General features: G+C 75.6%; 48 protein-coding genes and 1 pseudogene (1 of these 49 cut by a window edge). 20 read left to right on the top strand and 29 right to left on the bottom strand.

The window, feature by feature from the left end:
• Nucleotides 1-75: 75 nt before the first annotated feature.
• The 3 genes from VM636_RS05355 to VM636_RS05345 form a co-directional block, all read right to left on the bottom strand.
• Complete coding sequence (locus VM636_RS05355) at nt 76-1083, bottom strand: substrate-binding domain-containing protein (protein ID WP_030420741.1); 1008 nt, start codon at nt 1081-1083, stop codon at nt 76-78.
• A gap of 726 nt (nt 1084-1809) precedes the next feature.
• The gene (locus tag VM636_RS05350) at nt 1810-2280 is read right to left on the bottom strand and encodes a DUF6114 domain-containing protein (protein WP_030420742.1); all 471 of its coding nucleotides are present in this window, start codon (nt 2278-2280) and stop codon (nt 1810-1812) included.
• Nucleotides 2280-2930: a DUF6230 family protein gene (locus VM636_RS05345; protein ID WP_338483628.1), complete on the bottom strand. Its 651-nt coding sequence runs from the start codon at nt 2928-2930 to the stop codon at nt 2280-2282. The genes VM636_RS05350 and VM636_RS05345 overlap by 1 nt, the downstream gene beginning before the upstream one ends.
• Before the next feature lie 535 nt (nt 2931-3465).
• Here VM636_RS05345 and VM636_RS05340 point away from each other — a divergent pair.
• The 6 genes from VM636_RS05340 (at nt 3466) to VM636_RS05315 (ending at nt 10469) form a co-directional block, all read left to right on the top strand.
• Nucleotides 3466-4119, top strand: coding sequence for a hypothetical protein (locus VM636_RS05340; protein WP_030420744.1), 654 nt, complete (start codon nt 3466-3468; stop codon nt 4117-4119).
• Between the two features lie 182 nt (nt 4120-4301).
• Nucleotides 4302-4949: a ScbR family autoregulator-binding transcription factor gene (locus VM636_RS05335; RefSeq protein WP_030420745.1), complete on the top strand. Its 648-nt coding sequence runs from the start codon at nt 4302-4304 to the stop codon at nt 4947-4949.
• Nucleotides 4950-5196: 247 nt separating this feature from the next.
• The gene (gene cyc2, locus VM636_RS05330; RefSeq protein ID WP_051821381.1) at nt 5197-7428 is read left to right on the top strand and encodes a germacradienol/geosmin synthase Cyc2; all 2232 of its coding nucleotides are present in this window, start codon (nt 5197-5199) and stop codon (nt 7426-7428) included.
• 116 nt (nt 7429-7544) lie between these two features.
• Nucleotides 7545-8147 carry a PDZ domain-containing protein gene (locus VM636_RS05325; protein ID WP_053913791.1) on the top strand — a complete coding sequence of 201 codons (603 nt, stop codon included), beginning with the start codon at nt 7545-7547 and terminating at the stop codon, nt 8145-8147.
• A 125-nt stretch (nt 8148-8272) separates the two neighbouring features.
• Nucleotides 8273-9403, top strand: a complete 1131-nt coding sequence (locus VM636_RS05320; RefSeq protein ID WP_338483621.1) for a Xaa-Pro peptidase family protein — start codon at nt 8273-8275, stop codon at nt 9401-9403.
• Nucleotides 9404-9521: 118 nt separating this feature from the next.
• Complete coding sequence (locus tag VM636_RS05315) at nt 9522-10469, top strand: aminoglycoside phosphotransferase family protein (RefSeq protein WP_338483619.1); 948 nt, start codon at nt 9522-9524, stop codon at nt 10467-10469.
• A 130-nt stretch (nt 10470-10599) separates the two neighbouring features.
• Here the strand turns inward: VM636_RS05315 and treZ are convergent, their stop codons facing one another.
• A complete protein-coding gene (gene treZ / locus VM636_RS05310; RefSeq protein WP_338483617.1) occupies nt 10600-12345 on the bottom strand; it encodes a malto-oligosyltrehalose trehalohydrolase in 1746 nt (581 codons plus the stop codon).
• A gap of 186 nt (nt 12346-12531) precedes the next feature.
• Nucleotides 12532-13593, bottom strand: a complete 1062-nt coding sequence (locus tag VM636_RS05305) for an N-acetylmuramoyl-L-alanine amidase (protein ID WP_338483615.1) — start codon at nt 13591-13593, stop codon at nt 12532-12534.
• Between the two features lie 296 nt (nt 13594-13889).
• Between VM636_RS05305 and VM636_RS05300 the strand changes: the two genes are divergently transcribed.
• Both VM636_RS05300 and VM636_RS05295 read left to right on the top strand, forming a co-directional pair.
• Nucleotides 13890-14450 (top strand): DUF1707 and FHA domain-containing protein, encoded by a 561-nt coding sequence (locus tag VM636_RS05300; protein WP_030420752.1) that lies wholly within the window; start codon nt 13890-13892, stop codon nt 14448-14450.
• Between the two features lie 255 nt (nt 14451-14705).
• Nucleotides 14706-15986: a M14 family zinc carboxypeptidase gene (locus tag VM636_RS05295; protein WP_051821382.1), complete on the top strand. Its 1281-nt coding sequence runs from the start codon at nt 14706-14708 to the stop codon at nt 15984-15986.
• A 211-nt stretch (nt 15987-16197) separates the two neighbouring features.
• Here VM636_RS05295 and treY read toward each other — a convergent pair whose 3' ends face one another.
• On the bottom strand, nt 16198-18687 hold the full coding sequence (gene treY / locus VM636_RS05290; RefSeq protein ID WP_338483612.1) for a malto-oligosyltrehalose synthase: 2490 nt from the start codon (nt 18685-18687) through the stop codon (nt 16198-16200).
• Nucleotides 18688-18733: 46 nt separating this feature from the next.
• Entirely contained in the window at nt 18734-20872 is a 2139-nt protein-coding gene (glgX, locus tag VM636_RS05285; RefSeq protein ID WP_338483610.1) for a glycogen debranching protein GlgX, read from the bottom strand.
• A 396-nt stretch (nt 20873-21268) separates the two neighbouring features.
• Here glgX and VM636_RS05280 point away from each other — a divergent pair, with 396 nt between their 5' ends.
• Together VM636_RS05280 and VM636_RS05275 are read left to right on the top strand one after the other, a co-directional pair.
• On the top strand, nt 21269-22516 hold the full coding sequence (locus VM636_RS05280; protein WP_030420756.1) for an SAV2148 family HEPN domain-containing protein: 1248 nt from the start codon (nt 21269-21271) through the stop codon (nt 22514-22516).
• 106 nt (nt 22517-22622) lie between these two features.
• A complete protein-coding gene (locus VM636_RS05275; protein ID WP_338483607.1) occupies nt 22623-23351 on the top strand; it encodes a 3'-5' exonuclease in 729 nt (242 codons plus the stop codon).
• A gap of 42 nt (nt 23352-23393) precedes the next feature.
• Here the strand turns inward: VM636_RS05275 and VM636_RS05270 are convergent, their stop codons facing one another.
• The gene (locus VM636_RS05270) at nt 23394-24257 is read right to left on the bottom strand and encodes an aminoglycoside phosphotransferase family protein (RefSeq protein ID WP_030420758.1); all 864 of its coding nucleotides are present in this window, start codon (nt 24255-24257) and stop codon (nt 23394-23396) included.
• A 221-nt stretch (nt 24258-24478) separates the two neighbouring features.
• Between VM636_RS05270 and mgt the strand changes: the two are divergent.
• Nucleotides 24479-25718: pseudogene (gene mgt, locus VM636_RS05265) on the top strand (macrolide-inactivating glycosyltransferase).
• A 217-nt stretch (nt 25719-25935) separates the two neighbouring features.
• Nucleotides 25936-26487: a DUF1697 domain-containing protein gene (locus VM636_RS05260; RefSeq protein ID WP_053913793.1), complete on the top strand. Its 552-nt coding sequence runs from the start codon at nt 25936-25938 to the stop codon at nt 26485-26487.
• Between the two features lie 104 nt (nt 26488-26591).
• Here the strand turns inward: VM636_RS05260 and VM636_RS05255 are convergent, their stop codons facing one another.
• From VM636_RS05255 to VM636_RS05185, 15 genes are all read right to left on the bottom strand, one after another.
• Nucleotides 26592-27335: a sirohydrochlorin chelatase gene (locus VM636_RS05255; protein ID WP_030421836.1), complete on the bottom strand. Its 744-nt coding sequence runs from the start codon at nt 27333-27335 to the stop codon at nt 26592-26594.
• A gap of 6 nt (nt 27336-27341) precedes the next feature.
• Nucleotides 27342-28238 carry an ABC transporter permease gene (locus VM636_RS05250; protein ID WP_030421837.1) on the bottom strand — a complete coding sequence of 299 codons (897 nt, stop codon included), beginning with the start codon at nt 28236-28238 and terminating at the stop codon, nt 27342-27344.
• Entirely contained in the window at nt 28225-29040 is an 816-nt protein-coding gene (locus tag VM636_RS05245) for an ABC transporter ATP-binding protein (protein ID WP_030421838.1), read from the bottom strand. Before VM636_RS05245 ends, VM636_RS05250 begins: the two co-directional genes overlap by 14 nt.
• 36 nt (nt 29041-29076) lie before the next feature.
• Entirely contained in the window at nt 29077-30180 is a 1104-nt protein-coding gene (locus tag VM636_RS05240) for an aliphatic sulfonate ABC transporter substrate-binding protein (RefSeq protein ID WP_030421839.1), read from the bottom strand.
• A gap of 266 nt (nt 30181-30446) precedes the next feature.
• Entirely contained in the window at nt 30447-31799 is a 1353-nt protein-coding gene (locus VM636_RS05235) for a GTP-binding protein (protein ID WP_338483602.1), read from the bottom strand.
• A 2-nt stretch (nt 31800-31801) separates the two neighbouring features.
• Entirely contained in the window at nt 31802-32749 is a 948-nt protein-coding gene (gene cysD, locus VM636_RS05230) for a sulfate adenylyltransferase subunit CysD (RefSeq protein ID WP_030421841.1), read from the bottom strand.
• Nucleotides 32746-33282: an adenylyl-sulfate kinase gene (gene cysC / locus VM636_RS05225; RefSeq protein ID WP_037858949.1), complete on the bottom strand. Its 537-nt coding sequence runs from the start codon at nt 33280-33282 to the stop codon at nt 32746-32748. Before cysC ends, cysD begins: the two co-directional genes overlap by 4 nt.
• Nucleotides 33283-33317: 35 nt before the next feature.
• The gene (locus VM636_RS05220; protein ID WP_030421843.1) at nt 33318-34028 is read right to left on the bottom strand and encodes a phosphoadenylyl-sulfate reductase; all 711 of its coding nucleotides are present in this window, start codon (nt 34026-34028) and stop codon (nt 33318-33320) included.
• Nucleotides 34025-34204 carry a hypothetical protein gene (locus VM636_RS05215; protein WP_030421844.1) on the bottom strand — a complete coding sequence of 60 codons (180 nt, stop codon included), beginning with the start codon at nt 34202-34204 and terminating at the stop codon, nt 34025-34027. The genes VM636_RS05220 and VM636_RS05215 overlap by 4 nt, the downstream gene beginning before the upstream one ends.
• Entirely contained in the window at nt 34201-35898 is a 1698-nt protein-coding gene (locus VM636_RS05210) for a nitrite/sulfite reductase (protein ID WP_030421845.1), read from the bottom strand. Before VM636_RS05210 ends, VM636_RS05215 begins: the two co-directional genes overlap by 4 nt.
• A gap of 136 nt (nt 35899-36034) precedes the next feature.
• On the bottom strand, nt 36035-36118 hold the full coding sequence (locus VM636_RS05205) for a putative leader peptide (protein ID WP_324616666.1): 84 nt from the start codon (nt 36116-36118) through the stop codon (nt 36035-36037).
• A gap of 149 nt (nt 36119-36267) precedes the next feature.
• Entirely contained in the window at nt 36268-36840 is a 573-nt protein-coding gene (locus VM636_RS05200; RefSeq protein ID WP_030421846.1) for a GNAT family N-acetyltransferase, read from the bottom strand.
• A gap of 69 nt (nt 36841-36909) precedes the next feature.
• Nucleotides 36910-38217, bottom strand: coding sequence for a hypothetical protein (locus VM636_RS05195; protein WP_030421847.1), 1308 nt, complete (start codon nt 38215-38217; stop codon nt 36910-36912).
• Between the two features lie 299 nt (nt 38218-38516).
• Complete coding sequence (locus tag VM636_RS05190; protein WP_030421848.1) at nt 38517-39806, bottom strand: helix-turn-helix domain-containing protein; 1290 nt, start codon at nt 39804-39806, stop codon at nt 38517-38519.
• A 296-nt stretch (nt 39807-40102) separates the two neighbouring features.
• The gene (locus VM636_RS05185) at nt 40103-41758 is read right to left on the bottom strand and encodes an acyl-CoA dehydrogenase family protein (protein WP_338483592.1); all 1656 of its coding nucleotides are present in this window, start codon (nt 41756-41758) and stop codon (nt 40103-40105) included.
• An 88-nt stretch (nt 41759-41846) separates the two neighbouring features.
• Between VM636_RS05185 and VM636_RS05180 the strand changes: the two genes are divergently transcribed.
• Complete coding sequence (locus VM636_RS05180; protein ID WP_030421850.1) at nt 41847-42980, top strand: YihY/virulence factor BrkB family protein; 1134 nt, start codon at nt 41847-41849, stop codon at nt 42978-42980.
• Nucleotides 42981-43015: 35 nt separating this feature from the next.
• Nucleotides 43016-43705: a helix-turn-helix transcriptional regulator gene (locus tag VM636_RS05175; protein WP_338483590.1), complete on the top strand. Its 690-nt coding sequence runs from the start codon at nt 43016-43018 to the stop codon at nt 43703-43705.
• On the opposite strand, the gene VM636_RS05170 is transcribed toward VM636_RS05175, so the two are convergent.
• Nucleotides 43685-44089: a VOC family protein gene (locus VM636_RS05170; protein ID WP_030421852.1), complete on the bottom strand. Its 405-nt coding sequence runs from the start codon at nt 44087-44089 to the stop codon at nt 43685-43687. The genes VM636_RS05175 and VM636_RS05170 overlap by 21 nt on opposite strands.
• A gap of 329 nt (nt 44090-44418) precedes the next feature.
• Between VM636_RS05170 and VM636_RS05165 the strand changes: the two genes are divergently transcribed.
• The 4 genes from VM636_RS05165 to VM636_RS05150 all read left to right on the top strand — a co-directional run bounded on the left by VM636_RS05165 (nt 44419) and on the right by VM636_RS05150 (nt 48302).
• Entirely contained in the window at nt 44419-44781 is a 363-nt protein-coding gene (locus VM636_RS05165) for a hypothetical protein (protein ID WP_030421853.1), read from the top strand.
• 4 nt (nt 44782-44785) lie between these two features.
• Entirely contained in the window at nt 44786-45562 is a 777-nt protein-coding gene (locus tag VM636_RS05160; RefSeq protein ID WP_338483586.1) for a ThuA domain-containing protein, read from the top strand.
• Nucleotides 45559-47109, top strand: a complete 1551-nt coding sequence (locus VM636_RS05155; RefSeq protein WP_030421854.1) for a carboxylesterase family protein — start codon at nt 45559-45561, stop codon at nt 47107-47109. Before VM636_RS05160 ends, VM636_RS05155 begins: the two co-directional genes overlap by 4 nt.
• A 137-nt stretch (nt 47110-47246) precedes the next feature.
• Nucleotides 47247-48302: a maleylacetate reductase gene (locus VM636_RS05150; RefSeq protein ID WP_053913801.1), complete on the top strand. Its 1056-nt coding sequence runs from the start codon at nt 47247-47249 to the stop codon at nt 48300-48302.
• Nucleotides 48303-48986: 684 nt separating this feature from the next.
• On the opposite strand, the gene mmuM is transcribed toward VM636_RS05150, so the two are convergent.
• Together mmuM and VM636_RS05140 are read right to left on the bottom strand one after the other, a co-directional pair.
• A complete protein-coding gene (gene mmuM / locus VM636_RS05145) occupies nt 48987-49892 on the bottom strand; it encodes a homocysteine S-methyltransferase (protein ID WP_338483582.1) in 906 nt (301 codons plus the stop codon).
• Nucleotides 49893-49941: 49 nt separating this feature from the next.
• Entirely contained in the window at nt 49942-51195 is a 1254-nt protein-coding gene (locus VM636_RS05140; protein WP_030421857.1) for a D-arabinono-1,4-lactone oxidase, read from the bottom strand.
• A 207-nt stretch (nt 51196-51402) separates the two neighbouring features.
• Between VM636_RS05140 and VM636_RS05135 the strand changes: the two genes are divergently transcribed.
• Nucleotides 51403-52722 carry a radical SAM protein gene (locus tag VM636_RS05135; RefSeq protein ID WP_030421858.1) on the top strand — a complete coding sequence of 440 codons (1320 nt, stop codon included), beginning with the start codon at nt 51403-51405 and terminating at the stop codon, nt 52720-52722.
• A 163-nt stretch (nt 52723-52885) separates the two neighbouring features.
• Nucleotides 52886-54373 (top strand): cellulose binding domain-containing protein, encoded by a 1488-nt coding sequence (locus VM636_RS05130; protein WP_338483578.1) that lies wholly within the window; start codon nt 52886-52888, stop codon nt 54371-54373.
• Nucleotides 54374-54778: 405 nt separating this feature from the next.
• On the opposite strand, the gene VM636_RS05125 is transcribed toward VM636_RS05130, so the two are convergent.
• The 3 genes in view from VM636_RS05125 to VM636_RS05115 are tightly spaced (at most 8 nt apart) and all read right to left on the bottom strand, a layout consistent with a single transcriptional unit that may run on beyond the window.
• Entirely contained in the window at nt 54779-55957 is a 1179-nt protein-coding gene (locus tag VM636_RS05125) for a 3-deoxy-7-phosphoheptulonate synthase (RefSeq protein WP_338483576.1), read from the bottom strand.
• Nucleotides 55954-56445, bottom strand: coding sequence for a PhzA/PhzB family protein (locus VM636_RS05120; RefSeq protein ID WP_030421861.1), 492 nt, complete (start codon nt 56443-56445; stop codon nt 55954-55956). The genes VM636_RS05125 and VM636_RS05120 overlap by 4 nt, the downstream gene beginning before the upstream one ends.
• A gap of 8 nt (nt 56446-56453) precedes the next feature.
• On the bottom strand, nt 56454-56945 hold the end of the coding sequence (locus tag VM636_RS05115) for a methyltransferase (RefSeq protein ID WP_030421862.1). It continues 1050 nt past the right edge of the window; the window shows 492 of its 1542 coding nt (coding positions 1051-1542); the start codon falls outside the window, past its right edge; it ends in the stop codon at nt 56454-56456.

The raw sequence follows: 56945 nt of genomic DNA, 5'->3' as shown, positions 1-56945 counted from the left end.
GCGGCGCGTCCGCGGGGGCTGCGAGGGGCGCGGCCGGGCCGGTGCGGGGCCGGGGCGCGCGGCCGGGGTGCCGGGTCACCGGGTGCCGTTGGCGGCGTAGCGCGCGACGGCGTCGACGTTCGTCCGGGTCACGAAGGCGGGACCGGTCAGGACGGGGGCGACTCCGCCACCGCTGACGTTGCCGTTGGTGTGGTAGAGCCAGAGCCCGTCCACGGCCAGATAGCCCTGGAGGTACGGCTGCTGGTCCACCGCGAACAGCACGTCCCCGCGCTTGACGGCGGAGACCAGGTCGGCGTCGAGGTCGAAGGTGGCGACGCGGGCCCCGCTGCCCGCCGAGCGGACCGACTTGACGGCGCTGAGGGCGTACTGGGCGCCGTTCGTGACGACCCGGTCGATGCTGGAGTCCTGCCGCAGCCGCGCGGTGACGGCGGTGTCGACGGCCTTCATGTCGGTGCCCTCGACGTAGAGCATCTCGGTCTCGCCCGCGAAGGTCTTCTTCAGCCCCGCGCAGCGGGCCTCCAGAGCGACGTTGCCGCGCTCGTGGATGACGCAGAGGGTGTGGGCGGCCTTGAGGTCGTTGAGCTTCTCGCCGACGGCGCGGCCCGCGACGCTCTCGTCCTGCCCGAAGTACTCCAGCAGCCCGGCGGGACGCCAGGCGTCTATCCCGGAGTTGAGGCCGACCACCGGGATGCCGGCCGCCTTCGCCTCGGCCACCGGGGCCCGCATCGCCTGCGGCTTGGCCAGGGTGACGGCGATGCCGTCGGCCTCGTCGCGGATGGCGTCCCGCACCAGGCCGGCCTGGCCGGAGCTGTCGGCGTCGCCCGCGAAGGTCAGTTCCACGCCGTCCTTGGCCGCCGCGGCCTCGGCCCCCCTGCGCACCAGGTCCCAGAAGGCGTCGCCCTTGCCGCCGTGCGTGATCACGGCGATCTTCAGAGCGCCGGAGCCGGGACCGCCCGCGGAGCCGGCGCGGTCCCCGTCCGCGCCGAACGCGGAACAGCCCGCCGCCAGCAGGCAGAGGGCCGCGGCCAGGGCCACCGCGCGCAGACGCCCGGGGGAGTGGGAGGGCGGTGGGGTTGTCCTCATGGTGGTCGCGGCACCTCGCTGTGCGGCCCGGCGGGAGGGACCGGGGGCGGGGGCGCCGGGTCCGCGTGGTGCCACGCGGGCCCGGCTGAGTCTGGTCTGGCCGGAGCAAACCGTGTGTGACGGCCGGTAGTCAAGTGATCGGCGACCTGGTGTGAGTTGTCGGTGCCGCATTGTGATGCGGGAGGGGCGGGAGGGGACGACCCGTGCGAGCGGGTGCGCGCCGGCGGAACAGCCCGCCTCAGGGCGCGTGTGGGGGCGGCCGGGGCCGCGCCGTCCGGGCATGACGGGGCGGGAACCGGCGCGCGCTCCGGCGTGGGCGGGGCCGGTGTCCGGGAGGCGGCCGGCCGGCGCCGGACCCAGGCATGGGGCGGGGGAGCGCACGCCGGGGCCCCCACGGCGGCGGCCGGGCGCGGTGCGTACACCGTCCCGTTTCCGCGCACGTCCGCGCCGGGGCGGCCGTGGTGTCGCTCCGGCGCCGGCCCGGCGGCGCCCGCGGCGCGCGCCCCGGATCGTGCCGGATCGCCCGGCAGCGCGTCGGCCCACGCGGGCCCCGCCGGATGACACGGGAGCACAGGGGAGCCGTCCGGATCGCAGGGCCCCGGGGGCACGGTTGGTGACGGGGCGTGTTCTTTCCGTACCCGGACGCGGCCGTCGGCGGGTGAGCGACCCGGCTCCGGGGGCGAGTGCGCGGCGTACCGCGTCGCGAAGTCGCCCCCGGAGGGGAGTTCAGGCAGGCTCGCCCGCCCCCTGGCCCGGCGCCCGCGCGGAGAGCGCCGCGGCCCGCCTCTCCCGCGCGCGGCGGCGGCGTGCCCCGCGCGGCTCCTGGTCGGGCAGCCACCCGAAGACCAGGCAACTGCCGACGCAGCCGAGCAGCAGGCCCACGAGGAAGCCGCCCAGGTTCGAGGTGACCCAGGTCCCCAGCGAGGCGAGGACGCCGACGAGGGAGTAGAAGAGGCGCTGCGAGGGCGTGACGAGGGTGAGGACCCCGCACAGCAGCATCAGGACCGGCAGGACGTACCCGGCCACGCCCTGCATGCCGACGTGCAGCACGACCTTCAGGGACGCCTTCATGGTGAAGAGGACCTCGGCCCCGGCGAGCGTGAGGAGCAGCCCGCCCCAGAAGGGCCGCCCGTGGCGCCAGCGGCGGAAGGCGGCGCGGACGCCGGCCGGCTTCCCGTGCCCCCGGTCGCCGGACATCAGCAGGCCGACCCGCTGAAGCGCATCTTCAGGCCGGGAAGTTTGAACACCCCGGCCGTGGTGGCGTAGTTGGTCTGCCGCAGGTTCTTGATGTGCACGGTGTCGGCCTGCTGGCTGAAGACGCCCTTCGGCCCGCGGCCCTTGGGCCCGGCCTTGTCCAGGGTGGAGGCGTCGTTGCCGATCTCGATGTTGTCGAAGGAGGCGTCGCCGGACAGTTCGGTGGAGTCCGTGGTCAGATCGGTCGCGGAGACGCGGGTGCCCCCGCCGCCGGCCGTGATGAGCAGGTTGGTGCCGCCCAGGTCGACGCTCTGGCACAGGCTCGTGAGCTTGGCGTTCTTGATCACGGAGGTGACGACGAGCACCTGGCCGCCGGTGTCCCCCTCGTTGGGGCTGCCCTCGGCCATGGTGTCGAGCCCGCCGAACTGGGCGAAGCCGGTGCCGTCGAGTTCGGTCGCGGTGACGGTGAAGGGCATGCCGGAGATCGCGAACTGCACGCCCAGCGCGCCCTGGGCGGTGAGGACCGCGAGGGCGGCGGTGACGGCGGCGGCGGGCACCGCCATCACCGCCGCCCGGCGCAGCCGGACCCGGCCGCGTCCGGCGCGGTCGGGGGTGGTGCCGGCGGACGGGGTGGCGTCCGGGGACGTGGCCATGTCAGCTCCCAGGGGCGAGATGCGGATCGGGCGTCGGTGGCACGGTGTCCTGGCGCGGACAGCGGACGGGGCGCACGTCTCCCGGCACCTCCCGGCGGGGTTGCAGGGGGCGTTCACGTTACGCACCAGTAGCCAATTCGGAAGTTACCGGTGGTTACAGCATGGGTCAAGCAGGTTGTGCGAAAAGTGTGACCACGGTGTGCCGTCGCCCGCCCACCGGCCGGAACGGGCCGCGGGCTGAATCCGATGCTCCGTCATATTCCGCTCTGGCAAAGGCAGTTGTGCTGACCAGCGGCTCCTGTCCGGACCCTTGACGGTGAAGTGACAACCGGTCTACAAACGTCCCCGTTCCCCGGGTCCGTGGCGCCGGACCCGTTCTCCGCGGCATCGCCGCGTTCCCGGCCCCTGCCCCGCCCGTGTGCGGGGCACCGCCCTCTCCCGGCCCGTCCGGGACCCTCGCGCATCGGCCCGGCCGCACCCCGCGGCCGGCCCCGCACCGCTTCACCGAACCCCACGTCCGAGAAGAGGAAGCCGCATGCGTACCCGTACCCTGCTCACCCTCACCGCCGCCGTCGCCGCCTTCGTCCTCCCCGCGGCCCTGCCCGCCGCCGCGGCCGGCACCCCGGTCCTCACCACCGGCGGCGCCGGCGGCACCCCCGTCGCCACCGGCACCACGCTGACCGCCTCCCTGGCGAGCGGCACCAGCGCCACCTTCCGCTCCAGCGCCACCGGCACCTCCGGGGTCTCCTGCGCCTCCTCGCAGTTCACCGTGACCGTCACCGACAACCCGCCCGCCCCCGGCACCGCGACCGAGACGCTCACCGGCCACACCTTCGACAGCGCGAGCTGCACCAGCAACGTCACCGGCGTGCTCGGCGTCAACGGCATCGTCGTGGACAACCTCCCCTACACCACCACCGTCTCCTCCGCCGGAGCCGTCGCCGTCACCCCGCCGAGCGGATCCGCCGTCCGCACCACGGTCACGCTGCGCACCCTCCTCGGCAGCGTCTCCTGCGTGTACGAGGCCCCGGGCCTCGCCGGCACCGCGGACAACACCACCCACGGGATCGCCTTCGCCAACCAGCACTTCACCAAGATCTCCGGCTCCGCGCTCTGCTTCGCCGACGGCTACTTCACCGCCACCTACGCCCCGGTCACCGACGGTTCGGGGGTGGTCCACGTCAACTGACCCGGCCCGCGCCACGACGCGGCGGGCCGGCCGGGGCAGCGCGCGCCCCGGCCGGACCGCCGCACGTGCGCGTACGGCCCAAGAAGGCTGCGAGGCCGAGGATCTGACGGTGAGTTATCGTGTACAGGGGGTTAAGACAGACGGCATGGCCTGTTGAGTTCCAGCCCAGGAGTGTTCAGCCGATGGCGAGGCAGCTACGCGCCGAGCAGACCCGCGCGACGATTCTCGGGGCCGCCGCCGACCTGTTCGACCGGCAGGGCTACGAGTCGACCAGCCTCAGCGAGATCGTGGCGCACGCGGGGGTCACCAAGGGCGCCCTCTACTTCCACTTCGCGGCGAAGGAGGACCTCGCCCACGCCATCATGGAACTCCAGTCCAGAACCTCCCGCCGGCTCGCGACCGAACTGGACGGCCGCGGCTACACCTCGCTGGAGACGCTGATGCGGCTCACCTTCGGCATGGCCCGCCTCTCCGCCGAGGGACCGGTGCTGCGCGCCGGGCTGCGCCTGGCCACCGGGGGCGTCGCCGTCCGCCCGCCGCTGCCGCACCCCTTCACGGAGTGGCTGGACATCGCCTCCGCGCGGCTGCTCGACGCCATGAAACAGTCCGACCTGCACCCGGACGTCGACGTCGACACCGTCGCCCACACCCTCGTCTCCTCCTTCGTCGGCACCCGCGTGGTCGGCCGCGCCCTGGAACCGGCAGCCCGGCAGCCCCGCCGGACGGCCGAGATGTGGCACGTCCTCATCCGCGGGCTGGTGCCGGTGCCCCGCCGCGCCCGCTACCTCACCCTCGCCGCCCGGCTGGAGCGGGAGACCGGGCCGGCGTAGCCGGGCCCGCGCCCTCGGGGCGGCCGGGCCTCGGGGTGGCCGGGCCTCGGGGCGGCCGGGCCTCGGGGCGGCCGGGCCTCGGGGCGGCCGGTTCTCGGGGTGGCCGGGGCCAGTTGGGCGGCCCGCGCCACCGCGCGTGAGGGGGGCAAGTCGGCGGAAGGTGCCCGGAACCGGCGTGGTTCACGCGATGGTGTGATCATGTCCGGGCCCGCGGATGCCTCCGGAACGCCCTGGGTAGTGCCCACGCATGACGCGACAGCCCTTCCGACTCCCGCACTTCTACCTGCCGCATCCCGCGCGGCTCAACCCCCACCTCGACGAGGCCCGGACCCACTCGACGACGTGGGCCCGCGAGATGGGCATGCTGGAGGGCTCCGGAGTCTGGGAGCAGGACGACCTCGACGCGCACGACTACGGACTGCTGTGCGCCTACACCCACCCCGACTGCGACGGTCCCGCGCTCTCCCTCATCACCGACTGGTACGTGTGGGTCTTCTTCTTCGACGACCACTTCCTGGAGAAGTACAAGCGCACCCAGGACCGCGTGGCCGGCAAGGCCCACCTGGACCGGCTGCCGCTGTTCATGCCGCTCGATCCCGCCGCCGAGACGCCCGAGCCGCGGAACCCGGTGGAGGCCGGACTCGCCGACCTGTGGCGGCGCACCGTGCCCGCCATGTCCGACGGCTGGCGCCGCCGCTTCGCCCTCGCCACCGAGCACCTGCTCAACGAGTCCCTGTGGGAGCTGTCCAACATCAACGAGGGCCGGATCGCCAACCCGGTCGAGTACATCGAGATGCGCCGCAAGGTCGGCGGCGCCCCCTGGTCGGCCGGGCTCGTGGAGTACGCCACCGCCGAGGTGCCCGCCTCCGTGGCCGGCACCCGGCCGCTGCGCGTGCTGATGGAGACCTTCTCCGACGCCGTCCACCTGCGCAACGACCTCTTCTCCTACCAGCGGGAGGTCGAGGACGAGGGCGAACTGAGCAACGGCGTGCTGGTGCTGGAGACCTTCTTCGGCTGCACCACCCAGGAGGCCGCCGACCTCGTCAACGACGTCCTCACCTCCCGGCTCACCCAGTTCGAGCACACCGCGTTCACCGAAGTGCCCCCGGTCGCCCTGGAGAACGCCCTCACCCCCGCCGAGACCGCCGCCGTCGCCGCGTACGCCAAGGGCCTCCAGGACTGGCAGTCCGGCGGCCACGAGTGGCACATGCGCTCCAGCCGCTACATGAACGAGGGCGCGCGCACCGGCTCCCCCTGGCAGGTCCCGGCCGGACCCGGCACCGCCGCCGCCGACATCGGCGCGCTGCTCGCCGGCGGCCCCCTCGGCGCCGTGCCCGCCGCCTTCCGGCAGCCCGACCGGCTGCGCCCCTACGGCCACGTGCCGTACCCGAAGGTCGGCCCCTCCCTCATCCCCGAGATGCGCATGCCCTACCCGCTGGAGCTGAGCCCCCACCTCGACGGCTCCCGGCGCCACCTGCTGGAGTGGTCGCAGCGCATGGGCATCCTCGCCGAGGGCGTGTGGGACGAGGACAAGCTGGCCGGCTGCGACCTCCCGCTCTGCGCGGCCGGACTCGACCCCGACGCCACCCAGGAGCAACTGGACCTCGCCTCCGACTGGCTGGCCTTCGGCACCTACGGCGACGACTACTACCCGCTGGTCTACGGCCACCGCCGCGACCTGGCCGCCGCCCGCCTGACCACCGCCCGCCTCTCCGCCTGCATGCCGCTGGACGGCGAGCCCGTGCCCCCGCCCGCCAACGCCATGGAGCGCTCCCTGATCGACCTGTGGGAGCGCACCACGGCCGCCATGACGCCCGAGCAGCGCCGTCCGCTCAAGGACGCCGTGGACGTCATGACCGAGTCCTGGGTGTGGGAGCTGTCCAACCAGATCCAGCACCGCGTCCCCGACCCCGTGGACTACCTGGAGATGCGGCGGGCCACCTTCGGCTCCGACCTCACGCTCGGCCTGTGCCGCGCCGGACACGGCCCGGCCGTGCCGCCCGAGGTCTACCGCAGCGGCCCCGTCCGCTCCCTGGAGAACGCGGCCATCGACTACGCCTGCCTCCTCAACGACGTCTTCTCGTACCAGAAGGAGATCGAGTACGAGGGCGAGATCCACAACGCGATCCTCGTCGTGCAGAACTTCTTCGGCATCGACTACCCCTCCGGCCTGCGCGTCGTGCACGACCTGATGACCCAGCGCATGCGCCAGTTCGAACACGTCGTCGCCCACGAACTGCCCATCGTCTACGACGACTTCCAGCTCTCGGACGAAGCGCGCGCGGTGATGGACACCTATGTGACCGACCTGCAGAACTGGATGGCCGGCATCCTCAACTGGCACCGCAACGTGCCCCGCTACCAGGCCGACTACCTGGCCCGGCGCACCCACGGCTTCCTCCCGGACCGGCCGCCGTCGCTGCCCGTCCCCCGGGCGCCCGGCGCGGCGGCGACGGTGGTGGCCGGCCCGCTCGGCTGAGACCGGGCGGCGCCCGAGCGCCGGGGGCGGCACCCGGACGCCGGCGCTCTCACCCGTTCGTGGCTCGTGACGCGCCGGCGGGCGGGGTAGGTCCCCTGCCGGAGGAGACGAGAGCCATGGAACAGACAGCGTTGCGCCCCAAGCCCATGCCGGGCCGGGACCCCGGGACCGGCACCGCGCCCGGTCCCGACCGCCCCCCGCACCCCGTGCGCCGCGGCCGTCGGCGGGCGGCGACCGTGCTGCTCGCCACGGTCGGCGCCGTCGTGCTGCTGCTGGCCGGCGTCGGACTCGGCACGGTCGGCACCACCCTGCTCGGCGCGCACCGGCTCACCGGGCAGTCCGGGCCCGCCGCCGGGACGGCGCCGGCCCAGGGCCCGGCGGCGGACGTGCGGGCGGCCCCGCCGCAGCCGTCCGCCGGCACCGCCCCCGGGCCCGCCGCCGACCCGGCACCGCCCACCGCCACCCTCGGCGTCGAGGCCGTGGACGACCGGCGGCCGGGCGCCCTGGTCGTCGGCATCCACGTCCCCGGCCCCGGGTACGCGGCGGGACTGGTCCGCGGCGACGTCCTGCTGACCTTCGGCACCGCCCGCGTGGACTCGGCCGCCGACCTCGCCCGCGCCGTCGCCCGCGCCGAACCCGGCACCCCGGTCAAGGTGACGGTGCGCCACGCCGGCGGCGGGTACCAGCAGCTGACGGCGGTACCGGGCGTCGCCACCTGACCGCCGCCGGCCCGCGGAGGGGGCGTGGCCGGAGGCGAGCGGTGCGGTGGCCGGTTCGCGCCGGTCCCGCCGAACGGGCAGGATGCTGCCCATAGGCACCTTTTCCGCCCGCCCAGGAGGACCGGATGACCGGCGGCACACCCGCTGCGCGCTTCACCGCTGACGACTACCGGGCCCGCATGGCACGCGCCGTGCGGTCGGCCGCCGACGCCGGGCTGGCCGGTCTGCTCGTCGCCCCCGGCCCCGACCTGGTCTGGCTCACCGGCTACGCGCCCTCCGCCGACACCGAACGGCTCACCCTGCTCGTCCTCGCCCCCGGCCGTCGCCCCGTCCTCGTCGTGCCCGCCCTGGAGGCCCCCGACGCCGAGAAGGCCGCCGGAGCGCCCGCGCTGACCCTGCGCGACTGGACCGACGGCCAGGACCCCTACGCCGCCACCGCCGCCCTCCTCGACGGCGGCGGACGCCTCGGCGTCAGCGACAACACCTGGGCCCTGCACCTGCTCGGCCTGCAAAACGCCCTGCCCGGCACCTCGTACGCCGCCCTCACCGAGGCGCTGCCGCTGCTGCGCGCCGTCAAGGACCCGGCCGAACTGGAGCTGATGGCGGCGGCCGGCGCCGCCGCCGACGCGGCCTTCGAGGAGATCCTCACCGTCCGCTTCGCCGGCCGCCGCGAGAGCGACGTCGCCGCCGACCTCGACGCGCTGCTGCGCCGCTTCGGGCACTCCCGGGTCGACTTCACCATCGTCGCCTCCGGCCCCAACGGCGCCAACCCGCACCACGAGGCCGGCGACCGCGTCATCCGGGACGGCGACATGATCGTCCTCGACTTCGGCGGCCTCAAGGACGGCTACGGCTCCGACACCTCCCGCACCGTCCACGTCGGCGCGCCCACCGAGGAGGAACGCCGGGTGCACGACCTGGTCCGCGAGGCGCAGGAGGCGGGCTTTCGCGCGGTGCGGCCCGGCGCCGCCTGCCAGGACGTCGACCGCGCCGCCCGCGCGGTGATCGACGGCGGGGGGTACGGGCCGTACTTCATCCACCGCACCGGGCACGGCATCGGCGTCACCACCCACGAGCCGCCGTACATGATCGAGGGGGAGGAGCAGCCGCTGCTGCCCGGCATGTGCTTCTCCGTCGAACCCGGCGTCTACCTGCCCGGCCGCTTCGGGGTCCGCATCGAGGACATCGTCACCGTCACCGAGGACGGCGGCCGGCGGCTCAACGACACCACCCGGGAGATGGTCGTCGTGGAATGACCCCCGGCGCGACGCCCCCACCACCGGAGCCGGCACCCCGCACGCCCCGCGCACCGGGCGCGAGGCCGGCCGGCCCGGCACAGGACCGGAAGAGGACCCGGAAGACGACGGCACGACCATGACCCAGGCACCCATTCCGACCGAGGACACCGTCCGACGGCTGGTCGGCTCCCTGCTCCCGCGGGGCACCGCCCCCGACGTGGCGCCCGCCGCCGAGGGCGCCGGGCGGGCCACCTGGTGGGTCGGTGCCCGCCACGTGCTGCGCCTGGCCACCGACCGCGACACCGCGGCCCGCCGGCGCCGCGAGCCGCGCCTGCGCGACCTGGTCCGCGCCCACGTCCCCGTCGCCGTGCCCGTCACGGTGGCGCACGGCGAGTGGGCACCCGGCCTCACCTACACCCTGGACGCCCGGCTGCCCGGCGGCTCCGCCGAGGACCACTCCGTGTCCGCCGTCGGTGAGGCGGACCTCGCGGCGCTGCTGACGGGGTTGCGCGAGGTGCCGCCGCGGCAGGCCGAGTCGCTGGGCGTGCCGAGGGCCCCGGCGCGTTCCCTGGAGGCGCTGCGTGGGTCCGCCGGGACCGCCGCCCGCCGGCTCGCCGTGGCCGACGAGTTCGACCCGGCCCGGCTCGCGCAGCTCACCGGTGCGGCGACGGCCCAGCTCGGCGTGGCGCCCGGCACGGTGGCCCTCGTCCACCACACCCTGGCCGACGACCACCTCGTCGTCGCCGCCGACGGCCGGGTGCGCGGGGTGCTCGGCTGGGCGGACGCGGTCCTCGGGGACCCCGCCGAGGACATCGCCGGCCTCGCGCTCGCCGTCGGGTCCCCCGCCGCCGTCCGCGCCGCGACCCTCGCCGGCTACGGGGCCCGGCCCTGCCTGCGCGGCCTGTGGCTGGCCCGCTGCGACGCGGTGGCGCACCTCGCCCGCGCCCTTGCCGGGCAGGACCCCGCGCCGCCGCCGCTGCCGGTGCTGCGGGCCCGGCTGCGCCGGGCCTGGGAGGCGATCCTCCTGGAGCGGGTCACGGAACTGCGCGGTGACGGCGGGGACGACGACACCGCGCCCTGGTAGCCCGGCCGGTCCGGCCACGCGGCGCGGTCGCGGGCCGGCCGGAAGTCCCGCGAGCCGGCCGAAGAGAGCCACCGTGTCGGGGGCGTCGTCGTGCCGGCGGCGCGTGGCGGACGGGGCCGCCCCGGCGCCCTCACTCCTGGAAGAGGACCACGCTCGACTCGCCCGGCAGCCGCAGCAGCCCGTCCGCCCCCGGCGGGTCCACCGGCTCCCACGCCGCGAGCACCCGGGCCGGCCGGGCGCCCAGCGGGATCAGGGCAGGGCCGGGGCCCAGGTTGACCGCGACGCGCAGGTCTCCGCGCCGGAACGCCAGCCAGCGGCCCTCCTCGTCGAAGGCGACCCGGGTGTCCGCGAGGTCGGGGTCGCTCAGGTCGGGCTCCGCGTGGCGCAGCGCGATCAGCCGGCGGTACCAGTCCAGCACCCGCGCGTGCGGCTCGCGCCGCGGTTCGGACCAGTCGAGGCAGGAGCGGTCGCGGGTCGCCGGGTCCTGCGGGTCGGGCACGTCCTCCTCCCGCCAGCCGTGCGCGGCGAACTCCCGCCGCCGGCCCCGCCGTACCGCCTCCGCGAGGCCGGGGTCGGTGTGGTCGGCGAAGTACTGCCAGGGCGTGCCCGCCGCCCACTCCTCGCCCATGAACAGCATCGGCGTGAAGGGGGCCGTCAGCGTCAGTGTCGCCGCGCAGGCGGCGAGCCCGGGGGAGACCAGGGCCGCGAGCCGCTCCCCCCGGGCACGGTTGCCGATCTGGTCGTGGCTCTGCGCGTAGCAGGTCAGCCGGTGCGAGGCGAGCCGGGTGCGGTCCAGCGGGCGGCCGTGGTGGCGCCCCCGGAAGGACGAGTAGGTGCCGTCGTGGAAGAAGCCCCGGGTCAGCGTCTTGGCGAACGCGGCCAGCGGGGCCCGCGCGAAGTCGGCGTAGTACCCCTGCGCCTCGCCGGTCAGGGCGGTGTGCAGGGCGTGGTGGAAGTCGTCGTTCCACTGGGTGTGCACGCCGAGGCCGCCCTCCGCGCGCGGGGTCACGGTCCGCGGGTCGTTGCGGTCGGACTCGGCGATCAGGAACAGCGGGCGGCCCAGGTCGGCGGCGAGCGCGTCCACGCCCCGCGACAGCTCCTCCAGGAAGGGCAGGGCCCGGTTGTCGGCCAGCTCGTGCACGGCGTCCAGGCGCAGTCCGTCGATCCGGTAGTCCCGCAGCCAGGCGAGGGCGCTCTCCCGCAGGTACGCCCGGACCTCGTCGGAGCCGGGCGCGTCCAGGTTCACCGCGGCGCCCCAGGGGGTGTGGTGGGTCTCGGTGAAGTACGGGCCGAAGGCGGGCAGGTGGTTGCCGGAGGGGCCGAGGTGGTTGTGGACCACGTCCAGGACGACGCCCAGGCCCAGCCCGTGCGCCCGGTCCACGAACCGCTTGAGCGCCTCGGGACCGCCGTACGGCTCGTGCACGGCCCAGGGGGCGACCCCGTCGTACCCCCAGCCGTGCCGGCCCGGGAAGGGGCACAGCGGCATCAGCTCGACGTGGGTGACGCCCAGGCCGGCGAGGTGATCGAGCCGTTCCGCGGCGGCGTCGAGGGTGCCCTCGGGGGTGTACGTGCCCACGTGCAGCTCGTACAGGACGCCGCCGGGGAGCGGACGGCCCCGCCACGGGGCGTGCCACTCGTACCGGCCGTGGTCGACGACCGCGGCGAGTCCGTCGGGGCCGTCCGGCAGGCGGCGGGCGCGCGGGTCGGGCAGCACGGGCCCGCCGTCGACCGCGAAGCCGTACCGCGAGCCGTCCCCGGCCAGGGCCCGCCCGCACCACCACCCCGGGCGCTCCGGATCGCTCTCCATCGCGCTCGTGACGCCGTCGCACGTCAGCGCCACCTCGCCGGCCCCCGGCGCCCACACCTCGAACTGCACGGACGGTACCCCTTCGTCTGCTCTCCGTGACGATCCCGTCCATGGTCCAGCAAAAGCGATCACCGCGCTGGGGAATGTCACCCTTGCGCGCGGGTGTCGCCCTCCGCGCGGACACCGGGACGGCACCCGGCGTGCCGGAGGGCGGGCGGCCCGCGCCGGGAGGCGGTCACGGCGGGCCGGGGGTCCTCACTCCTTCCAGACCAGGACGGTCAGCACCGCGCTGGTGATCTTCACGGGGGCCGGGGACTGGTTGAGCAGGCGCACCCGCATCCGGCGGTTCCTGCCGATCCGTTTCGTCAGGGGGACGATGGCGAAGGAGCCGCCGGATGTGCCGATCACCTCGTGGGCCGGGTGGTCCGCCTTGTGCGTGTCCACCTCGAACTCGGACATGCGGACCTGGACCACGTCGCCGACCGGCAGATCGGCCACGCCCAGGCTGAGGCTGCCGGTGAAGCGGGCCGGGCCGCGGGCGAACACGGCGCCGCCCGAGAGGTGGTCGCCGGTCTCGTCGCTCCACTCGGCGGTGAACTCGATCGAGTCCCAGACACCGGGCCGCAGGGTGTAGTGCTCGGCGACACCGAGGTTCACGTACTGGGGCATGTCGTCTCCGTCTCCTTGCCACTGTCCCGCCGGGAGCGCCAGGCAGTCGGCGAGGTCCCGGCGGAAGTCCTTCATGTCGAAGCCGCGCGGATCGGACTTCCAGTCGCTCCATTCCAGGTGTCCGATGGCGGACTTGGCGCTCCAGCCGTGCGCCCGGCAGACCCCGGCCGTGGCCCGGACCATCGCCACGTACTGGGCGCGCGGCCACGGGTCCTTGCCGTCGCCGGCGTTCTCGCACTCCCAGCCGTAGAAGCGGGCGTTGCCGTCGACGGCGCCCGGAGCGCCCTCGTGCTTGGCGGGTGGCGTGGGGCGGTCGCCGTAGGACTCGTTGATGACCTGGGTGAGCACTGCCCCGTCGCCGCCGCCGGCGTGGTTGGCGCGGCCGTTGCCGGTGAGGTGGACGGTGCCGTCCTTGGTGATGCAGCCGGTGGCCAGCGGGCCGGGCAGGGTGCTGTGCCCGTCGTAGATCAGGCCGACGACGTCCGTGCCGGGGCCGGTGACGGTGTGGTGGACCATCACCCCGTTCACGGGTCCCCAGGCGCCCTTGGCGTTGCGGTGGTGGGTCCGCCAGGAGCGGACCTCGCGGACGGTGCAGCCCTCGGCCTTGAGGGCGGCGACCAGCCGGGTGGCGGTCAGGGGTGTGGCCAATGTGCTGTCCTCTCAGCCGTCGCGGTGCCGAAAGACGGTCCGACCGCGGACACGACGGTGCGGGGGTCCCGGACCGAGTCAACGTCATCTTCCGCTTCCAGGCGACCCGTTCGGCTGAAACCACCCCTTCGCGGCAACCTCCGGCCCGCCGCGGGGCACGCCGCAGGGGCGGGGGAGTTACGGACATGTGGCACAGCGGGGTGTGGACGGGGACGGCCGGGGTGTAAACATTCGGTGTGTACGGAGGAACAGGAGCAACGGGCACCTGGGGCCGCGGCGGGAAAACGGGGTAACGGATCATGTCGACCTTCGAGTCCAACACTCCTCCGCCCGCTCTCGTCCGGCTGTCCGACGCCGAGCGGGACCGGGCGCTGAAGGTGCTGCGGGACGGCGTCGCGGCGGGCCGTCTCTCCCACGACACGTTCGTGCGCCGCATGGAACTGGCCCTGGTGGCCCGCCGGTCCGAGGAACTGGCCGTGCTCACCGCCGACCTGCGCTCCGAGGGGCGGGCCTCCCGGCTGGTGTTCGGGGCCGTCGAGGCGGTCTCCGGCTTCGGCGTCCGGGTGCGGCGGGCCTGGCAGGCCGAGCGGCTGCCCAAGCTGCTGCTGCCGCACCCGGGCACCGGCCACCCGCTGCGGATAGGGCGCGACCCGGCGAACGGGCTGCGGCTCACCCACGAGACCGTCTCCCGCGTGCACGCCGAACTGACCCGGCAGGGCGGCATGTGGGTGCTGCGCGACCTCGGCTCCACCAACGGCACCACGGTCAACGGGCGGCGGGTGATCGGCGCCGCCGTCGTCCGTGAGGGCGACCAGATCGGCTTCGGCCGCACCGTGTTCCGCCTCGCCGCGAGCTGACGGCACGCGCCCGCCGGGGTGCCCGGCACCGGCGGGCGCGCCCGCGGTGACCGGGGCCGCCGGGTGCGGGACGGTGCGGCGGGGCCGGGCCGGGGAGCGGCGGGACGCGCCCGGAGGGCCCACGTCCCTTTGCCGTTCCGAGTGTTGACGTACACCCCGGCACGTGACTGACTGTGCGTACACCGCGCACGCCCGGTGACCCGGCGGCCCGATTCGTGGAGGTGTGTCCTGTCGCCCCTCCCGCGCTACCCGACCGTGGACGAACTGGGCGCCCGTGCCGCCGCACTCGCCGCCCGCCATCCCGGCCGGGCCCGGCTGCGCCGCGTCGGCACCTCCCGCGCCGGGACCCCGCTGCTCCTGCTCTCGGTCGGCCGGGGCGGACGCCAGGCCCTCGTCGTCGCCGGACCGCACGCCAACGAACCCGTCGGCGGCGCCACCGTCCTGCGCCTGGCCGAACGCGCCCTGGCCGACCCCCGGCTCACCGAGGCCGCCGACGCCACCTGGAACCTGCTGCTGAGCGCCGACCCCGACGGACTGCGCCACAACGAGGGCTGGCTGACCGGCCCGTACACCCTCGGGCGCTACGCGCGCCACTTCTTCCGGCCCGGTTTCCTGGAACAGCCCGAGTGGCTGCCCGACGGTCCCGGCCGCGCCACGCTGCCCGAGACCCGCGTCCTGCTCGCCCTCCAGGACGAGCTGCGGCCCTTCGTCCAGTGCTCCCTGCACGGCGTCGACGTCGGCGGCGGCTTCGCCGAGGTCACCGACGAACTGCCCGGCCTCGCCCGGCGGATGGCGCACGCCGCGACCCGCCTCGGCATCCCCCGCGAACTCGGCGCCTACGACGCCCTGTACTGGCCCGGCCTCGGGCCCGCCGTCTACCGGATACCGCCGCCCCGCTCGGGCGACCTGACCGCCGCCATCACCGAGGCCGCCGTCGACTCGACCTGGTGCCACCCGCGCCGCCACGGCACCGTCACGGCGGTGGTGGAAGCGCCCATGTGGGGCGTGGCCGCCGTCGGCGACACGTCGGCCCCGGCCGACGCGGACGCGGTGCTGCGCGCGGTGAGCCGCACGCTGCGCCACGACACGCGGCGGCTGCGCGGGCTCCTCGCCCGGATCCGGCCGCACGCGGCGGGCCCCGACGCGGCCCGGCTGCTGGCGCCGGTCGACGACTACCTCCTCGTCTGCCCCCGGCTCGCCGACGCCTGGGACCCGGACACCGACGACGGCACGGGCCGCCCCCTGCCGCCGATGAGCACCGCCCGCCTGGCGGCCCTGCGCATCGCCGGGCGGCGGCTGGCGCTGCGGACGGCGGGGCTCCTGCACCAGGTGGTGACCCGCGCCGGGCGCGATCCGGCGGACGCGCTGCCCGAGCTGGACCGGCTCCTCGACGCCTGGTGCGCCGACTACCACGAGTCCTTCGGGGCCCGCTGGATACCGGTGGCCCGGCAGGCGGAGTACCAGACCAGGGTGGTGCTCGCCGCCTTCGAACTGGCCGCCCGGCACGCGCCGCGCGGCCTGCTGCCCTCGGGCTGACGCGCCCGGCCCCGCGGGCGCCCCTCAGCGGGCCGCCGCGGCCGTCGTGGGTGCCGCGCCGCTCGCGTCGGCCGTGCGCGCCCTGGTCACCCGGCCGTCAGGTGCGCCGTGCTCCCGGTGCTTCCCGTCTCCGCGGTGCTTCCCGTCTCCGCCGGGCTCGCGGTGGCCGTCGTGGGTGCCGCGCCGCTCGCGTCGGCCGTGCGCGCCCTGGTCACCCGGCCGTCAGGTGCGCCGTGCTCCCGGTGCTTCCCGTCTCTGCGGTGCTTCCCGTGCTTCCCGTCTCCGCGATGCTTCCCGTCTCCGCCGGGCTCGCGGTGGCCGTCGTGTTCCCCGCGTCCGCCGGGTCCTCGCGTTCGAGCAGGGCCACCGGCAGTTCCCGGAAGAGGTCCGCGACGCGGACCCGGCCCGTGTGCGCCCGGCCGGGGGCGAGGAGGTCGGACCAGCGGCCCGGCGGCAGCGCCAGCTCCGTGCCGCGCCAGCCGCCCGCCTCCGCCAGCCGCAGCGACAGCCGGGTCACCGCGGTCAGGGCCGCCCCGGTGCGGACGAAGGCCACGCAGTGCTCCGCCGCCGGCCCCTCGGCCGTCAGCGGGGCGTAGGAGGCGCCCTCGCCGAAGACCCCCGGCCGGCGGGAGCGCAGCGCCAGCGCGGCCCGCGTCACCGCCCCCTTCTCCCCGGGGCCGGCGACGGGCGGGAAGCTCGCGGGAGCCCGGTTGTCCGGGTCCACCAGCGCCCGGTACTCGCCCTCCGTGCCCTGGTAGAGGTCGGGCACGCCCGGCATCGTCAGGTGGACCAGCGCCGCGCCGAGCAGGTGGGCCCGGATGTGCGGCTCCAGCTCCGCCCGGAAGGCGGCCACCCGCTCGCCCGGCGCACCGCACGGCCCCGCCGCCAGGAACCGCGCCACCGCCTCCTCGTACTCCGGGTCCCGTTCCGTCCAGGTGGTGTGCAGACCGGCCTCGCGGACGTGCTTCACCAGCGCCTCCCGCACCCGGCCGCCGTCGGCCGGTCCCAGCCCGAACACCGTCTGCCACGCCGCCCAGGCCAGTACGCCGTCCGGCGCCCGGGGAGCCTCGGCCGCGGCCTTCGCCACCACCTCGGCCCAGGCCGTGGGGCACTGGGCGAGGACGGCGAGCGCGGCCCGCACGTCGGCGCTGCGCTTGGTGTCGTGGGTGGAGAGCACCGTCCCCGCCGCGGGCCGCTCGCGCTGGAGGTCCGCGCAGAAGGCGTGGAACTCCCCGGGCGGCAGCGCCGGCCGCCCCGGATCGCCGCCGACCTCCCCGGCCGACAGCAGCGGCACGTGGCGGTAGAAGGCCCGGTCCTCCACCGACTTGGCGCGCAGCGCGGAGGAGGTCTGCGCGAACCGGGCCCGGAACTCCTCGTGTTCCGGGCCCTCCCCCGCCCGGCCGGTCAGCAGGTCCCGGACCGCGTCCACCGCGCCCGCCTCCTCCGGCACGGTGAAGGCGCGCCGCGCCTCGGCCACCACCCGCCCGGTGATCAGCCGGGCCGCGTCGGCCGGTGCGTAGGGCCGGTAGACGTCCAGGCGGACCAGCAGCTCGCGCAGGGCGGTGCGCAGCGCCCACGGCGCCCGGTCGCGCAGCGTGGCCACCGGCGAGGACGCGCAGAGCCGGTGGGCCACCCGGGTCAGCCGCTCGGTCTCGGCGGCCAGCTCGTGGGAGAGCACCTCGTACGCCGAGCGCCGCACCGTCGCCGCCCAGTCGCCGCCCCGGTCCGCCGGGGGGCCGGCGAAGTCGCGGTAGGCGGCGAGGAGTCCGGCGGCGCCGTCCGGGTCGGTGAAGAGGGCGTCGACGTGGCGCAGGGACTCGTAGCCGGTGGTGCCGGCGACGGGCCAGCCGGCCGGCAGCCGCTCCCCGTCCGCGAGGATCTTCTCGACCACGGTCCACCGGCCGCCGGTCGCCTCGTCGAGCCGCCGCAGGTACCCGCCGGGGTCGGCGAGCCCGTCCGGGTGGTCGACGCGCAGCCCGTCGACCACGCCCTCGCGCAGCAGCCGCAGGACGGTGGCGTGGGTCGCCTCGAAGACCTCCGGGTCCTCCACCCGCACCCCGATCAGCTCCGAGACGCTGAAGAACCGCCGGTAGTTCAGCTCGGTGCGGGCCAGCCGCCACCACACCGGGCGGTACCACTGGGCGTCCAGCAGTTCGGGCAGCGGCAGGCCCTCGGTGCCCTCCCGGAGCGGGAAGACCTGGTCCCCGTGGCGCAGCACCCCGTCCTCGGTCCGCAGGCCCTCCAGCACCTCGCCGAGGGGGCCGCCGAGCACCGGCAGCAGCACCTGCCCGCCCTGCGCCTCCCAGTCGATGTCGAACCAGCGCGCGTACGGTGACCCGGGGCCCTCGCGCAGCACCTCCCACAGGGCGCGGTTGTGGCGCGGGGACATCGCCATGTGGTTCGGCACGATGTCCACCACCAGGCCCAGCCCGTGCCCCCGCGCGGCGCGCGCCAGCTCCCGCAGCCCCTCCTCGCCGCCCAGTTCGCCGCGCACGCGCGCGTGGTCCACGACGTCGTAGCCGTGCGCCGAGCCGGGGACCGCCTCCAGGACGGGGGAGAGGTGCAGGTGCGACACGCCGAGCGAGGCCAGGTAGGGCACGGCCGCCGCCGCGGCCGCGAAGGGGAAGGCGGGCTGGAGCTGCAGCCGGTAGGTGGCCGTGGGGATCGGGGGGACCGGCGGGCGGTGTCGCTCAGACGTCATGACCGGTACGTACCCGGGCCGTCCCGTTTCGTCTCACAGGCCCCCTTTACGGGTGTACGGGCTGGGCGGGGCGGCGCAGGACGGCCAGGCTGCGGTCGGTGAGGGTCAGCCGGTCGCCGGCCTGCACCTTGGTCACCGCGTCCGGCACGCCCGCGGGGCGGGCGGTGTCGACGACCAGTTCCCACTGCCGGCCGTGGTCGAGGGGCACCACGAAGCCGAGGGTCTTCGGGGAGGCGTTGAACAGCAGCAGGAAGGAGTCGTCGAGGACCCGTTCGCCGCGCGGGCCCGGCTCGGAGATCGCGTTGCCGTTGAGGAAGACGGTGAGCGCGGAGGCCCGTGCCGAGGTCCAGTCCCGCTGGGTCATCTCCGTGCCCTCGGGGGTGAACCAGACGATGTCCGACAGCTCGTCGTGGGTGCCCTCCACGGGCCGCCCGTGGAAGAAGCGGCGCCGGCGGAAGACGGGGTGGTCCTTGCGCAGCCACACCATCGCGCGGGTGAACTCCAGCAGGTCGGTGTCGGCGGCCCCGGTGGCGTCGGCGCCGGGCCAGGCGACCCAGGCCAGCTCGTTGTCCTGGCAGTAGGCGTTGTTGTTGCCGCGCTGGGTGCGGGCGAACTCGTCGCCGTGGCTGATCATCGGGACGCCCTGGGAGAGCAGCAGGGTGGCCATGATGTTCCGCATCTGGCGCCCGCGCAGCGCCCGTACACCCGGATCGTCGGTCTCGCCCTCGGCACCGCAGTTCCAGGTGCGGTTGTGGTTCTCGCCGTCCCGGTTGTCCTCGCCGTTGGCCTCGTTGCGCTTGTGCTCGTAGGACACCAGGTCGCGCAGGGTGAAGCCGTCGTGGCAGGTGACGAAGTTGATGGACGCCAGCGGGCGCCGTCCGTCGTTCTGGTACAGGTCGGAGGAGCCGGTCAGCCGCGAGGCGAACTCCGCGAGGGTGCGCTGCTCACCGCGCCACAGATCGCGCACCGTGTCCCGGTACTTGCCGTTCCACTCGGTCCACAGCGGCGGGAAGTTGCCCACCTGGTAGCCGCCCTCGCCCAGGTCCCAGGGCTCGGCGATCAGCTTGACCTGCGAGACCACCGGGTCCTGCTGCACCAGGTCGAAGAAGGAGGAGAGCCGGTCCACCTCGTGGAACTGCCGGGCGAGCGTGGCGGCCAGGTCGAAGCGGAACCCGTCGACGTGCATCTCGGTGACCCAGTACCGCAGCGAATCCATGATCATCTGGAGGACGTGCGGGGACCGCATGAGCAGCGAGTTGCCCGTACCGGTCGTGTCCATGTAGTAGCGGCGGTCGTCCGTGAGCCGGTAGTACGACGGGTTGTCGAGGCCCTTGAGGGACAGCGTCGGACCCAGGTGGTTGCCCTCGGCGGTGTGGTTGTAGACCACGTCGAGGATCACCTCGATCCCCGCCTCGTGCAGCGCCTTCACCGCCGACTTGAACTCCAGCACCTGCTGGCCGCGGTCGCCCCAGGAGGCATAGGCGTTGTGCGGGGCGAAGAAACCGATCGTGTTGTAGCCCCAGTAGTTGGCCAGCCCCATGTCGGCCAGCCGGTGGTCGTTGACGAACTGGTGCACCGGCATCAGCTCCAGCGCCGTGACGCCCAGCGTGACCAGGTGGTCGAGGACCGCCGGGTGGGCGAGGGCCGCGTAGGTGCCCCGCAGCTCCTTCGGCAGTGCCGGATGCCGCATCGTCAGGCCCTTGACGTGCGCCTCGTAGATCACCGTGTGGTGGTACTCCGTCCGGGGGAGGCGGTCGTCGCCCCAGTCGAAGTACGGGTTCACCACGACCGAGGTCATGGTGTGCGGGGCCGAGTCGAGGTCGTTGCGCCGTTCGGGTTGGCCGAAGTGGTAGCCGTACACCTCCTCGCCCCACCGGACGGACCCGCTGACCGCCCGCGCGTACGGGTCCAGGAGCAGCTTCGCGGGGTTGCAGCGCAGCCCGCGCTCCGGGGCGTACGGGCCGTGCACGCGGTAGCCGTAGCGCCGGCCCGGCATCACGCCGGGCACGTAGGCGTGCCGGACGAACGCGTCGCTCTCCCGCAGCTCGACCCGGGTCTCCGAGCCGTCGTCGTCGAGCAGGCACAGCTCCACTCGGTCGGCGGCCTCCGTGAAGACCGCGAAGTTGGTCCCGGCGCCGTCGTACGTCGCGCCGAGCGGATACGCCTCTCCAGGCCAGACCTGCATGGACTCGACTCTCCCCGGTGTGTGGCGCCGGTGCCGGCGCCCTGGCTCCGAGTCTCCCCGAAAGTCGCTCCCGCCACCTGTGAGCGCGCCCGGGGCGCCCCCCGTTCGGACCGCGCCCCCCGGGCCGCCCGCGCGCCGTGCTCCGGGAGCGGGCGACCGCGCGGCGCGCCCCGGCTCGCCGGTCCGCGGGCGTGGACGGTCCGCGCGCTGTGAACGCGTGATGAATCCGCTCACTCCCGTGGCCGTCCGAGACCGGAACGGCCCCGTGGATCACGCTCGTTGGGACGACGAGCCTGACCATCGGGCTGCACGGCGCACCGCTCCCGGAGTACCCTTCCTTGATCGTTGGGACAGGTGGTGCCCCGGGAGAGCCGGGGAGCGGAAGGCGGTGCGCGGGTGGGCTCGGGAGGGCGGGAACTGCCCCCTGGTGACGAGGGTCGCGAGGGGGACTCCCCGGACGTCCGGCCCGGCGCGGTGTCCCTGGCACGGCCGATGAGCGTGGGCGCCATCGGCCCGGAACTGGACTGGGGCGCCGAGGCGTGGCACGAGGTGCGCACCCGGGCCCAGCGGGCGGGCCGCGCCTACATCTGGCTGAACCTCGTCGAGCAGCGGCTGCGCACGGTCGTGGCCGCCGTGCTCCGGCCGGTCTACGAACCCGTCCACGGCGACGACTGGGTGGTCGCCGCCGCCGGCCCCGCCGGCCAGGAATGGGTGCAGCGCGCGGTCGCGGTCCGCGAGGTCAGCCGCCGCAAGGGCTACCTCCTCGACCCCGCCGACGACAACGTGCTCAGCTTCCTCACGCTGCCGCAGCTGCGGGAGCTGATGGTGCAGCACTGGCCCTGCTTCGAGCCCTACGTCGACGAGCGGCGCGACGTCGAACTCGCCCTGGACGAACTGGAGGTCACCCGCAACGTCGTCTCCCGCAACCGGGCCCTGTCGGAGGCGGTGCTCAGCCAGGCCGAACGGGCCTCGGCGCGGCTGCTGGAGGTGCTCGGCGCGGGCAGCGACGTGCCCTCCGCGCGCCGGCTGCCCGTCGACGCGGTCGAGGACCTGGTCGGCGACCGCTACGCCGACGTGGTCGCCGTCCACCCCGACCGGGTCCGGCTGCTGCGCCAGTTCCCGGCGGAGGACATCTTCGGCGGCGCCCGCCGGCTGGACGCCCTCGGCATCGGCCTCAACCTGCTCGTGCAGAACTTCTCCGGGCGCCGGCTGGTGCGCCTGGCCGAGGCCGGCGGCCGGGTGCGGCTGCTCTTCCTCAACCCGGCCTCCAGCGCGGTCAAGCGCCGCGAGCGCGAACTCGGCGTCAAGCGGGGCGAGCTGAGCCGCGCCGTGGAGATGAACATCCTGCACATGCGCCGGGTGCGCTCGCGGCTGCGGGACCCCGGCGCCTTCGAGATCCAGGTCTTCGACGAGACGCCCCGCTTCACCGCCTACCTCGTCGACGGCGACGGCTCCGACGGCATCGCCGTGGTCCAGTCCTACCTGGCCCGCACCCGGGGCATCGAGACGCCGGTGATGGTCCTGCGCAACGGACGCAACGGCGGAAAGGTCGTCAAAGCGGACCCCCTGGACGAGGCGGGGCTCTTCCCCGCGTACCGCGAGGAGTTCGAGCTGATGTGGGCGGATTCGCGCCCGGTGTCCTGAGTGTCCGTCCCGGCCCGGCGGCGGGACCGGCCGCCCGGTGTTGTCAGTGCCGCGTGCGAAGGTGGGAACCACTGGGGGGACGCATCACCGAGGAGGGGGACCGCCCATGGGCTGGCACCGGGAGCCGCTGATCGGCTTCGACCTGGAGACGACGGGCACCGACCCGCACGAGGCGCGCATCGTCACGGCCGCCGTGATCGAGGTCCGTGACGGCGCACCGGCCGGCCGCCGGGAGTGGCTCGCCGACCCGGGCGTGGAGATACCGGCGGACGCCGTCGCCGTGCACGGCGTGAGCAACGAGCGCGCGACGGCCGAGGGCCGGCCCGCCGACCGGGTCGCCGACGCCGTCGCGAGCGTGCTCGCCGACCACTGGAAGGCGGGCGCCCCGGTCGTCGCGTACAACGCCGCCTTCGACCTGACCCTGCTCTGCGCCGAACTGCGCCGGTACGGGCTGCCGTCGCTGCGCGAGCGCCTGGGCGGACGCGATCCGGCCCCGGTCGTCGACCCGTACGTCATCGACCGGTCCGTCGACCGGTACCGCCGCGGCAAGCGGAACCTGGAGGCGGTCTGCGCCGAGTACGGGGTGGAGCTGGACGCGGCGCACGACGCGGGGGCGGACGCGCTCGCCGCGGCCCGGCTCGCCACCGCGATAGCCGTCCGCCACCCCAAGGTCGCCGCCCTCGCCCCGGCGGAGCTGCACCGCCGTCAGATCCGGTGGTGCGCCGAGTGGGCGGCGGACTTCCAGGGATACCTGCGCCGCAAGGGCGACCCCACGGCCGTCGTCGACGGCGCCTGGCCGCTGCGCGAGGCGGCCGACGCCGGCGCCCGCGTCTGACCGGCCGCCCCCGGCCGCCGCCCGCCCCGCGGGACGCCGGGATCAGAAGGGGTACCAGCGCACCGTCGGATCGCCGTCCCGCAGGGAGGCCACCCGGCGCCGGAACTCGGCCAGCGCCTTGGGGTTGCTCGGCGCGTGCTGCGCCACCCACGCGCAGCTCGCCGTCTCCCGGGCGCCCCGCAGCACCGCGCAGCCGTCCCAGGCACGCACGTCCCAGCCGTAGGTCTCGGTGAAGGAGTCGTACGCCGCGGCGGGCAGCCCGTAGCGGTCCCGGCTCAGCGCCATCACGACCAGGTCGTGCTCGCGCAGGTCGGTGGAGAAGGTCTCCAGGTCCACCAGGACCGGCCCGTCGGGGCCCACGTGCACGTTGCGGGGGAGCGCGTCGCCGTGGATGGGGCCCGGCGGCAGGTGCGGGGCGAGCGCGGCGGCGGCCTCCGCGAAACCGTCCCGGCGCCGGCGCAGGTAGGCCGCGTCCGCCGGGTCGACCACGTCGCCCGCGAGCCGCAGCCACCGCTCCACGCCGGCCAGCAGATCGCGCGGGGGCAGCGGGAAGTCCGGCGCGGGCAGGGCGTGCACCAGCCGCAGCAGCGCGGCCACGTCCCGCGGCTCGGCCGGCCGTACGGGGTCGGGCAGCCGGTGCCACACGGTCACCGGGTGCCCGTCGACGAAGAGCGCCTTCGGGTCGGCCGCCCGCACCGCGGGCACCCCGGCCTCCTCCAGCCACACCGCGATGGCCAGCTCCCGGCGGGCGCGCTCCAGCAACTCGGCGTCCCGGCCCACCTTGACCGCGAGGCCGCCCGCGGCGAACACCGCGTTCTCGCCCAGCGCGAGCAGTCGTGCCTCCCGCGCCGGGCCGGGCAGCACCCCGGCCGCGTCCAGCACCTCCCGGGCCCGTGCCTCGTCCATCCGTCCGTCCTCCGTGTCCGTGCTCGGCCGTTTCTCCGTCGACGGCGTGCCGGCGGGGGACGGCCCGTGGCCCGGGCGCCCAGGGCGCCGCGGTGTCCGCCATCCACCGGCCAGTCTCCCATTCGCACAGGTGGGGCCGTGTGCGCGGTGCCCCCTCCCGGCCGGGGACCGGCCGGGGACCGGCCGGGAGGGCGGGCGACCGGACCGCCGCGGAAAAACCTTTGTACGAGACGTATCGTCTCGCCTATGGTCGTCCGCATGACCCGTCCCGCGCACCTCGCCATGTTCTCCGTCGCCGCCCACGGCCACGTGAACCCCAGTCTGGAGGTGATCCGTGAACTCGTGGCGCGAGGTCACCGCGTGACCTACGCGATCCCCCCGCACTTCGCCGAGAAGGTGGCCGAGACCGGCGCCGAACCCCGGCTGTGGACCAGCACCCTGCCCGGCCCCGACGCGGACCCGTCCGCCTGGGGCTCCACCCTGCTCGACAACGTGGAGCCCTTCCTCGACGACGCGATCCAGGCCCTCCCGCAGCTCGCCGCCGCCTACGAGGGCGACACCCCGGACCTCGTCCTGCACGACATCACCTCCTACCCGGCCCGCGTCCTGGCCCACCGCTGGGGCGTGCCCGCCGTCTCCCTCTCGCCGAACCTGGTCGCCTGGGAGGGGTACGAGAAGGAGGTCTCCGAGCCGATGTGGGCCGAGCCGCTGACCACCGAACGCGGCCGGGCGTACTACGCGCGCTTCCACGCCTGGCTGGAGGAGAACGGGATCACCCGGCACCCCGACCCGTTCGTCGGCCGGCCCGACCGCTCCCTGGTGCTGATCCCGAAGGTGCTCCAGCCCAACGCCGACCGGGTCGACGAGCGCGTGCACAGCTTCGTCGGCGCCTGCCAGGGCGACCGCTCCGGCGAGGGCGACTGGCAGCGCCCGGCCGGCGCCGAGAAGGTCGTCCTCGTCTCCCTCGGTTCCTCCTTCACCCGGCAGCCCGCCTTCTACCGGGAGTGCGTCCGGGCCTTCGCCCGCCTCCCCGGCTGGCACACGGTGCTCCAGGTCGGCCGGCACGTCACCGCCGAGGACCTGGGGGAGGTGCCCGACTCCGTGGAGGTGCGCCCCTGGGTCCCGCAGCTCGCGGTGCTCCGGCAGGCCGACCTCTTCGTCACCCACGCGGGCGCCGGCGGCAGCCAGGAGGGGCTGGCCACGGCCACGCCGATGATCGCCGTACCGCAGGCCGTGGACCAGTTCGGCAACGCCGACATGCTGGTCGGGCTCGGCGTCGCCCGGCGCCTGGCCACCGAGGACGCGACCGCCGAGACCCTGCGCGAGGCCGCCCTCGGCCTGCTGGGCGACCCGGAGGTGGCCCGACGCCTGGCCGAGGTCCGCGACGGGATGGCCCGGGAGGGCGGCACGCCCCGCGCGGCCGACCTGATCGAGGCCGAGCTGGCGGCGGCCCGGGGCTGACCGGCCCCGCGGGGGCCGCCGTCGCCGGGGCGCGGTCACCTCCGTGCCCCGGCGCGGCTGTCGCATGCGTCACACGCGTGCCCAGCGGTTGAACCGGCGGGCCCCGATGGACGAGAGTGGCCCGCGGCTCCGGCCCTCGTGCCGACCCCCACGGGGCACGACGGCCGGAGCCGCCGAAGCCCCCACGGCGTCCACCGGCCCGCCCTAGGCTGGCCCCATGACGACGATGTACGCGGCACTCCTGCGCGGGGTCAACGTGGGCGGCAACCGGAAGGTGCCGATGGCCGACCTGCGCGCGCTCCTGACCGACCTCGGGCACACGGACGTCCGCACCCACCTCCAGAGCGGCCAGGCCGTCTTCGCCGCCGCGCGCGGAGACGAGGAGTCCCTCGCCGCCGAGCTGGCACGGGCCGTCGGGGAACGGTTCGGCTTCCCGGTCGACGTCATCGTGCGGGACCACGCCTACCTGCGCTCCGTCATCGACGACTGCCCGTTCCCGGCCGCCACCCTGGAGGCCCGCCAACTGCACGTCACCTATTTCTCCGGGCCCGTCGACGCCGAACGCTTCGCCGAGATCGACCGCACCGCCCACCTCCCGGAGGAGTTCCGCCTCGGCGACCGCGCCCTCTACCTGTACGCACCGGAGGGCCTCGGCCGCTCCCGCCTCGCCGACATCCTCGCCCGGCCACGCCTGACCAAGGGCCTGGTCGCCACCAGCCGCAACTGGAACACCGTCGTCAAGCTGGCCGAACTCACCGCTGCCCAGTGACCTGAGTCAGAGATGCGTCGGCACCAGGCGGCGTCCGGCACCGAGGCGGGCGCGGCTCGGGCCGGAGGCGGCAGTCCGGCGGCCCGGGGAGAGGGGACCGGGCGTCAGGCGCCCAGCGCGGCCGGGGTCCGCTCCCGCAGCCGGGCCCCGTCGTACCGCTCGAGCAGCAGCCGCGCCACCTCCGGCGCCGGACCCAGCACGTCCGCGAGGACGTCCGCCCGCGCCGCGCCCCGCGCGATGCGGTCCGGCAGGAAGCCGGGCGCCAGCACGTACGGGGCGACGGCGACCCGCGGGCAGCCCGTCTCCCGCAGTTCCCGGACCGCGTCCTCGGTACGGGGAAGGGAGGCGGAGGCGAACGCGGGCCGCACGGCGCACCAACCGGTGTGCCGCCACTCCCGCGCGATTTCTGCGATCACCGCGATCGCCTCCGGGTCGGTGGACCCCGCCGAGGCCAGGACGACCCCGGTCGAGGACTTGTCGGCGGGTGTCAGGCCCGCCTCGTACAGGCGCCGCTCCAGCGCCGACACCAGCAGCGGCGACGGTCCGAGCACCTCGGCCCGCCGCACGCGCAGTCGCGCCGGTGCCTCGGCGAGGACCGCCGGGATGTCCGCCTTGGCGTGGAAGGCCCGGGTCAGCAGCAGCGGCAGGGCGATGACGTCCCGCACCCCCTCCGCCGCCAGGGACTCCAGCACCCCCGCCGCGGACGGCACGTTGAAGTCCAGGAAACCCGTCTCCACCCGGAGCCCCGGACGCAGCGCCCGCACCCGGCGGATCAGGGCGTGCACGGTCGCGGCGTGCCGCGGGTCACGGCTGCCGTGGGCGATGACGACGAGGACCGGTCGGCGCACGGCGGATCAGCCCTTCACCAGCAGACCGCGGCTGCGCAGCACCCACCGCTCCAGCGGACTGAAGATCAGCAGGTCGATGGCGACGCCGACGACCAGGATCAGCAGGATCGCCTCGAACACCATCGCCATGTCACTGGCGTTGCGGCCGTTCTCCAGCAACTGCCCGAGCCCGACGCCGAGATCCGGGAAGGAGGCGATGATCTCGGCGGCCATCAGCGACCGCCAGGAGAACGCCCAGCCCTGCTTGAGCCCGGCCACGTACCCGGGCAGCGCCGCCGGCAGCACGATGTGCCAGGTGCCCCTCAGCCCCGTCGCGCCCAGCGTGCGGCCGGCCCGCAGGAAGAGCGGCGGCACCTGGTCGACGCCGGAGACCAGCCCGTTGGCGATGGACGGCACCGCGCCGAGCAGGATGACCGCGTACATCATGGAGTTGTTCAGACCCAGCCAGATCACGGCCGGCGGCACCCACGCCACCGACGGCAGCGACTGCAGCCCGGAGAGGATCGGCCCGAGCGCCGCCCGCACGAACCGCACCCGGGCCACCAGCAGCCCCAGCGGGGTGCCGATCAGCAGCGCGAGGCAGAAGCCGAGCAGACCGCGCGAGACGCTGGTCCAGATGTAGCCGAGCAGCTCGCCCCGGAGCCAGGAGCGCCGCACCACGTCCCACACGTCCAGCGGGGCGGGCAGCCGGGACGGGTCGTCCACGATCCGGAAGGAGACCAGCGCCTGCCACACGGCCAGCACCAGCAGGACCGCGAGGACCGGCGGCAGCACCTTGTCGAGCAGGGTCCGGCGCAGCGGAGTACGGCCCTCCGGCACGGTCTCCAGCGCGTCGAGCCCCGCCTCCAGCCCGGCGAGGTCGCCGCCGTCGCGGGCGGCGGGCGTCGTGTCAGTGCCGGCCATGACGGCGGATCTCCCCACGCAGTTCTTCGGTGATCTCGACGGACAGCTCCGCCACGGCGGTGTCCTCGATGCGGCGCGGATGCGGGATGCCGACCGTCCACTCGCGCGCCACGCGCCCCGGCCGGGAGGACAGCAGCACCACGCGGTCGGCCAGGCGCACGGCCTCGCGCACGTTGTGCGTGACGAACAGCACCGACAGCCCGCCGGTGGCCCCGCCGTCCTCGTTCGCGGTCCGCCAGATCCGGGTCAGCTCGTCGTGCAGCACGTCCCGCGTGATCGCGTCCAGCGCCGCGAACGGCTCGTCCATCAGCAGCAGCCGGCTCTCCTGCGCCAGCGCGCGGGCCATCGCCACCCGCTGCCGCATCCCCCCGGACAGCTCGTGCACCCGCTTGCCGTATGCGCCGCCGAGCCGCACCAGGTCGAGCAGTTCCTCCGCCTTGCCGCGCCGGCCGGCCTTGGGCACGCCCCGCAGCCGGAGCGCCAGTTCGATGTTCTTGCCCGCGGTCAGCCACGGGAACAGGGCGTGCTCCTGGAACATCAGGGCCGGGCGTCCGTCGGTCGTGAGGGCCCCGGCGCTGGGCCGGTCCAGTCCGGCGACCAGGTTGAGCAGCGTGGACTTGCCGCACCCGGAGGCCCCCAGGAGGGTGACGAACTCGCCGGGCCCGACGTCGAGGGTGATGTCGTCGAGGACCAGTTGTGGTCCGGCGGGGCCCGCGAACGACTTCGAGACGTGTGCGAGCCGGGCGGCGTGGCCGGTGGTCGCCGCGGTGTCGTCGGCGGCCGTGGCGAGGGTCGTGGCCATGGTCGTCACCTCCTGGGACGGTTCGGGTGTGCGGGCTCAGCCGATGCCGAGACCGGCGTCGTCGAGCGCGGGCTCGCCCTTGGCCCTGCGGACCTTGTTGAGCAGCGTGAGGTCGTAGATGCCCCGGAGGTCGGGCTCGTCGAGCAGGCCCGCCTTCACGGCGTGCGCCGCCTGGGCGTCCAGGGTGGCCGCCAGCGGGTCGTCGGTGAGCCGGATGGACTCCCACGCCGGGTCGAGCACGCCGGCGGGCAGCGCCTTGCCGGTGTCGGCCTCCAGTTGCCTGTTGGCGGCGGCCTTGGCCTCGTCCGGGTGGTCGGTGATCCACTCGTTGGCGTCGACCGAGGCCCGCAGTACCGCCTCGACCGCCTTCGGGTGCTCCTCGAGGAACTTCTGCGACACGATGACGTTGGTGATCACGAACTTCTTGTCCGGCCACAGGTCCGCCTCGTCCAGCAGCACCTTGCCGCCCTCGGCGACCAGCCGGGACGCGGTCGGCTCCGGCACCCACGCCCCGTCCAGCGAGCCCGCCCGGTAGGCGTCGGGGGTGACCTTGTTGTCGCTGCGGACCACCGTCACGTCGCCCCGGCCGCTCTGCGGGTCGACCTTCCAGCCCTGCTCCGCCACCCAGTTGAGGAAGGCGACGTCCTGGGTGTTGCCGAGCTGCGGGGTGGCGATCCGCTTGCCCCTGACGTCCCCGACGGAGCGGATCTTCTCGGGGTCGACCACCAGTTTCACCCCGCCGGACGCCGAACCGGCGATGATGCGCAGGTTCTTGCCGCCGGACTTGGTGTAGCCGTTGATCGCCGGGGACGGGCCGATCCAGCCGATGTCGATGGAGCCGGAGTTGAGCGCCTCGATCTCGGAGGGGCCCGCGTTGAAGGTGGCGTAGGTGGCCTTGGTGCCGCCCAGCTCCTGCTGGAAGAAACCCTTCTGGCGGCCGACGAGGGCGGTGGCGTGGGTGATGTTGCCGAAGTAGCCGATCCGGACGGAGTCCAGCCCGTCCGTCTTCTCGGCGCCCGCGGCGACCCGCGCCGTGTCGTCCTCCTTCGCCTGGGAGCCGTAGCCGCAGGCCGCGAGGGTGAGCAGGGGGAGGGCGGCCAGGGCCGCGAGGGTACGGCGCAGGGCGGTGGTGGCAGGCACGGGAGGTGTTCCTCTCGGTGGCCCGGCGCTCACGCCTGACGGACCGTCGGTGCGGTCAGGTCGTGGCCGGGGGATCGGCGGGACTGCGGCGGTGCGGGTGGGGGGTGCGGGCGCGCGGGCGGTGCGCGGACGTCACCCCGTACATCGCGTCACTCCGCCCTGCCCACCCCCGGACTCCGTCCGGGGGGACCCCCAGCCGAAGGCGCCGCTGACCACCCGGCCGCCCTCCTCGGCGAAGGTGCCGTACACGTCGCGGGAGGCCATGGTCAGAAGTCCCACCCGTCCTCGTCGGCCGCCTCGGGCGCCGGCCGCGCGGCCAGCGAGGCGCCGACCATGCCCGCGGTGAGCGTGGTGCCGTCGTGCGGGTCGATCAGGATGAAGGACCCGGTGCGCCGCGAGTCGGCGTACTCGTCGGCGGGCAGCGGCTCGGCGGTGCGCAGGCGCACCCGGCCGATGTCGTTGGCGGCGAGCCGGCCGGGACGCGGGTGCGGGGAGAGGTCGTCCAGGGAGAGCCGGGACGGGATGTCCTCGACGATCGCCTTGACCGTGCGGGTGCCGTGTTTGAGCAGGACCCGCTGTCCGACGCCGAGAGGCTGGTCGGCGACGTGGCAGACGGTGGCCTCCAGGTCCTGGGTGGTGGCGGGGGCGTCCGCGCTCGGCACGATGAGGTCGCCGCGGGAGACGTCGATGTCGTCCTCCAGCAGCAGCGTCACCGACTGCGGGGTCCAGGCGGCGTCCACCGGCCGGCCCAGCAGGTCGATGCCGGCCAGCCGGGTCGTGCGGCCGGACGGCAGCACGGTGACCGGGTCGCCGACGCGGAAGCCGCCGGCGGCTATCTGGCCCGCGTAGCCCCGGTAGTCGGGGTGCTCGGCGGTCTGCGGGCGGATCACGTACTGCACGGGCAGCCGGGCGTGGCAGTGCGCCAGGTCGTGGCTGACCGGGACGGTCTCCAGGTGCTCCAGCACGGTGGGGCCGCCGTACCAGTCCATGTGGGCGGACGGCTCCACCACGTTGTCGCCGGCGAGCGCCGAGATGGGGATCGCGGTGACCTCGGGGATGCCCAGTTCGGTGGCGTACGCCGTGAACTCCCCGGCGATGGCGGCGAAGACGGACTCCCGGTACTCGGCCAGGTCCATCTTGTTGACGGCGAGGACCACGTGCGGCACCCGCAGCAGCGCGGCGATCGCGGCGTGCCGCCGGGTCTGCTCGACGACGCCGTTGCGGGCGTCGACCAGGATCACCGTCAGCTCGGCGGTGGAGGCGCCGGTGACCATGTTGCGGGTGTACTGCACGTGGCCCGGCGTGTCGGCGAGGATGAACCGGCGCCGGGGCGTGGCGAAGTACCGGTAGGCCACGTCGATGGTGATGCCCTGCTCGCGCTCGGCGCGCAGGCCGTCGGTGAGCAGCGCCAGGTCCGGGGTGTCCTGCCCGCGGTGCGCGGAGGCCCGCTCGACGGCCTCCAACTGGTCGGCGAGGACCGACTTGGAGTCGTGCAGCAGCCGTCCCACGAGCGTGGACTTGCCGTCGTCGACGGACCCGGCGGTGGCGAACCGCAGCAGCGTGGTCGACGCGGACGGCTCGGCCGGCAGCGGCTCGGAGTGTTCGGTGGTGCGGGTCATGGCTAGAAGTACCCCTCGCGCTTGCGGTCTTCCATCGCGGCCTCGGAGAGCTTGTCGTCGGCCCGGGTGGCGCCGCGTTCGGTGAGCCGGGAGGCGGCGATCTCGGCGATCACCTTGCCGATGGTGTCGGCGTCGGAGTCGACCGCGCCGGTGCAGGACATGTCGCCGACGGTGCGGTAGCGCACGCGCCGCTTCTGGACCGTCTCGCCCTCCTTCGGGCCGCCCCAGTCGCCGGCGGTCAGCCACATGCCGGAGCGGGCGAAGACCTCGCGCTCGTGGGCGTAGTAGATCGCCGGGAGTTCGATGTCCTCGCGGGCGATGTACTGCCACACGTCCAGCTCGGTCCAGTTGGAGAGCGGGAAGACGCGCACGTGCTCGCCGGGGGAGTGCCGGCCGTTGTACAGGTTCCACAGCTCGGGGCGCTGGCGGCGCGGGTCCCACTGGGAGAACTCGTCGCGCAGCGAGAAGACCCGTTCCTTGGCGCGGGCCTTCTCCTCGTCGCGGCGCCCGCCGCCGAAGACCGCGTCGAAGCGCTCCTCGCGGATCTTCTCGGTCAGCGGCACCGTCTGCAGCGGGTTGCGGGTGCCGTCCGGGCGCTCCTTGAGCACCCCGCGGTCGATGTACTCCTGCACGGAGGCGACGTGCAGCCGCAGCCCGTGCCGTTGCACCGCGCGGTCCCGGTAGGCCAGCACCTCGGGGAAGTTGTGCCCGGTGTCGACGTGCAGCAGCGAGAACGGCACGGCGGCGGGGGCGAACGCCTTGAGCGCCAGGTGCAGCATGACGATGGAGTCCTTGCCGCCGGAGAAGAGGATCACCGGCCGTTCGAACTCGCCCGCCACCTCGCGCAGGATGTGGACCGCCTCGGACTCCAGGGCGTCCAGGTGGGAGAGGGCGTACGGGCCGTCGGCGACGCCCTCGCCCCCCTCGGCCGTCGGCACGGTCGTCGTCATGCCAGTCCCCTTTCGCTGAGCAGGGCGTACACCGCGGCGGCGGATTCCCCGACGGTCTGGTCCTGCGAGGCGAGGCGCAGGTCGGGCGCGACGGGCTCCTCGTACGGGTCGTCGACCCCGGTGAGCCCTGTCAGCTCGCCCGCGGCCTGCTTGGCGTACAGGCCCTTGACGTCCCGCGCCGAGCACACCGCGACCGGGGTGGCCACGTGCACCTCCAGGTAGGCGGTGCCGTTCTCCTCGTGGCGTTTGCGGACGGCGTCCCGGCTGTCCGCGTACGGGGCGATCACCGGGACCAGCGCCGTGACGCCGTTGCGGGCGAGCAGTTCGGCGACGAAGCCGATGCGCTGCACGTTGGTGTGCCGGTCCTCGCGGCCGAAGCCGAGGCCCGCGGAGAGGAACTCGCGGATCTCGTCGCCGTCGAGCACCTCGACGCGGCGGCCCTCCGCGCGCAGCCGGCCCGCCAGTTCGTACGCGATGGTGGTCTTGCCGGCGCTCGGCAGACCCGTGAGCCAGACGGTGGCTCCGGTCGTCACGTCGGTCTCCAGGGTGTCGGGGGTGGTCGTCATGGTCAGCCGTGCAGTCCGCACTCGGTCTTGGAGCGGCCCGCCCAGCGGCCGGCGCGGGCGTCCTCGCCCTCCCGGACGCGCCGGGTGCAGGGTGCGCAGCCGACGGAGGTGTAGCCGTCCGTCAGCAGCGGGTTGGTGAGGACCCCGTGCTCGGCGACGTACGCCGCCACATCGTCCGGTGACCACCGGGCGATGGGGGAGACCTTCACCTTGCCCCGCCGGGCGTCCCAGCCGACGACGGGCGTGCCCGCCCGGGTGGGGGACTCGTCGCGGCGCAGTCCGGTGGCCCAGGCGCGGTAGCCGGCGAGTCCGTCCTCCAGCGGGCGCACCTTGCGCAGCGCGCAGCACAGGTCGGGGTCGCGCTCGTACAGCCGGGGCCCGTGCTCGGCGTCCTGCTCGGCGACGGTCCGCCGCGGCGTGAGGGTGAGGACGTTGACGTCCATCACGGCCTCCACCGCGTCCCGGGTGCCGATGGTCTCGGGGAAGTGGTAGCCGGTGTCGAGGAACACCACGTCCACGCCGGGCAGCACCCGCGAGGCCAGGTGGGCGACGACCGCGTCCTCCATCGAGGAGGTGACGCAGAAGCCGCGGCCGAAGGTCTCGGCGGCCCAGCGCAGGATCTCCAGGGCGGGGGCGTCCTCCAGGTCCCGGCCGGCGCGCCGGGCGAGGGCCGCCAGCTCCTCGGCCGGCGCCTCGTCCCACAGGGCGGTCATATCGGTTCGCCTCCAGGCGAGTCGGGGGCCGCGCCCCGGGCCAGCAGACCCAGGAACCGGAGCCGGAAGGCGCGGTTGCAGGCCGCGCACTCCCAGGCGCCGTGACCCTCTTCGTTCGGGCGCAGGTCCTCGTCGCCGCAGTAGGGGCAGTGGAAGGGGGCGGCGCGCTCGCTCACGACAGGGCCTCTTCGGAGGCGCGGGCGGCCCAGGTGGCGAAGCGCTCGCCGTCCTGGCGTTCGGCCCGGTAGCGGGTGAGGACGCGCTCGATGTAGTCGGGCAGTCCGGCCGCGGTCACCTTCAGGCCGCGCACCTTGCGGCCGAAGCCCGGGTCCAGGCCGAGGGCGCCGCCCAGGTGCACCTGGTAGCCCTCGACCTGCCTGCCGTCCTCGTCGAGGACGAGCTGGCCCTTCAGGCCGATGTCCGCTACCTGGATGCGGGCGCAGGCGTTGGGGCAGCCGTTGAGGTTGATGGTGATCGGCTCGTCGAAGTCCGGGATGCGGCGCTCCAGTTCGTCGATGAGCGAGGAGCCGCGCGCCTTGGTCTCGACGATGGCCAGCTTGCAGAACTCGATGCCGGTGCAGGCCATGGTGCCGCGCCGGAAGGGGGAGGGCCGGGCGGTGAGGTCGAGCGCCTCCAGGGACTCCACGAGGGAGTCGACCCGCGCCTCCTCCACGTCCAGGATGATCATCTTCTGCTCGACGGTGGTCCGCACCCGGCCCGATCCGTGGGCCTCGGCGAGATCGGCGAGCTTGGTGAGGGTGGCGCCGTCGACCCGGCCGACGCGCGGCGCGAAGCCCACGTAGCAGCGGCCGTCCTTCTGCCGGTGCACGCCGATGTGGTCGCGCCAGCGGCCGGACGGCTCGGCGGGCGCGGGGCCGTCGGTCAGCGCGCGGCCGAGGTAGTCCTCCTCCAGGACCCGGCGGAACTTCTCCGCGCCCCAGTCGGCGACCAGGAACTTGAGCCGGGCTCGGTTGCGCAGCCGCCGGTAGCCGTGGTCGCGGAAGATCGACAGGACGCCCTCGTAGACGTCCGGCACGTCCTCCAGCGGCACCCAGGCGCCGAGGCGGACGCCCAGCTTGGGGTTGGTGGACAGGCCGCCGCCGACCCACAGGTCGAAGCCCGGTCCGTGCTCGGGGTGGCGGACGCCGACGAAGGCCACGTCGTTGATCTCGTGGACCACGTCGAGGACCGGGGAACCGGAGATGGCGGTCTTGAACTTCCGCGGCAGGTTGGAGTACGCGGGGTTGCCGAGGACGCGGCGCTTCATCTCCTCCAGGGCGGGCGTGGCGTCGATGATCTCGTCCTCGGCGATGCCCGCGACCGGGGAGCCGACCATCACGCGGGGGGTGTCGCCGCAGGCGGTGACCGTGGAGAGGCCCACGCCCTCCAGGCGGTTCCAGATCTCGGGCACGTCCTCGATCCGGATCCAGTGGTACTGCACGTTCTGCCGGTCGGTGATGTCGGCGGTGCCGCGCGCGAACTCCTGCGAGATCTCGCCGACGACCCGGAGCTGGCGGGTGGTCAGCGCGCCGCCGTCGATACGGACGCGGAGCATGAAGTAGCGGTCGTCCAGCTCCTCCGGCGCGAGGACGGCCGTCTTCCCGCCGTCGATGCCCTGCTTGCGCTGGGTGTACAGGCCCCACCAGCGCATGCGCCCGCGCAGGTCGTTGGGGTCGATGGAGTCGAAACCCCGCTGGGAGTAGATCGTCTCAATACGTGTCCGCACGTTGAGACCGTCGTCGTCCTTCTTGAACTGCTCGTTGCCGTTGAGCGGAGTGTGGTGACCGGCGGCCCACTGGCCCTCGCCGCGGTGACGGCTCACCTTGCGGCGGGGAGTCGGGGCAGCGGGTCGCGGCGGCGTGGCGGTCATGGAGGACACGTCCTTCAAGGCAGGCGAAAACGGCTCTGACCAGCGCGCATGGGCACGCATGGCGGTGCAGGGGCGTGCGCGTCGATGCGCGGAGCGAGGGGGGAGGCGGAGAAACCGGTGGTGCTGGAGCGTGCTCTCAGCGGCCCGGACAGATGGCGCTGGACATGCGGCCGAGGTCGACGTGACGTCGACTCACCAAGGCGGTTCCAGTTCCAGGCATGGCGGAAGCGTGGCACGGCACTCTGGACACAGTCCAGCTTCATCCATGATGCGGACGCCCATGTCTCGTAGGCTGAGACATGGGCGTCGTGGTCCACCGGGCGGGGAGCCTTTCGCGGGCCGTCTGCCACGGTCCGCCGGGGGTGTGGATCAGCCGGCGAAGGCGCCGGGCCAGGGGCCGGGGGTGGCCACCTCGGGCTCCTCCTCGACCTTGGTGTCGAAGAGCCGGAAGCCCCGCCGTCGGTAGTTGGCCATGGCGTGCTCGCCGTCCTTGCTGCACGTGTGCAGCCACACCCGCTTGGTCGGGGGCAGTTCCGGCCGGCGCTCGCCCAGGTCCCAGGCGCGGGCGGTGCCGTACGCCAGCAGGTGGCCGCCGATGCGCCGGCCGCGGAAGGCCGGGATCAGGCCGAAGTACTCGATCTCCACGACCCCGTCGTCCCCGGCCGCCAGTTCGACGTACCCGGCGGGCGTCCCCCGGTCGTAGGCGACCCAGGTCTCCACGCCGGGCCGCTCCAGGTGCTCCCGCCAGCGCGCGTAGCTCCAGCCCAGCCGGTCGGTCCAGCGGATGTCGGCGCCGACGGAGGCGTACAGGAAGCGGCTGAACTCGGGGGAGGGCACCTCGGAGCGGACGATCCGCACGTCGCCCTCCGGGGCGGCGGCGGGCAGCAGGTCGGTCGGTGCGGTCTGCTCCAGGGACCAAGTGGTCACGGCGATGTGGCTCATACCGGTCAGAAAACCATCCGGCCGGGAGATCTGTCGATCCGCTCCGCTCCGCCCCGCCGCGGGCACGGCTCAGTCGAGGGCCTTCTCCACCGCCGCCAGCGGCAGGGCGAAGAGCACCCGGCCCGTCTGGGACCACACCTCGCCGGTCTCGGCCCAGTAGGACAGGGAGCCCGGCAGCGCGCTCCAGCACTGGTGCGAGCGGTCGGCGCCGCAGGTGGTGGCGCGCGAGCCCGTCGCGTCCTGCCGCCACAGGGTGCCGCGCCCCTCCGTGCCGGTCGCGGCGCGGCCCAGGTACCAGCGCGAGCGGTCGGCGCCGGTCGGCCGGTACGACAGCACGCCGCCGACCTCCACCGCCTCGGTCTCGTACGCCTCCCGCGCGTCCACGTGCCCGGCGCGGTCGGCGGCGGGCAGCCCGGCGCGCTCCGGCTCGGTGCTGAGGGCGTAGCGCCACAGGCGGGTGGGGCGGCCCTCGTCGGCGGCGACCCACTCCCCGGCGACCAGGCTGCTGGGGAAGGTGCCCCGGTCCAGGGAGAGCACCTCGGGGCGCGCGGCGCCGGGTACGTCCGGGAGCCGGTAGGCGGCGACGGCCGGCAGCACGTACCGGCAGCCGTGGGCCGCCCAGCCGCCGGGCACCCGGCCGACCGCGTCGGTGTCGGTGGTGGCGCGCTGGACGCGGTCCACGTCGTACACGTAGAGCGCGTTGCGGTCCCGGTCGCCGGTGGTGACCAGCAGTTTGTCCTGGTACCAGACCATGCCGGTGACCGGGGAGTCGAGGCCGCGGTAGTCGTTGCCGCCCTCGACGGGGACGGTGAGGAGCGCGGAGGTGTAGCTCAGGTTCTCCGGGTCGTCGGCGTCGACGAAGGAGACCCGGGCGAGTCCGGCGCCGGGGGTTTGGTCCTCGCGGCTCCAGGCGGACAGGATGACCCGGCGCGAGCCCCAGCGGCCGTCGTCGTCGGCGTCCCCGGAGGTGGTGACGGCGCCGGCCTGCCAGCCCCGGGTCTCGCCCTCGTCCCAGCAGTAGGCGCGGGTGGCGGCGGGGGCGACGGGCAGGGCCTGGCGCTCGTCGTCGGTGCAGTCGGCCGCCTCGCGCAGCGGCCGGTCGGCGGTGTCGAGGACCGTGCCGACGCCCACCGGCTCGCCCATCGCGGAGGAGAGCCGGTCCAGCCAGGGCTGGGGCACCCGCTGCTCCGTGAGGCGCAGTTCCTCGCTCCTCACGGAGGCGGCGAGGGGTCTGAGGGCGCCCGGGTCCTCGGCGACGGTCGCCTGCGAGGCGCTGATCAGGGTGGCCGCGGCCGTCAGCCCCAGGGCCGCGCCGGTCAGGGCGGCGCGCAGCGCCCTGCCCCGTCTGCGTCTGCGGTGTCTGCCCCGCTGCCTCATCGAAGAACCTCCACAGGCGACGGACCAACTGCGCTCGGCCTTCCCCGCGTTGGCCGAGGAGCGGCCGAGACGGTCCGGTGAGGATGCTACGGCAGTGACCGCCGCCCGGGGACCCGGACGCCTCAATTGCCTCCGAACGGCTTCGGTCCCCCTCCGGGCCGGTCCCGGGCGGGACCCGCGCGACCTGCGGCTACGGCCTTCCCGCCCCGCCCGGCGGCGGCGCCGGGGTAGACGATCCGCGGGCGCGGCCCGGCCCCCTCGCGGTCACGCGGCGTGACGGCCGTGCCGCGCGGGGTTCCTCACGGCCCCGCCGGGACCCCGCGCAGGCGGGATATCGCCGGGGCGGTGGAGTGCGGGAGGAGGTCGCGCGGGTCGACGGGGAGGAGCGTCTCGACCTCCGCCTCCTCGCAGAAACGATACGGCCGGGGGAGGAGGTACGCCCCGAGGTAGCGCCGCACCCGCGACATCTCGGCCCGCGCCGTCACCGTCCGGGCCGGGTCCCCGAACAGGTCCTCGGCCAGCTCCGCCGCGCTGCGCCCGCCCCGGTGCACCGCGAGCAGGTACAGCAACTCCGCGTGCCGCGGGCTCAGTTCCCGCTCCCAGGCGTCCGAGCCGCCCAGCACCCGCACCGACCAGCGACGCGGCTGCGCGAGGTCCAGCACGATCCGCGTGACCGCCGGCCCGACCGGCTCCTCGACCGCCCGGACCAGCCACCCCTCGTCCAGCGGCTCCACCACGCACGCCCCGAGCACCGGCAGCCACCGCGGCCCCGAACCGGCGTACTTGGGCAGCAGCACCCGCTCCGTGAACGGCATCCCCGTCACCGCGGCCGTCCACCCGTCCCGGTCGACCACCAGCGCCCGGCCGCCGATACGGGCCAGCACCGGGGCCGCCACCGCCCGCAGCCGCTCCAGGGACCGCAGGTGCAACTCCCGCAGCCGCGCCTCCGCGAGCCCCGCCACCGAGGTGACCCAGGCCAGCGTCGCCGGGTGCATCGTCTCCAGCGGCCCGCTCACGTCGACCACCCCGATCAGCGCGCCGTTGCGCGGATCGCTGATCGGCGCCCCGGCACAGGTCCAGCCGGTGTGCGAGCGGACGAAGTGCTCGGCGGCGAATACCTGCACCGGGCGCCGGGTGACCGCCGGGGTGCCCACCCCGTTGGTGCCGACGGTCTCCTCCCGCCAGTCCGCGCCCAGTTCGAAGCCCAGCCCGTCGGCCTTGCGCAGCACCGGCCCGCTGCCCTCCCGCCACAGCACCCGGCCGTCCGCGTCCGCGACCACCATGATGTGGTGCGCCACGTCCGCGACCGACAACAGCCCCTCGCGCAGCACCGGCAGCACCAGCCGCAGCGGCGAGGCCGACCGGCGGCGCTCCACCTCCTCCCGCGAGAGCAGCCCCGAGCGGACGTCCCGGTCCGGGTCGACACCGCTGCGCAGCATCCGCCCCCAGGACTCCTCGATCACCGGGCGCGGCGCCACCGGGCCCGGCCGGCCGGCGAGCCGGGCCGAGCGGACCTCGCTGAGCATCCGCGCGGCGCGCGCCGCGTCGGCTGCGGCGAACTGCGTCACGTCCAACGGCGAGAGCGCCACGGGTTCGTCCTCCTGGGAGCGGCTGGCGGGAGCGGGCACCGCCGCGGCCCGCCGGGCCGCGGGACCGTGACCGTCCCGGGGGTTCGTCTGCTGGTGACCGGTTGCCCCTGAGGGGCGGACACACTCCGCGTCCGGACGGCAGCGGGTTGCAACCCCTTGCAACCCTGGTGGACGGCGGTGCGGTGTCCGAAACTTGAGCGGCGCTGTCCTGAACGGCGCACACGGGCCCGACCAGGCCCGGGGCGCGGGGGTGGTGCCGTGTCGGCGCAGCACCACCCCCGCACCGCCCGTCCGGATCAGGAAACGGGCCGCGCCCGTCTCACCACCGCCGCCAGATCCGGTGTCGGCGGCAGCGTCCCGAAGGCCGAGCCCCCGTCACCGCCCAGCCGCGCGGCACAGAACGTGTCGGCCACCTTGGGCGGCCCGTGCCGGACCAGCAGCGCGCCCTGGAGCACCAGCGCCAGCCGTTCGGCCACCCGACGCGCCCGGCACTCGGCGGCCTCCAGGTCGGCGAGTTCGGTCAGCACCCCCCGGATCGCCGTGTCCAGCCGCCGGTCGGCGCCCCGCGCCCGGCCCACCTCGCTCAGGTACGCGTCCAGCGCCGCCGGGTCCCGCCCGAGCACCCGCACCGCGTCCAGGGCGAGGACGTTGCCGGGACCCGCCCACAGGGAACCGAGCGGCGCCGCGCGCACCAGCCGGGGCAGCCCCGACTCCTCGGCGTACCCGGCGTCGCCCAGGCATTCGGCCGCCTCCACCACCACCGGGGCGCAGCGCCCGGTCACCCGGAACGCGGCGGCCGGCAGCGCGAGCCGCAGCAGGGCCCGTTCGTCCTCCCCGCCGTCGTCCAGGGCCGCCGCGAGGCGCAGGGCGAGCACCGTGGCGGCCTCCGACTCGACGGCGAGGTCGGCGAGGACGGCGCGCGCCAGCGGGCGGTCGGCGAGGCTCGCGCCGGACACCTCCCGGTGGGCGCGGTGGTGGACGGCCTCGGCGACGGCCCGGCGCATCAGGGCGGCCGAGCCCACCACGCCGTCCAGCCGCATCGCCGCCCGCGTCTGCGCGAGGGTGCGCGCGCCGTGGCCCCCGGGGCCGATCCGCAGGGCACGGGTCCCGGCGAACCCGACCTCGGCGCGGGCGGCGGAGCGGTGGCCGAGGGTGTCCTCGAGGCGCCGGAGGCGGAAGGGATTGCGGGTGCCGTCCGGCAGGACGCGCGGCACCAGGAAGCAGTCCGGCCCGTCGGCGTCCTCGTCCCCGGCCCGCCCGGAGGCGCGGGCCAGGACCAGGAGGCCGTCGGCGGTGGGCGCCGCGCAGAACCAGGCGTGGCCGGTCAGTTCGTACGTGCCGTCCACGCCCGAGGGCCGGGCCGAGGTGGTGACCGACACCGGGTCGCCGTCCCGCCGCTCGGCGAGGGCCGGGGCGCACAGCGCGCCCGCCTTGTGCCGCAGAGGGCGCGGTTCCGGGTCGTACACCGGGGAGGTCAGCGGCGGCTCCCACTCGGCGGCCCGTTCGGGCTCGGCGCGCAGCGCGGGCACCGCCGCGTGCGTCGCGGACAGGGGCAGGGCGGCGCCCGCGTCGGCCTGCGTCCACACCAGGAGCCCGGCCGCGCGCCGCACGTGCCCGCCGGGCCGCGTCCACGCCGAGGTCAGCCCCGCGCCGACGCCCCTGCCCAGCAGCCGGTGCCAGGCCGGGTGGTACGCGACCTCGTCGACCCGCCGCCCCCGGGGGTCGCGGGCGCGCAGGACCGGCGGGTTCCGGTCGGCCTGCCCGCCCCACTCGCGCACCTGGGCCGACCCGCAGGCCCGGCCCAGCTCGGACAGTTCCGACAGCGCCTCCTCGCGGACCCCGGGCGCCAGATGCCGCCGGACGGCCTCCGCGAGGGCCCGGTCGGCGGTGAAGACGTCGTGGTCCACCAACGGCGGGGCCTGGTCGGTCACGGTGTGGGTGCTGCCTGCCATGACCGCGAACCTACCGCGCCGGAGCCGGCGGGTCCGCAAGGGCCGTCCACGGATGAGAACGGCGGGGCGCGGCGGATACCTTTGGATCGTGCAGCCAGCAAGCGAATCCCCGCAACAGCCCACCGGACGGCTCCGCCGCGCCCGTGCCCTGTACCGGAACGTCTCCAAACGCAGGACCGCCTGGCTGCTGCTCAAGGACACCGTCAACTCCTGCATGGAGTACCGCATCCTGGGCCTGGCCGCCGAGGCCGCGTTCTTCACGCTGCTGTCGGTGCCGCCCCTGCTGCTCAGCGTCCTCGGCCTGCTCGGCTACGTCGACGCGTGGACCCACGCCGACACCACGGCGTCCCTGCGCGCCAACATCCTGGACGCCTCCCGCACGGTCCTCTCCGAGCGGGGCGTACGGCAGATCACCGAACCGATCCTGGACGACGTGACCAAAGGAGGCCGGCCCGACGTCATCTCCCTCGGCTTCCTCTTCGCCGTGTGGTCCGGTTCCCGCGCCGTGAACGTCTTCGTCGACACCATCACCGTGATGTACGGCCTCGACGGGGTGCGCGGCATCGTCAAGACCCGTCTGCTCGCCTTCCTGCTCTTCATCGTGGCGCTGCTCATCGGCTCGGTCGCGCTGCCGCTGATGGTGGCCGGACCGGACACGGTGGTGCGGATCGTGCCCTGGTCGACGACGCTCGTCCAAGTGCTGTACTGGCCCGTCGTCATCGTCCTGTCGGTGGTCTTCCTGACCACGCTCTACCACGTGTCCGTGCCGGTGCGCTCCCCGTGGATCGAGGACGTGCCGGGCGCGCTGGTCGCCCTCGCCATGTGGGTGCTCGGCAGCTTCCTGCTGCGCATCTACCTCACCAGCACCGTCGAGGGACCCACCATCTACGGTTCGCTCGCCGCGCCCGTCGCCGTGCTGCTGTGGATCGGTGTGTCCGCCTTCGCCGTGCTGGTCGGCGCCGCGGTCAACGCGGCCATCGACCGGGTCTGGCCGGCCGCCGCCACCGCCGCCGCCCGCGAGGCCAACGAGCGGATGCGCCAGGCGCAGGTCGCCGAGTACGTGGCCCGCGCCGCCGCCGAGGGGGAGGCCGACCCCGACATGCCGGCCGAGTTCCCCGAACGCTGGTCCCGCTTCCTGCCGCCGGAGGACGTCACCGCCCGGCTGCGCGGCGGCCACACCAAGCAGCATCCCCCCGGACGCGACAAGCCCGAGGACTCCTGAGCGCCGGGCGGGGCGGGACGCGTAGCCTGGCGGGCGTGTACGCGGAACGGCCCTCCCGGCTGGCCGGCGCGGTGGTCTGGACGGCCGCCCCGGCCGGCCCGCGGGCGTGGCCCGTCCTCCCCGACGGCTGCATGGACCTGCTCTGGCACGAGGGCCGGCTGCTCGTCGCCGGCCCCGACACCCGCTCCCACGCCGCCGACGGCGCCCCCGGCCGCTGGGCCGGCGTCCGCTTCTTCCCCGGGACCGCGCCCGCCCTGCTCGGCGTCCCCGCGCACGAGGTGCGCGACCGGCGCGTGGACCTCGCCGACCTGTGGCCGGCCCACCGGGTCCGGTCGCTGACGGCGCGGGTCGCGGCGGCCCCCGGCCCGGCGCGCGGACTGGAGGAGGCCGCGCTGGCGCTCGCGGCCGACGGCGATCCGGCCGACCCCCTGGCCGGCCGGATCATCGCGGCTCTCCAGGCGGGCCGTTCGGTCGCCGCCACCGCCGACGGGCTCGGCGTCGGGGCCCGCCGCCTGCACCGCCGTTCCCTCGCCGCCTTCGGCTACGGGCCCAAGACCCTCGCCCGGATCCTGCGCCTCCAGCGCGCCCTGGCCCTGGCCCGGGGCGGCACGCCGCTCGCGGAGACGGCCGCCCTGGCGGGCTTCGCCGACCAGGCGCATCTCACCCGGGACGTCCGGCGGCTGACGGGGATGGCGCCCCGCGCGCTACTCGGCGGCGGCCGGTAGCGGGGCGAACAGGTCGACCCCGTTGCCGTCCGGATCGTGCAGGACGGCGTAGCGCTGGCCCCAGAAGGCGTCCCAGGGCTTCAGCGCGCCCGGGTGGCCCGCGCCGGTCAGCTCCTCGTACACGGCGTCCACCTCGCCGGGCGTCTCGCACAGCAGGGCGAGCGAGGCCCGTCCGCCGCCGGACGGGGGCCGCCAGGCGGGGTGGAAGGAACGGACGCTCTCCTCGGTGTCGAGCAGCAGCCGGGCACCGCCGGGCAGGGCGGCCTCGGCGTGCGGGCCGTCCTCGGCGCCCTCGGGGAAGGCGAAGCCGAGGCGGCGGTAGAAGGTCACGGAAGCGGCCATGTCGGAGACGACGAGGCCGACGGCGTCGAATCGTGCGGTCATGGGAGCCACGCTAGGCGGGGCGCGCACGGCGGGTCTTGAACGAAACGGACACCTCCCGGGACCGCCGCCGGGCCCGCCTCGCCGCACCGAGGCCGCCCCGCGGACCCGCCGTCCGTCCGCGCCCCCGAGGGGGAGCCGCCTCGCCCTCCGTCCGCCTCGCGACCGGCCGGCCTCCCCTGGGACCGGACGCCCGGCGGGGCCCCTGCCCGGACCTTCGCCCGGCGTCCCCGCGCCCCGGTCCGGCGCCGGTGCCGCCCGCCCCGGGACCCAGCCTCAGATGCTGCTCAAGTTCCTTGCGTCGCACTTTGGTTGACCTCGACCATGGCGAGATGCTGGGACTTCGCAAGCCACCGGAGATCGCGGTCCTCGTCCTGCGGGACGCCGACGTCGTCGCCCGCGCGCTACGGCAGGCCCTCGCCGAGGCGGCCCCCGGGGAACGCCCCGGTCTGGAGCGCGCCGTCACCGTGGTGGAGCGGGCGGCCGACACCTCCGACGCCGAACTGCGCAGCCGCTGGGTCCACGAACGCCTCGCCGCCGTCGGCCACGAGGGCCCCGCCGACTCGGTCCGGGCCGTCAAGGCGCTGCGCGACGCCGTCCCCGGCCTCAGCCTGCTCGCGGCGGTCCGGCTCTCCAAGGAGGCCGCGGCCCACCCCGGCCCGTCGGCCCCGCCGGGCGGGCACCCCGGCCACTGAGGACGTGACCACGGCGCCGCGACCTCTCGTCCACACCCGCACCACCGCCTACCGGCACGACTCCGTCCCGGCCGGGCTCGGGGCCCTGCCCGCCCTCGACGGCCTCGCGGCGGACGCCACCGAAGGCCCCGCCGCACCCGAGGCGCCGCTGGACGGATGCGGCGCCGTCGTCTTCCTCTCCACCAGCGGCGAGATCCCCACCCCGTCCGGCCGTGCCCGTCTCGCCGCCTGCGTCGAGGCCGGCGGCGGCTTCGCCCGCGTGCACGCCGCGGCCCGCACCGAGGATGACTGGCCCCCTACGGGACCCTGCGCGGGGCCCGCCTCGACTCCCACCCCGCCCCCAGCCGGGGAGCGTCCTCGTCGAGGACGGCGACCACCCGGCACCGGCCACCCGTGTGGGCGTGCGCCGACGAGCGGTACGGCTTCCGCAGCAACCCGCGCGGCACCGTCCTCGCCCGCGCCGACGGGACCTCGTACGAGGGCGGCCGGCACGGGCGCGGACCATCCGCTCGTCCGGTGCCGGGAGCGGGGCCCGGGCCGCGTCCTCTCCACCGCCCCCGCACACACCGCCGCGTCCTGCGCCGCCCCGCCTTCCGGGAGCACCCGCGCGGCGGCATCCGCTGGGCCGCCCGGCCCGGCTGAGCGCCCCGGCGGCCGCTCCGGTCACGGAACGTTCCCGTCCGGTCGCTCTCGGGCACGCGCGGGGGAATACCCGGGGGGGCCGGCGGTGCTCTGGAAGTCACCGGAGCGCGAGCGCGGCGAAGGGCTGGTGGGCAGATGACGACAGCGGACCAGGCACCCCCGGTGGCGAGGACCCCCCACGGCGCGGTACGCGGCCGGTGGGAGGACGGTGTCGCGGTCTTCCGCGGCATCCCCTACGCGGCGCCCCCCTTCGGGCCGCGCCGCTTCCGGCCGCCCGAGCCGCCCGAGCCCTGGGACGGCGTCCGCGACGCCGTCCGCTTCGGGCCGACCGCGCCGAAACCGCCGTACTCCGAGGCGTTCGCCTCCTACCTGAGCGACCCGGAGATCCCCGGCGACGACTGCCTCAACCTCAACGTCTGGACCCCCGAACCGGGGCCCGGGGCCCGCCTGCCCGTCCTCGTCTGGCTGCACGGCGGCGCCCTGACCAGAGGCTCCTCCGCCGTGCCGGTCTACGACGGGCACGGCTTCGCCCGCGACGGCGTGGTCCTCGTCTCCGTCAACTACCGCCTCGGCGTCGAGGGCTACGGCCTCTTCCCCGACGCCCCCGCCAACCCGGGGCTCCGCGACCAGCTCGCCGCCCTGCTGTGGGTGCGCTCCGCCATCGCCGGCTTCGGCGGCGACCCCGGCCGGATCACCCTGGCCGGCCAGTCCGCCGGGGCCATCAGCGCCGGGGCCCTGCTCGCCGCGCCGCGGGCCGCGGGCCTGGTCCGGCGCGCCGTCCTGCAGAGCGGGCCGCCGGAGGCGTCGGAACGGGACAAGGTACGCCGGATGGTCCGCCGCATGGCCGCCCGGCTCAGGGTCCCGGCCACCGCCGCCGCCTTCGCCGAGGTCGACCGTGACCTGCTGCTGCGCACCCAGGCCGAGATCGGGCGGCTCGGCAGCCCCGTGCTCGGCGGGCCCGCCTTCGGCATCGTCGTCGACGACGACCTCGTGCCCCGCGATCCGCTGGCGGCCCTCGCCGGCGGCGGCGCGGCCCCCGGCGTCGACCTGCTCATGGGCTGGACCCGCGACGAGTACCGGCTGTGGCTCGTCCCCGGCGGACTGCTGGAGCGCGTCGACCGGCTCGGCCCGGTCGCCCTGGCCGGGGCCCGCGCCCGCTGCCGCTGCGGACCGGAGGTGGTGCGCGGCTACCGCGCCCTGCGGCCCGACGCGGGCACCGCCGAGACCGTCGGCCAGCTCGTCACCGACCACCTGCTGCGCGTCCCGCTGCACCGCCTGGCCGACGCCCGCGCCGAGGCGTCCTGGATGTACGAGTTCGCCTGGCCCTCCCGGCTGCCCGGCCTCGGCGCCTGCCACGCCCTGGAGCTGGGCTTCGTCTTCGACAGCGGGGACGTGCCGGCCGCCCGCGCCCTCGCCGGGGAGGGCGCCCCGGCCGCGCTCGCCGACGCCATGCACGCGGCCTGGGTGCGCTTCGTGAGCGAGGGCGACCCCGGCTGGCCCCGCTGGGACGCCTCGCACCCGGCCCGCGTCTTCGACGCCGGCGGGCCGGTCACCGAGTACGGACTGCGGGACGCCGAGATGGCCCTGTGGAACGGGCCCGGCCGCGAGGAGGACCCGCCGGAACCTGCCGAACTCCGGTCGGTGGTGGGCCGGTTCCGTCGCGCCGGGGCGCTGCGCCGGCACTGAGCCGGACGGCGCCCCGGCACGGCGCAGGCGTCACCGCGCGATGATCGTGGGGAGGACCCACGGGCCGCGAGGGCCCCGCGGCCTCTGAACCCCCACGTCCGGCGCGGCCGGAAGACCCGAGAGAGACGGAAGGCGCGATGAAGTTCGCACACGAGACGCTGCCCCAGCGAGTCGTCTTCGCCCCCGGCGAGTCCGCCGCCGCGGTGGCCGCCGAGGTCGCGGCGCTCGGCGCCCGCAAGGCCATGCTGATCGCCTCCGGCCGGGAGGCCGCCCGCGCTGACCCCATCGCCCGGGAGATCCCGGTCGCCGCGCGCCACGAGGAAGTCGTGAGGCACGTACCGGTCGAGGTCGCCGCGCGGGCCCGCGAGGCCGCCGCCGCCTCCGGCGCCGACGTGCTGGTCAGCGTCGGCGGCGGCTCCACCACCGGCCTCGCCAAGGCCGTCGCCCTCACCACCGGCCTGCCCGTGGTCGCCGTCCCCACGACCTACGCCGGCTCCGAGGCGACCAACGTGTGGGGCCTGACCGAGGGCGAGACCAAGACCACCGGCGTCGACAACGCCGTACTGCCCCGCTCCGTCGTCTACGACGCCACCCTGCCGGCGAGCCTGCCCCGCGAGCTGAGCGTGGCCTCCGGACTCAACGCGATGGCCCACTGCGTCGACTCCTTCTGGGGACCGCGCGCCGACCCCATCGACCGGGCCCTCGCCCAGGAGGGCGTCCGCGCCCTCGCCGCCGGACTGCCCGCGGTCGCCCGCGACCCGGCCGGCCGGGAGGGCGTCGAGCAGACCCTGTACGGCGCCTACCTCGCCGCGGTCTCCTTCACCGGCGCCGGATCGGGACTGCACCACAAGATCTGCCACGTGCTGGGCGGCATGTTCGACCTCCCGCACGCCCAGACGCACGCCGTCGTCCTGCCGTACGTCCTCGCCCTCAACGCGCCGCACGCCCCCGACGCCGAACGGCGCATCGCGCAGGCGTTCGACAGTGACACCGCCTCGGCGGGACTGGCCGCGCTGCGCGCCCGGCTGGACGCCCCGACGGCGCTCAAGGACTACGGCATGCCCGAGGACGGCATCGCCAGGGCCGTCGGCCCGATCCTCGCGGCGGCCCCCGCGGGCAACCCCGCACCCGTCACCGAGGACGCCGTCACCGGCCTGCTGCGCGCGGCCTGGGAAGGGAGCGGACCGTCATGACCGGCGTCCGCACCGGAGGGACCCGCACCGGCCCGGTGCCGGTCCCCCGGTGCGCCCACGCCGTCCCCGATCCCGCACGACGGGACGCCCGCGACGGCCGGACGCCCGCCCTGCCGGGCCTCGCACCCGCACGTCGCGGTGACCGCCGGTGACCGCCGCCGCCCGGTGACGCGCGCCTTCGTGCGCGACGACGAACTCCCCGGCCGCGACAGCGTCTTCGACGCCGAGGAGTCCCCGGCCGAGGCTCCGTCCAGCACCGGGCGGGCACCGGGGGCCCGACGGGCGCCGTGTCGACGGGGCCCGTCGGGGCCCGTCGCGGCAACGCTTCGACGTCGTCCTGGCCCCGGCCGGGCCCTGACCGACGCCCAGGACGACGGGCTCCGTCCAGCGCGCCCACCGCTCCCCCCGTGCCGGCCGCGCGGATCGCCGTCGGCGGCGACCGACCGCGCCGTCGGCCCCGCCCGCGGGTGCCCCTGCGGGCCGGTCCCGAGCCCGTGCGGGGACGGCGGCCCCGGACAGGCGGTGGGACGGCGGGAACCGGCGGCGGTCCGGCCCCCTCGCCCCGCCCGCCCGGGGCCGGCCCCGGGGCCCCGGGGCCCCGGGGCCGGAGGCCGTCCTCGCCCCTCTGGCCCTCGGCGACCTCGGCCCGCCCCCGCCGCACGGACGCAACAGGCCCCGGAACGGTCAGGTGTCCGGCCCCGCCAGCGCCCTCGCCACCTCGGCGATCCGTCCCGGGCCCACCCGGCAGCAGCCGCCGATCAGCCGCGCCCCCGCGTCCCGCCAGCCCCGCGCCCGTCCGGCGTCGAAGGCCGGCGGCCCGGCCCAGCCGCCCGCGCCCCAGGACTCCCCGCTGTTCGGGTAGGCCACCACCGGCTTGCCGGTCACCCGGGCCGCCGTGGCGACGGCACCGGCCACGTCCCCGGGGGCGCAGCAGTTCACGCCCACCGCGACCACCTCGTCCGCGTCGGCCGCGAGGGCGAAGGCGTCCTCCAGCGGCTGCCCGGCGCGGGTCAGCCCGCCCGCCACCGAGTACGACAGCCAGGCCGGCACGCCCAGCCCGCGCACCGCGCGCAGCAGGGCCGCGGCCTCCTCCGTGTCGGGCACCGTCTCCAGCGCCAGCACGTCGGGCCGGGCGGCGGCCAGCACCTCCAGCCGGGGCCGGTGGAACCGCTCCAGCGCGCCGGCGCCGAGGCCGTAGCGGCCCTGGTACTCCGACCCGTCCGCGAGCATCGCCCCGTACGGGCCCGCCGAGGCCGCCACCCACAGCCGGCGCCCCGTGCGCGCCCGGCGGGCCGCCTCCCGGGCCAGCTCCACGGACCGGGCCAGCAGCTCCGCCGCCCGCTCGCGCCCGACGCCGCGCCGGGCGAAGCCCTCGAAGGTGGCCTGGTAGCTCGCGGTGATGGCCACGTCGGCCCCGGCCTCGTAGAAGGCGCGGTGCGCCGCGACGACGGCCTCCGGCCGCTCCGCGAGCAGCCGTGCCGACCACAGCGCGTCGCCCAGGTCGTGCCCGTCCGCCTCCAGCCGCGTGGCCAGCCCCCCGTCGAGCACCAGCGCGCCCCGGGCGAGGGCCCCGGCGAAGTCACCGTTCATGCCCCCGACGGTAACCGTCCCGGACGCCGACGGTGGCGGGCGGCCGGGCTCAGCCCGACAGCACGTCCCGGACGAAGGCGTTGGCGAACTTCCCCGCCGGGTCCAGGTCGCGCGCCAGGGCCCGGAAGTCGTCCAGGCGCGGGTACCGGGCGCGCAGCACCGACGCCGGGGTCGTGAAGACCTTCCCCCAGTGCGGCCGGGCGTCGTAGGCGTCCAGCGCCGCCTCCACCCGGCGCACCACCGGCAGCACCGCCGCCGTGTCCTCGACCCACGTGAAGTGCACGGCGAGGGTGTCCCGCCCGTGGGCCGGGCTCAGCCACTGGGCGTCGGCCGCCACCGCGCGCACCTCGCAGGTCCGGAGCACCGGCGCGAGGCTCTCCCGGATCGCGTCCAGGGCGTGCAGCGCCGCCACGGCGTGGACGCGCGGCAGCAGGTACTCCGACTGCAGCTCGGCACCGCTGCTGGGCACGAAGCCGGGGCGGAAGTGCGGCAGGCGCTCGTGCCAGGGCCCGGCCTCGCCGCGCTGGCGGGTGCAGTTGACGCCGGGCATCCCCGGCACCGGGTGCATCGTCCCGGTGGCCGGCGTGCCCCAGCGGAAGTCCGGCAGCGGCCGGTCGGTGCGCCGCTTGAACCACACCTGCCGGAACCCGGGCCGGGACCAGTCGGTGAACAGGCTCACGCTGTACGCCGCCGACAGCACCGCCTCGACCTCGGCCGCGTCCATCCCGGCGAGCGGAACCTCGGTGAAGACGTGCTGCTCGACCTCGTAGGCCGGCTCCAGGCCCAGCGTGAGCGCGCTCACCACGCCGAGCGCGCCCAGCGAGGTGACCGCGCCGTCGAAGCCCTCGTCCCCGCGCCGCAGGGTCCGCGGGGAGCCGTCCGCCGTGACCAGCTCGACCTCCCGCACCGAGGAGGCCAGCCCGCCGTTGCCCACCCCGGAGCCGTGCGTGCCGGTCGCCACCGACCCGGCGACGGAGATGTGCGGGAGCGACGCCATGTTGGCGAGCGCCAGACCGTGGGCGTGGACCGTCCGGGCCAGCTCGGCGTAGCGGACGCCGCCGCCCACCCGTACCGTGCCGGCGGCCGTGTCGACGTCCGTCTCCGGAGGCAGTCCGGCCAGCGACAGCAGGACACCCTCGGCGCCCGGATCGGCGATCCCGTTGAAGGAGTGCCCGCTGCCCAGCACCCGCAGGCGCGCGCTGCCGGCGACCACCGCCCGCAGCGCGGCGAGCGAGTGCGGGCGGTGCACCTCCTTCGCCGAGTAGGTGATGTTGCCCGCCCAGTTGGTCACGGTGTCGGCCATCGCGCCGCCCCTCCCTGAAAAGATCCGCGAACCGGGGAACCCCGGGAGATCCCCGCACGCCGGGGCCGCCCGGACCGGGGCGGCCGGTCCGGGACCGGGAGTCCCCGCCGAACCTACCCCGGACGGGGGAGGGCCCCCGCCCGGGTGGACGCGGCGGCGGGGGCATACCGTGAGAAGTCGAACGCAGTAGCCGGGAGGAGACAAGGGATGGGCAGCCGTACCGCGCTGGTCGAGGATCTGATGGAGCGCTTTCCGCACGTACCGCGGGAGGCGGTCTTCAAGGAGGACCTGCTCCGCGGCGGGGTGGCCTTCGACTCCTCCGCGCTCAGCGACAACGAGGACGGCGAGGTCAAACCGAAGTCGTACTTCATCTTCTCCTTCGACCACGGCACCCTGCCGGAGCTGGGCGAGGCCGCGCTGCGCCGCCCGCCCGAGGAGATCATCCTCACCGGCGGCCCGTACGACCTGCGGCGCACCGTCGTCTCGGTCCGGGTGAACCCGTCCTCGCCCTACCGCGTCGCCGCCGACGAGGACGGCGTGCTCGGCCTCTACCTCGACGGCAAGCGGATCTCCGACGTCGGCGTGCCGCCGATGCCCGAGTACTACCGGCACACCCTCGCCAACGGGAAGTCGGTGATGGAGGTCGCCCCGACCATCCAGTGGGGCTACCTGATCTACCTGACCGTCTTCCGGGTCTGCCAGTACTTCGGCGCCAAGGAGGAGTGCCAGTACTGCGACATCAACCACAACTGGCGCCAGCACAAGGCGGCCGGCCGGCCCTACACCGGCGTCAAGGACGTCGACGAGGTGCTGGAGGCGCTGGAGATCATCGACCGGTACGACACGCAGAAGACGTCCACCGCCTACACGCTCACCGGCGGCGCCATCACCAAGACCGTCGGCGGACGCGACGAGGCCGACTTCTACGGCATGTACGCCAAGGCCATCGAGGAGCACTTCCCCGGCCGCTGGATCGGCAAGGTCGTCGCCCAGGCCCTGCCCAAGCCGGACGTGCAGCGCTTCAAGGACTACGGCGTGCAGATCTACCACCCCAACTTCGAGGTGTGGGACCGGCGCCTGTTCGAGCTGTACTGCCCTGGCAAGGAGCGCTACGTCGGCCGCGACGAGTGGCACCGCCGCGTCCTCGACTCGGCCGACGTCTTCGGCGCCCGCAACGTCATCCCGAACTTCGTGGCGGGCGTCGAGATGGCCGAGCCGTTCGGGTTCACCACGGTGGACGAGGCGATCGCGTCCACCACCGAGGGCCTGCGGTTCTTCATGTCACAGGGCATCACCCCCCGGTTCACCACCTGGTGCCCCGAGCCGACGACCCCGCTCGGCAAGGCCAACCCGCAGGGAGCGCCGCTGGAGTACCACATCCGGCTGCTGGAGGCGTACCGGGCCACGATGGAGGACTTCGGCCTCTCCTCGCCCCCCGGCTACGGCCCGCCCGGTGCCGGCCGCGCGGTCTTCTCCGTCAGCTCCTTCATGGACAGCCTCCCGGAGGACGAACCCGTCGAGGCGTAGCCGCCGACGCGTCGCGCGGGCGGTCCCGGCACCGCCCGCCGGCGCACGGGCCCGGCGCTTGTCAGGCGCCCCGCGGACATGGCAAGCTCGGCGCTTGCCGCGAGGCCCCCCGCACCCTTCTCCGTGCGGTGCACCGGCCTCGTCCCGTGGACGCAGGAGTCCGATGCCCGACCTGCCGAGCCGCCCCCAGGGAGCCGCCGAGGCCGCCATGTCGGCGGTCTGCCGCGACACCGTGCTCTCCTACGCGGGCCTGTGCGCAGCCGGCCCCGACGCGGCCGGCCGGCTGGCCGCCGAGGCGTCCGCGCGCGGCGCCCGCGAACTGCGTGCCGGCGGCAGCGACCCGGCCGCCCGCCGCCCGCCCCGGCTGCCCGGCGCCCCGCTGCTGCTGACCGCCGTCCGCACGACCGCGGCCGACTGGGAGGCCGCCGGACGGGGCGACGAACTCGCCCCCGGGTTACGGCGATGGCTCGCCTCGGAACAGGCCGCCCGGTACGCGGGACCGCTCCGGGAACGCCCCCTCGCGCTGCGCGCGCTGCGCGACATGCGCCCCGCCGACGCCGAACTGCTGTGGCTGGCCGACGTGGAGGCGCTGCCACTGGCCGTGGCCGCCCGTCGCCTCGGCCTCGACCCGGACACCGCCTCCGACGAACTCGCCGAAGCCCGCGTGCTGTTCAGGGAACGCTGCCGCCGCGGACACGTCGACGCCCCGCCGGCCCCCGGCTGCCGCCGCTACACCGGGCTGTTGGACGCCGTCACCCGGACGCCCGGCATCGAGGTCCCCGACGACCTCGCCCGCCACCTGGCCGGCTGCGCCGGCTGCGCGGAGGCCGCCGCCTGCCTGCGCCCGCCCGGACCGGGCCTGCCCGTCGCCCTCGCCGACGGTGTCCTCGGCTGGGGCGGCCGGGCCCACGTGGAACGCCGCCGCCGCGCCGCCGAACACCGGCCCGGCCCCGCCCTGCCGGCGCCGGGCGAGGACGGCGACCGGCGCCGCTCGCGCCGGGTCCGCGCCGGGCTCCTCGCCACGGCCGTCCTGGTCTCCCTGCCGGCGCTCGCCGTCTCGCTGCGGCCCTTCGGCGGCGACGACCCCGGCACCCCCGCACCCCGGGACGCGGACGGGCACGCCGTGGCCGCCGCCCGCCCGTCCCCGCCGGACCCGGTCGCCCGGACCTCGCCCGACCTGGGCGAGCCCCCCGTCGAGGCCGGCACGGCCGCGCCGGACACCACCCCGAAGACCGCAAGCGGCACCCCGTCGCCCCGGGCCTCCGCGCCCCGGCCGACCGCGATCACGCGCGGCAGCGCACCCGCCCCGGCCCCGGCGCCCGGCATGACCGCGCCGCCCGCCTGCCGCGTGCGCTACCAGCTCGTCAACCAGTGGGCCGACGGCTTCCAGGCCACCGTCACCGTCACCTCCGACACGGCCCTCGCCTCCTGGGACGTCGCCTGGACCTTCCCCGACGGCCAGCGCGTCGGCCAGATGTGGGACGCGGTCCACGCCCAGGACGGCGACCGGGTCACCGCCGGGGCCACCGGTTACAACCAGGACGTCCCCGCCGGCGGGCGCATCACCTTCGGCTTCGTCGCCTCCTGGCACGGCGCCAACTCCCCGCCACCCGGCTTCACCCTGAACGGCCGTGCCTGCGCCACGGGCTGACCGCCCGTCCCGGCCCGGCGCCGCTCACGGGCTGGTGGCCGCGGGGGAGCGGTGGGCCCCGGACCGGGCCCGCGGAAGGGGCTGCCGGGCGTGGCCGGCCGGTCGTGGCGCCCATCGGGGGCCGCGGGACGCCGTGGCGGTCGTGCGCCGGCCGAGAGGCTCGGTCACTCACGCCGCGGCGGGGCCCCGCACCGCGCCCGCGTGGCGGCACGCCCCTCCCACGGAGGGCGGAGAGCGTGCCGCCCCGGCCGGAGGCCCGGCCCCCGGCACCGGGCACCGGGAGGCCGGACCGGCGCGGTCATGGCGTCAGGCGCGGCAGGACGCTGGGAGAGGCGAGGGGCCGTCGGTGGCGTGGCCCCAGAGCCCGCTCCCGCCCAGGTACCGCCGGCCGGCGCCCCCCGCGGTTCACGCCCACGCGGACACCAGGGACAGTGCCTGGGCGAGGGTCAGCCTGGGGTCACACAGCGTGGTGGAGCGGCGCCCGGCGAGCTCCAGCTCCGAGGCGTCCGCCACGCATTCGAGGACATCGTCCGGTGTGGTCTCCAGGTGCAGTCCCCCGGGGACGCCGCCGGAGGAGTGCACGGCCTGCCGAAACTCCCGGACCTCCCGGGCCATGACGTCGACGAGCCGGGTCTTCCCACCGTCCGGGGTGACGACGGTGTTGCCGTGCATCGGGTCGCAGAGCCAGATCACCGGATGGCCCTCGGCCCGCACCTTGCCGACCAGGGCCGGCAGCCGCTCGGCCACGAGACCGGCACCCATCCGGGCGATCAGAGTGAGCCGTCCCGGTTCCCTGCCCGGGTCGAGTCGCGCGCAGAGCCCCAGCACCTCGTCGGCGCTCGTCGCGGGGCCGATCTTGCACGCGACCGGGTTGACCACGCTCGCGAGCAGCGCGACATGGGCGCCGTCCACCTGCCGGGTGCGCTCCCCGATCCACGGCCAGTGGGTGGAGCCCAGCCATGAGCGGCCGTCGTCGGCGCGGCGGACGAGGGGTTCCTCGTAGTCGAGCAGCAGGGCCTCGTGACTGGTCCACACGGTACGGTGCGCCGGGTCGTCCCGGCGGCGCGCGAGATGCCTCGTCGCCTCCCGGGCCGCGACGTACCCCGTCACGACACGCAGGGGGTCGGGCCGTCGGCTCCGCCGGTCGGGGTCCGGCCCGTTGACCATGTGCCCCCGGTAGACGGGGAGGGTGAGCCCGGCCACCCGCTCGGTGGGGTGCGAACGGGGTTTGGCGAACTGACCGGCCACCCGGCCGACGACCAGGGCAGGCGTGCCGACGGCTGTCTCGACGGCCTCGGCGAGACGGTCGAGCAGCGCGGTCTTGCGGTCGACGTGTCCACCGGCGCACTCCGCCGGGTCCTCCGCGCAGTCTCCCGCCTGGATGACGCACGACTCGCGGTCGGCGACCCGGGCGAGCAGCCCGCGCAGCGCGAGGGCCTCCTCCACGGGGACCAGGGGCGGCTGCCGGGCGAGGAGTTCGCGCACCTGACGGACCAGAACGGGGTCTTCCCACCGGGGCTGCTGCCGGGCGGCCCGGCCCACGGTCTCCACCGCGGGCCGGGCCTTTGCGGGGGACGCGGTCATGTCGGTATGCCTTCGCGCCTGATCCGCGGGACGGGGATGCCCAGGGCCTCGAACTGCCTGCACGGGTTCATGAACTCCCGCTGCCGCTTGATCTTCCCGTTCTCGAACTGGAACGCGTGGAGGAAGTGGTTGCGGTAGTGGCCCTCCGGGTACCCGGGAAAGCGGATCTTGCCTTCCCCGTCGCATTCCACCCAGAACCGGTCGGGGTCCTGGGTGTCGAAGATCTCGATGTTCGTCCACACCCAGTCGGGGAAGCAGCGCAGGGACCACACGGCGTGTTCGCCGAGCCTGTCCCGGCCCCGGATGACGATGGGCCCCTCGCTGTCGGAGGTCCACAGACCGCCGATCCCGTCCTCGGTGAAGAGCAGGTGCCGCTCGAGGCGGTCCTGGCCGCGGGTGTTCATGTACTGGGCGACGACGGCGCGGTTGCGGGCGCGCCGCTGTGCCTCGTCGGTGGGAACCTCGGTGTGCGTGGTGTCCGCGCTCATGATGTCGTTCACCTTTCGTCGTGTGACGTGGAGGGAGGAACCGCGGTACGGGCGGGTGTGGGCAAGGGCAGCGAGGTGAGGTCGGGGGTTCCGTCGGGTCGGCTCGGCATCGTGTCGAGGACGACGACGGTGGCGGGCCGGGCGTGCGCGGGCAGCCGCTCGTCGAGCCAGGCACGCAGGCCGGCGGCGAACCGGCCGGCCCGGTGGGCTGCCGCCGGGATCTCGGTGAGGACCGTCGCGGGGGAGGTGGCCCCGAGCCGGTGCGCACCGCCGAGGGGGCCGTGGCCGGACGGTGCGAAGACGGCCTCGAACCGGGCGGGGTCGTCGGGGGCGGGGGCCAGCGAGAGGCGCAGCCCCGCGTCGGCCGCCGGCCGGGTCAGCGCGTCGGGGTCCACCGCTGCGGGGTCCTTGCGGGTCAGCGCGGCCCGGGCGGCTTCGGCGTCGCCTTCCGCGAGGGCTCGCCAGGCGGCGATCTCCCCCATGAGGCGGGCGTTGGGGAT

It is taken from the genome of Streptomyces sp. SCSIO 75703, from assembly GCF_036607905.1.
GTDB lineage: Bacteria > Actinomycetota > Actinomycetes > Streptomycetales > Streptomycetaceae > Streptomyces.
This window is presented reverse-complemented; position numbering and strand designations above follow the sequence as displayed.

Bases quoted from the DNA above. Each gene is read 5' to 3' on its own strand.
- VM636_RS05355 (WP_030420741.1), bottom strand. From the start codon at position 1,083: ATGAGGACAACCCCACCGCCCTCCCACTCCCCCGGGCGTCTGCGCGCG.
- VM636_RS05350 (WP_030420742.1), bottom strand. From the start codon at position 2,280: ATGTCCGGCGACCGGGGGCACGGGAAGCCGGCCGGCGTCCGCGCCGCC.
- VM636_RS05345 (WP_338483628.1), bottom strand. From the start codon at position 2,930: ATGGCCACGTCCCCGGACGCCACCCCGTCCGCCGGCACCACCCCCGAC.
- VM636_RS05340 (WP_030420744.1), top strand. From the start codon at position 3,466: ATGCGTACCCGTACCCTGCTCACCCTCACCGCCGCCGTCGCCGCCTTC.
- VM636_RS05335 (WP_030420745.1), top strand. From the start codon at position 4,302: ATGGCGAGGCAGCTACGCGCCGAGCAGACCCGCGCGACGATTCTCGGG.
- cyc2 (WP_051821381.1), top strand. From the start codon at position 5,197: ATGACGCGACAGCCCTTCCGACTCCCGCACTTCTACCTGCCGCATCCC.
- VM636_RS05325 (WP_053913791.1), top strand. From the start codon at position 7,545: ATGGAACAGACAGCGTTGCGCCCCAAGCCCATGCCGGGCCGGGACCCC.
- VM636_RS05320 (WP_338483621.1), top strand. From the start codon at position 8,273: ATGACCGGCGGCACACCCGCTGCGCGCTTCACCGCTGACGACTACCGG.
- VM636_RS05315 (WP_338483619.1), top strand. From the start codon at position 9,522: ATGACCCAGGCACCCATTCCGACCGAGGACACCGTCCGACGGCTGGTC.
- treY (WP_338483612.1), bottom strand. From the start codon at position 18,687: ATGACGTCTGAGCGACACCGCCCGCCGGTCCCCCCGATCCCCACGGCC.
- glgX (WP_338483610.1), bottom strand. From the start codon at position 20,872: ATGCAGGTCTGGCCTGGAGAGGCGTATCCGCTCGGCGCGACGTACGAC.
- VM636_RS05275 (WP_338483607.1), top strand. From the start codon at position 22,623: ATGGGCTGGCACCGGGAGCCGCTGATCGGCTTCGACCTGGAGACGACG.
- VM636_RS05270 (WP_030420758.1), bottom strand. From the start codon at position 24,257: ATGGACGAGGCACGGGCCCGGGAGGTGCTGGACGCGGCCGGGGTGCTG.
- VM636_RS05260 (WP_053913793.1), top strand. From the start codon at position 25,936: ATGACGACGATGTACGCGGCACTCCTGCGCGGGGTCAACGTGGGCGGC.
- VM636_RS05250 (WP_030421837.1), bottom strand. From the start codon at position 28,238: ATGGCCGGCACTGACACGACGCCCGCCGCCCGCGACGGCGGCGACCTC.
- VM636_RS05245 (WP_030421838.1), bottom strand. From the start codon at position 29,040: ATGGCCACGACCCTCGCCACGGCCGCCGACGACACCGCGGCGACCACC.
- VM636_RS05235 (WP_338483602.1), bottom strand. From the start codon at position 31,799: ATGACCCGCACCACCGAACACTCCGAGCCGCTGCCGGCCGAGCCGTCC.
- cysD (WP_030421841.1), bottom strand. From the start codon at position 32,749: ATGACGACGACCGTGCCGACGGCCGAGGGGGGCGAGGGCGTCGCCGAC.
- VM636_RS05220 (WP_030421843.1), bottom strand. From the start codon at position 34,028: ATGACCGCCCTGTGGGACGAGGCGCCGGCCGAGGAGCTGGCGGCCCTC.
- VM636_RS05210 (WP_030421845.1), bottom strand. From the start codon at position 35,898: ATGACCGCCACGCCGCCGCGACCCGCTGCCCCGACTCCCCGCCGCAAG.
- VM636_RS05205 (WP_324616666.1), bottom strand. From the start codon at position 36,118: ATGCCTGGAACTGGAACCGCCTTGGTGAGTCGACGTCACGTCGACCTC.
- VM636_RS05200 (WP_030421846.1), bottom strand. From the start codon at position 36,840: ATGAGCCACATCGCCGTGACCACTTGGTCCCTGGAGCAGACCGCACCG.
- VM636_RS05195 (WP_030421847.1), bottom strand. From the start codon at position 38,217: ATGAGGCAGCGGGGCAGACACCGCAGACGCAGACGGGGCAGGGCGCTG.
- VM636_RS05185 (WP_338483592.1), bottom strand. From the start codon at position 41,758: ATGGCAGGCAGCACCCACACCGTGACCGACCAGGCCCCGCCGTTGGTG.
- VM636_RS05170 (WP_030421852.1), bottom strand. From the start codon at position 44,089: ATGACCGCACGATTCGACGCCGTCGGCCTCGTCGTCTCCGACATGGCC.
- VM636_RS05165 (WP_030421853.1), top strand. From the start codon at position 44,419: ATGCTGGGACTTCGCAAGCCACCGGAGATCGCGGTCCTCGTCCTGCGG.
- VM636_RS05155 (WP_030421854.1), top strand. From the start codon at position 45,559: ATGACGACAGCGGACCAGGCACCCCCGGTGGCGAGGACCCCCCACGGC.
- VM636_RS05150 (WP_053913801.1), top strand. From the start codon at position 47,247: ATGAAGTTCGCACACGAGACGCTGCCCCAGCGAGTCGTCTTCGCCCCC.
- mmuM (WP_338483582.1), bottom strand. From the start codon at position 49,892: ATGAACGGTGACTTCGCCGGGGCCCTCGCCCGGGGCGCGCTGGTGCTC.
- VM636_RS05140 (WP_030421857.1), bottom strand. From the start codon at position 51,195: ATGGCCGACACCGTGACCAACTGGGCGGGCAACATCACCTACTCGGCG.
- VM636_RS05135 (WP_030421858.1), top strand. From the start codon at position 51,403: ATGGGCAGCCGTACCGCGCTGGTCGAGGATCTGATGGAGCGCTTTCCG.
- VM636_RS05130 (WP_338483578.1), top strand. From the start codon at position 52,886: ATGCCCGACCTGCCGAGCCGCCCCCAGGGAGCCGCCGAGGCCGCCATG.
- VM636_RS05125 (WP_338483576.1), bottom strand. From the start codon at position 55,957: ATGACCGCGTCCCCCGCAAAGGCCCGGCCCGCGGTGGAGACCGTGGGC.
- VM636_RS05120 (WP_030421861.1), bottom strand. From the start codon at position 56,445: ATGAGCGCGGACACCACGCACACCGAGGTTCCCACCGACGAGGCACAG.